Origin of the sequence: Pseudomonas sp. NPDC089392, from assembly GCF_044749595.1 — a bacterium.
Taxonomy (GTDB): Bacteria; Pseudomonadota; Gammaproteobacteria; order Pseudomonadales; family Pseudomonadaceae; genus Aquipseudomonas.
This window is the reverse complement of record NZ_JBIVIF010000016.1, coordinates 31,948-77,295: the sequence shown is the minus strand read 5'-3', so window position 1 is coordinate 77,295 and position 45,348 is coordinate 31,948. Positions and strand designations below refer to the sequence as shown.

Annotated in this window: 38 protein-coding genes and 1 pseudogene; 17 read left to right on the top strand and 22 right to left on the bottom strand. The window is 62.7% G+C overall.

Going from position 1 to position 45,348, the window contains the following annotated elements:
* Positions 1-270: 270 nt before the first annotated feature.
* Complete coding sequence (locus tag ACIP1G_RS15730) at positions 271-1,182, bottom strand: LysR substrate-binding domain-containing protein (RefSeq protein WP_400738611.1); 912 nt, start codon at positions 1,180-1,182, stop codon at positions 271-273.
* Positions 1,183-1,279: 97 nt separating this feature from the next.
* Between ACIP1G_RS15730 and ACIP1G_RS15725 the strand changes: the two genes are divergently transcribed.
* The 5 genes from ACIP1G_RS15725 (at position 1,280) to ACIP1G_RS15705 (ending at position 7,767) form a co-directional block, all read left to right on the top strand.
* The gene (locus ACIP1G_RS15725; protein WP_069943397.1) at positions 1,280-2,371 is read left to right on the top strand and encodes a tartrate dehydrogenase; all 1,092 of its coding nucleotides are present in this window, start codon (positions 1,280-1,282) and stop codon (positions 2,369-2,371) included.
* A 195-nt stretch (positions 2,372-2,566) separates the two neighbouring features.
* The gene (locus ACIP1G_RS15720) at positions 2,567-4,165 is read left to right on the top strand and encodes a BCCT family transporter (protein ID WP_400738610.1); all 1,599 of its coding nucleotides are present in this window, start codon (positions 2,567-2,569) and stop codon (positions 4,163-4,165) included.
* Positions 4,166-4,304: 139 nt separating this feature from the next.
* Positions 4,305-5,426 carry an aromatic ring-hydroxylating dioxygenase subunit alpha gene (locus ACIP1G_RS15715; protein WP_400738609.1) on the top strand — a complete coding sequence of 374 codons (1,122 nt, stop codon included), beginning with the start codon at positions 4,305-4,307 and terminating at the stop codon, positions 5,424-5,426.
* 78 nt (positions 5,427-5,504) lie between these two features.
* The gene (locus tag ACIP1G_RS15710) at positions 5,505-6,476 is read left to right on the top strand and encodes a PDR/VanB family oxidoreductase (RefSeq protein ID WP_400738608.1); all 972 of its coding nucleotides are present in this window, start codon (positions 5,505-5,507) and stop codon (positions 6,474-6,476) included.
* 211 nt (positions 6,477-6,687) lie between these two features.
* On the top strand, positions 6,688-7,767 hold the full coding sequence (locus tag ACIP1G_RS15705; RefSeq protein WP_400738607.1) for a PAS domain-containing protein: 1,080 nt from the start codon (positions 6,688-6,690) through the stop codon (positions 7,765-7,767).
* Between the two features lie 133 nt (positions 7,768-7,900).
* On the opposite strand, the gene ACIP1G_RS15700 is transcribed toward ACIP1G_RS15705, so the two are convergent.
* The 16 genes from ACIP1G_RS15700 to ACIP1G_RS15625 form a co-directional block, all read right to left on the bottom strand.
* Positions 7,901-8,734, bottom strand: coding sequence for a helix-turn-helix transcriptional regulator (locus ACIP1G_RS15700; protein WP_400738605.1), 834 nt, complete (start codon positions 8,732-8,734; stop codon positions 7,901-7,903).
* Between the two features lie 53 nt (positions 8,735-8,787).
* Positions 8,788-10,200: an aminotransferase gene (locus tag ACIP1G_RS15695; protein WP_400738603.1), complete on the bottom strand. Its 1,413-nt coding sequence runs from the start codon at positions 10,198-10,200 to the stop codon at positions 8,788-8,790.
* A gap of 34 nt (positions 10,201-10,234) precedes the next feature.
* The gene (locus ACIP1G_RS15690; protein WP_400738600.1) at positions 10,235-11,338 is read right to left on the bottom strand and encodes a polyamine ABC transporter substrate-binding protein; all 1,104 of its coding nucleotides are present in this window, start codon (positions 11,336-11,338) and stop codon (positions 10,235-10,237) included.
* A gap of 278 nt (positions 11,339-11,616) precedes the next feature.
* Positions 11,617-12,318: an NAD(P)H-dependent oxidoreductase gene (locus tag ACIP1G_RS15685; protein WP_400738597.1), complete on the bottom strand. Its 702-nt coding sequence runs from the start codon at positions 12,316-12,318 to the stop codon at positions 11,617-11,619.
* A 43-nt stretch (positions 12,319-12,361) separates the two neighbouring features.
* Positions 12,362-13,774 carry an aldehyde dehydrogenase family protein gene (locus ACIP1G_RS15680; protein WP_400738594.1) on the bottom strand — a complete coding sequence of 471 codons (1,413 nt, stop codon included), beginning with the start codon at positions 13,772-13,774 and terminating at the stop codon, positions 12,362-12,364.
* Entirely contained in the window at positions 13,767-14,957 is a 1,191-nt protein-coding gene (locus ACIP1G_RS15675; protein ID WP_400738591.1) for a pyridoxal phosphate-dependent aminotransferase, read from the bottom strand. The genes ACIP1G_RS15680 and ACIP1G_RS15675 overlap by 8 nt, the downstream gene beginning before the upstream one ends.
* A 24-nt stretch (positions 14,958-14,981) precedes the next feature.
* Positions 14,982-16,211, bottom strand: coding sequence for an alanine racemase (gene alr / locus ACIP1G_RS15670; protein ID WP_400738588.1), 1,230 nt, complete (start codon positions 16,209-16,211; stop codon positions 14,982-14,984).
* Positions 16,212-16,245: 34 nt separating this feature from the next.
* Positions 16,246-17,853: a 5-guanidino-2-oxopentanoate decarboxylase gene (locus tag ACIP1G_RS15665; RefSeq protein ID WP_400738585.1), complete on the bottom strand. Its 1,608-nt coding sequence runs from the start codon at positions 17,851-17,853 to the stop codon at positions 16,246-16,248.
* Positions 17,846-19,963, bottom strand: a complete 2,118-nt coding sequence (locus ACIP1G_RS15660) for an acetate--CoA ligase family protein (RefSeq protein WP_400738582.1) — start codon at positions 19,961-19,963, stop codon at positions 17,846-17,848. The genes ACIP1G_RS15665 and ACIP1G_RS15660 overlap by 8 nt, the downstream gene beginning before the upstream one ends.
* Positions 19,964-19,980: 17 nt before the next feature.
* Positions 19,981-21,141: an acyl-CoA dehydrogenase family protein gene (locus tag ACIP1G_RS15655; protein WP_400738579.1), complete on the bottom strand. Its 1,161-nt coding sequence runs from the start codon at positions 21,139-21,141 to the stop codon at positions 19,981-19,983.
* A gap of 32 nt (positions 21,142-21,173) precedes the next feature.
* Positions 21,174-21,968, bottom strand: coding sequence for an enoyl-CoA hydratase/isomerase family protein (locus tag ACIP1G_RS15650; RefSeq protein ID WP_400738576.1), 795 nt, complete (start codon positions 21,966-21,968; stop codon positions 21,174-21,176).
* A gap of 420 nt (positions 21,969-22,388) precedes the next feature.
* On the bottom strand, positions 22,389-23,795 hold the full coding sequence (locus tag ACIP1G_RS15645; RefSeq protein ID WP_400738573.1) for an amino acid permease: 1,407 nt from the start codon (positions 23,793-23,795) through the stop codon (positions 22,389-22,391).
* Between the two features lie 217 nt (positions 23,796-24,012).
* On the bottom strand, positions 24,013-26,265 hold the full coding sequence (locus ACIP1G_RS15640; protein WP_400738571.1) for an ATP-binding protein: 2,253 nt from the start codon (positions 26,263-26,265) through the stop codon (positions 24,013-24,015).
* The gene (locus ACIP1G_RS15635) at positions 26,262-27,038 is read right to left on the bottom strand and encodes a substrate-binding periplasmic protein (RefSeq protein WP_400738568.1); all 777 of its coding nucleotides are present in this window, start codon (positions 27,036-27,038) and stop codon (positions 26,262-26,264) included. Before ACIP1G_RS15635 ends, ACIP1G_RS15640 begins: the two co-directional genes overlap by 4 nt.
* Entirely contained in the window at positions 27,035-27,751 is a 717-nt protein-coding gene (locus tag ACIP1G_RS15630; protein ID WP_400738566.1) for a response regulator, read from the bottom strand. The genes ACIP1G_RS15635 and ACIP1G_RS15630 overlap by 4 nt, the downstream gene beginning before the upstream one ends.
* A gap of 75 nt (positions 27,752-27,826) precedes the next feature.
* Positions 27,827-28,471: a TetR family transcriptional regulator C-terminal domain-containing protein gene (locus ACIP1G_RS15625; protein WP_400738564.1), complete on the bottom strand. Its 645-nt coding sequence runs from the start codon at positions 28,469-28,471 to the stop codon at positions 27,827-27,829.
* A gap of 116 nt (positions 28,472-28,587) precedes the next feature.
* Between ACIP1G_RS15625 and ACIP1G_RS15620 the strand changes: the two genes are divergently transcribed.
* On the top strand, positions 28,588-29,334 hold the full coding sequence (locus tag ACIP1G_RS15620) for an enoyl-CoA hydratase (protein ID WP_400738561.1): 747 nt from the start codon (positions 28,588-28,590) through the stop codon (positions 29,332-29,334).
* 276 nt (positions 29,335-29,610) lie between these two features.
* On the opposite strand, the gene ACIP1G_RS15615 is transcribed toward ACIP1G_RS15620, so the two are convergent.
* Genes ACIP1G_RS15615 through ACIP1G_RS15605 form a run of 3 tightly spaced genes read right to left on the bottom strand, consistent with a single transcriptional unit; the run spans position 29,611 to position 33,783 of the window.
* Positions 29,611-30,666: a lipocalin-like domain-containing protein gene (locus tag ACIP1G_RS15615; protein WP_400738558.1), complete on the bottom strand. Its 1,056-nt coding sequence runs from the start codon at positions 30,664-30,666 to the stop codon at positions 29,611-29,613.
* Complete coding sequence (locus ACIP1G_RS15610) at positions 30,656-33,118, bottom strand: FtsX-like permease family protein (RefSeq protein ID WP_400738555.1); 2,463 nt, start codon at positions 33,116-33,118, stop codon at positions 30,656-30,658. Before ACIP1G_RS15610 ends, ACIP1G_RS15615 begins: the two co-directional genes overlap by 11 nt.
* Positions 33,115-33,783, bottom strand: coding sequence for an ABC transporter ATP-binding protein (locus ACIP1G_RS15605; RefSeq protein ID WP_400738552.1), 669 nt, complete (start codon positions 33,781-33,783; stop codon positions 33,115-33,117). Before ACIP1G_RS15605 ends, ACIP1G_RS15610 begins: the two co-directional genes overlap by 4 nt.
* 329 nt (positions 33,784-34,112) lie before the next feature.
* On the opposite strand from ACIP1G_RS15605, the pseudogene ACIP1G_RS15600 reads away from it, so the two are divergent.
* From ACIP1G_RS15600 to ACIP1G_RS15590, 3 genes and pseudogenes are all read left to right on the top strand, one after another.
* Positions 34,113-34,328: pseudogene (locus ACIP1G_RS15600) on the top strand (type VI secretion system baseplate subunit TssG); the annotation flags it as partial.
* A 10-nt stretch (positions 34,329-34,338) separates the two neighbouring features.
* Positions 34,339-34,716, top strand: coding sequence for a type VI secretion system baseplate subunit TssG (locus ACIP1G_RS15595; RefSeq protein ID WP_400738734.1), 378 nt, complete (start codon positions 34,339-34,341; stop codon positions 34,714-34,716).
* Positions 34,713-35,291 carry an FHA domain-containing protein gene (locus tag ACIP1G_RS15590; RefSeq protein WP_400738549.1) on the top strand — a complete coding sequence of 193 codons (579 nt, stop codon included), beginning with the start codon at positions 34,713-34,715 and terminating at the stop codon, positions 35,289-35,291. The genes ACIP1G_RS15595 and ACIP1G_RS15590 overlap by 4 nt, the downstream gene beginning before the upstream one ends.
* Positions 35,292-35,408: 117 nt before the next feature.
* On the opposite strand, the gene ACIP1G_RS15585 is transcribed toward ACIP1G_RS15590, so the two are convergent.
* Positions 35,409-37,880 carry a DUF6531 domain-containing protein gene (locus ACIP1G_RS15585; protein ID WP_400738547.1) on the bottom strand — a complete coding sequence of 824 codons (2,472 nt, stop codon included), beginning with the start codon at positions 37,878-37,880 and terminating at the stop codon, positions 35,409-35,411.
* 92 nt (positions 37,881-37,972) lie between these two features.
* Between ACIP1G_RS15585 and ACIP1G_RS15580 the strand changes: the two genes are divergently transcribed.
* The 8 genes from ACIP1G_RS15580 to ACIP1G_RS15545 all read left to right on the top strand — a co-directional run bounded on the left by ACIP1G_RS15580 (position 37,973) and on the right by ACIP1G_RS15545 (position 44,113).
* Entirely contained in the window at positions 37,973-38,578 is a 606-nt protein-coding gene (locus tag ACIP1G_RS15580; protein WP_400738544.1) for a hypothetical protein, read from the top strand.
* Positions 38,579-38,707: 129 nt separating this feature from the next.
* Positions 38,708-39,688 carry an RHS repeat-associated core domain-containing protein gene (locus ACIP1G_RS15575; protein WP_400738541.1) on the top strand — a complete coding sequence of 327 codons (981 nt, stop codon included), beginning with the start codon at positions 38,708-38,710 and terminating at the stop codon, positions 39,686-39,688.
* Positions 39,678-40,130 (top strand): SMI1/KNR4 family protein, encoded by a 453-nt coding sequence (locus tag ACIP1G_RS15570; protein ID WP_400738538.1) that lies wholly within the window; start codon positions 39,678-39,680, stop codon positions 40,128-40,130. Before ACIP1G_RS15575 ends, ACIP1G_RS15570 begins: the two co-directional genes overlap by 11 nt.
* 47 nt (positions 40,131-40,177) lie before the next feature.
* Positions 40,178-40,702, top strand: a complete 525-nt coding sequence (locus tag ACIP1G_RS15565; RefSeq protein WP_400738536.1) for a hypothetical protein — start codon at positions 40,178-40,180, stop codon at positions 40,700-40,702.
* Between the two features lie 63 nt (positions 40,703-40,765).
* A complete protein-coding gene (locus tag ACIP1G_RS15560; RefSeq protein WP_400738534.1) occupies positions 40,766-41,029 on the top strand; it encodes a PAAR domain-containing protein in 264 nt (87 codons plus the stop codon).
* Between the two features lie 500 nt (positions 41,030-41,529).
* Complete coding sequence (locus ACIP1G_RS15555; RefSeq protein ID WP_400738532.1) at positions 41,530-42,057, top strand: hypothetical protein; 528 nt, start codon at positions 41,530-41,532, stop codon at positions 42,055-42,057.
* A 25-nt stretch (positions 42,058-42,082) separates the two neighbouring features.
* The gene (locus ACIP1G_RS15550; RefSeq protein ID WP_400738530.1) at positions 42,083-43,150 is read left to right on the top strand and encodes a Rieske 2Fe-2S domain-containing protein; all 1,068 of its coding nucleotides are present in this window, start codon (positions 42,083-42,085) and stop codon (positions 43,148-43,150) included.
* A 12-nt stretch (positions 43,151-43,162) separates the two neighbouring features.
* A complete protein-coding gene (locus ACIP1G_RS15545) occupies positions 43,163-44,113 on the top strand; it encodes a PDR/VanB family oxidoreductase (RefSeq protein WP_400738529.1) in 951 nt (316 codons plus the stop codon).
* Positions 44,114-44,119: 6 nt separating this feature from the next.
* On the opposite strand, the gene ACIP1G_RS15540 is transcribed toward ACIP1G_RS15545, so the two are convergent.
* Entirely contained in the window at positions 44,120-44,833 is a 714-nt protein-coding gene (locus tag ACIP1G_RS15540; protein ID WP_400738526.1) for a GntR family transcriptional regulator, read from the bottom strand.
* Between the last annotated feature and the right edge of the window lie 515 nt (positions 44,834-45,348).

Below are 45,348 nucleotides of genomic sequence, written 5' to 3'. Positions count from 1 at the left end.
CCCGTCGTAGGAGCGGCTTTAGCCGCGAAAGGGCCGGGCCTGCCGGCCAATTTCTACCGGCCATTCACCGCCGCAGCCGCCACCGCATTCGCGGGTGAACCCGCTCCTACATTGACCGGTGGTGCACACACATCGGTGGCTCAACACAGCCCGTCGTAGGAGCGGCTTTAGCCGCGAAAGGGCCGGGCCTGCTGGCCAACTTCTACCGACAATTCACCGCCGCAGCCGCCACCGCATTCGCGGCGGTTCGATGCCTCGATAAACCCGCTCCTACACCGGCAAGCTATAGCGCTCGGCAAAATACTGCCGGAAAAAGTCCACCGCCACCCGCACCTTGGCCGAACTGGCCAGCGGCGAGGTGTACACCGCCCAGATATCCGCCGGCTGGTGATAGTCCTCCAGCACCTGCACCAGCCGCCCGTCCTGCAGGCTGTCGTGCACATCCCACCACGAACGCAGCAATATCCCGCGCCCGTCAAGGCACCACTGGTGCGCCACTTCGCCATGATTCGTAGACAAGCCGCCAGTCACCCGCACCCCCTCTTCACCGTCCGGCCCCATCAGCTGCCACACACCAAACGGGTGGTCGCGCTCCTTGATCACCAGGCAGTCGTGGCTGGCCAGGTCGCCCAGCACCTTGGGCGTGCCGCGCCGGGCCAGGTAGGCCGGCGCCGCGCATAGCACACGGCGGTTACGCGCCAGTGGCTTGGCGATCAGGTTGGGGGCAATGGCATTACCCACGCGGATGTCCAGGTCGACGCCCTCGGCAATCAGGTCCACCAGCCGGTCGTGCACGTCCAGGCGAATGTCCAGCCGTGGGTAGCGTTCGGCCAGCTCCGACAAGGCCGGTGCCACGAAGCGCCGGCCCAGGCCCAGGCTGCTGGCAATACGCAGCTGCCCGGCCGGCTCGCGGTGCTGGGCGCTGATGTCATCGCCCATGCGCTGCACCGCATCGAAAATCTGCAACGCCCATTGATACACCCGCTCACCCTCCTCGCTCACCGTCACCCGCCGGGTGGTGCGGTGCAGCAGGCGCACCTCCAGGGTTTGCTCAAGCATGCGGATGCGTTTGCTGATGTACGCCGCCGACATGCCCAACTCGTCGGCCACGGCCGCGAAGCTGGCGCGCTTGGCCACCTGCAGGAAGATGTTGAGGTCGTCGAGGTTGGGCAGATTATTCACGTAGCGTGTTCCAAGAATCCATGATTGGCCAGATTATCTCCGGAGCAAGCCCTTATAGCATGGCCAGCACCTGTTCCCTAGACAACGAGTGCACCCCATGAGCAAGACTTTCAGAATCGCGGCAATCCCCGGCGATGGCATCGGCAACGAAGTACTGCCAGAAGGCATTCGCGTGGTCGAGGCGGCTGCACGCAAGCACGGCCTGGACATCAGCTTCGAGTTCTTCGAGTGGGCCAGCTGCGACTACTACCTGGCCCACGGCAAGATGATGCCGGATGACTGGTTCGAACAGCTCAAGGGCTTCGACGCCCTGTACTTCGGTGCCGTCGGCTGGCCAGACAAGGTGCCGGACCACATCTCGCTGTGGGGTTCGCTGCTCAAGTTCCGCCGCGACTTCGACCAGTACGTGAACATCCGCCCGGTGCGCCTGTTCCCTGGCGTACCTTGCCCGCTGGCTGGCCGTGAGCCAGGCGACATCGACTTCGTGGTCATCCGCGAAAACACCGAGGGCGAATACTCGTCGCTGGGTGGGCGCATGTTCGAAGGCACTGAAAACGAGTTCGTGCTGCAGGAGTCGGTGTTCACCCGCCGCGGCGTCGACCGCATCCTCAAGTACGCCTTCGACGTGGCCCAGACCCGCGAACGCAAGCACGTTACCTCGGCCACCAAGTCCAACGGCATGGCCGTGAGCATGCCGTACTGGGACGAGCGCACCGCGGCAATGGCTGCCAATTATCCGGAAATCAGCTGGGACAAGCAGCACATCGATATCCTCTGTGCGCGCTTCGTGCTGCAGCCGGACCGCTTCGACGTGGTGGTGGCCTCGAACCTGTTCGGCGACATCCTCTCCGACCTCGGCCCGGCCTGCGCCGGCACCATTGGCATCGCGCCGTCGGCCAACCTCAACCCCGAGCGCAAGTTCCCGTCGCTGTTCGAACCCGTGCATGGCTCGGCGCCGGACATCTACGGCAAGAACATCGCCAACCCGATCGCGATGATCTGGTCGGGTGCGCTGATGCTCGACTTCCTCGGCAACGACGGCGCCGACCCACGCTACCGCGCCGCCCACGACGACATTCTCAAGGCCATCGAGCAGGTCATCGCCGCCGGTGACGTGACCCGCGACATGGGTGGGCAGCAATCCACCCAGCAAGTGGGCCAGGCCATCACTGCGCTGGTCGAAGCCTGATGCACAAGGGGCCGATTGTCAGGACTGTCTGACAATCGGCCCCTTGCCTCTTGCGAGCGGCGCGGATTGTATGCAAAATCTGTTAACCGTTAGATATTTGTTAATCAACAGTTAACAACCAAGGAAGGAGTGGTACTGCAACACCCCGGATGCCTGCCGGGTATAACAAGTACGCCAACGTCCCAGGAGACGATGATGTCGCACAAGAATAAAAAGATTGATGTGTTCCTGATTACTGTGAGCCTGATTGCCGTACTGCTCACCGTGATCGGCCTTGCAGCCTTCCCCGCCCAGGCTGAAAGCGCTGCAAACCAGCTGTTCGAACTGTCCACCCGCACCTTCGGCACCAGCGTGCAGATTCTGGTGTTCGGTAGCACCCTGGCCGTGCTGTACCTGGCCTTCAGCAAATACGGCAATATCCGCCTGGGCAGTGGCAAGCCTGAATACGCCACCGCCACCTGGGTGTTCATGTTCATCTGCGCCGGCATGGGTTCGTCGACCCTGTACTGGGGCGTGATGGAATGGGCCTACTACTACCAGACCCCAGGCCTCAATATCGCCGCCGCCACCCCCAAGGCGCTGGAATACAGCGTTGGCTACTCGTTCTTCCACTGGGGTATCAGCGCCTGGTCGATCTACGCCTTGGCCTCGCTGGCCATGGCCTACCACTTCCATGTGCGCAAGAAGAGCGGCCTTAACCTGGCCTCGATCGTCGAAGCGGTAACCGGCTTCAAGGCCACCGGCCCGGTAGGCCGTAGTGTCGACCTGATCTTCCTGCTGACCATGATGGGCGCGCTGACCGTGTCGCTGGCCCTGACCGCTTCCACCCTGACCCGTGGCCTGCATGACCTGACCGGCACCCCGGACACTTTCACCGTGCAACTGATGGTGATCGGCGGCGTGGCCGTAATGTTCTCGCTCAGCTCGTACATCGGCATCGATGGCGGCCTGCAGCGCCTGAGCAAGATGGTGTGCATCGGCGCCCTGGTATTTGCCGCAGTCGTCCTGCTGGTAGGCCCGACCCAGTTCACCATCAACAACACTGCCAACTCGATTGGCCTGATGATGCAGAACTACGTACACATGAGCCTGTTCACCGACCCGGCCGGCGACGGTGCCTTCACCCGCAACTGGACGGTGTTCTACTGGCTGTGGTGGGTATCTTACGCACCAGGCGTGGCCATGTTCGTGACCCGCGTTTCGCGCGGCCGGCAGATCAAGGAAGTGGTGCTGGCCCTGCTGCTGGGCGGCAGTTTCGGTTGCTGGTTCTTCTTTGGCGCGCTGGAAAGCTACAGCATGCACCAGTTCATCACCGGCGCCGTGGACGTACCGAAAATGCTCGCCGAACAAGGCGGTGAATCAGCCGTTACCCACCTGCTGCTGGCGTTGCCATGGGGCCAGATGTTCCTCGGCGTGTACCTGTTCATCATGGCCATCTTCTGTGCCTCGCATATGGATGCCGCAGCCTACGCGGTGGCTGCCACCAGCACCCGCAACCTGCGTGAAGGCGACGACCCGACGCCGACCCACCGCCTGTTCTGGTGCGTGGTGCTGACCCTGGTGCCGCTGGCCATGCTGTTTGCCAAGGCCTCGCTGTCGACCATGAAGACTGCCGTGGTGCTGACCGCGATCCCGTTCATGGTGATTCTGCTGGTGAAGATCTACGGTTTCTTCAAGTGGATGATCGCTGACTACGGCCAGGTATCGGCCCACCTCATCGATGAAGAAGCAGCCCGCATGGCTGGCGAAGAGCCCGTCGAGCACGCCCCGCGCAGCGCCGCTGCGGTGCATTGAACAATCTGTAGGAGCGGGCTTGCCCGCAATGGGGCTGCAAAGCAGCCCCTTTGATGGCGACAAATTTTTTTGCCTGATCTGTTAACTGACAGATACGCGTTAACCAGCAACTATAAACCGAGCTTGTGAGAAACCCGTCATGAACGACTTCAAACGCCTGCCCGCCGATTTCTGTGCGAACGCCGAAGAGGCCTTCACCATCCCCGCCAACTTCTACACCCAGGCTTCGGTGTTCGAGCATGAGAAGGAAGCCATCTTCGCCCGCAGCTGGATCTGCGTGGGCCACCGCAGTGAAGTGGCAGGCAACAACGCCTACATCACCCGCGAAGTGATTGGCGAAAGCATCATCATCGTGCGCGGCCGTGACAGCGTGTTGCGCGCGTTCTACAACGTCTGCCCGCACCGTGGCCACCAGCTGCTCAGCGGTAGCGGCAAGGCCAAGAACGTCATCACTTGCCCGTACCACGCCTGGACCTTCAAGCTCGACGGCGAACTGGCCCACGCCCGCAACTGCGACAACGTGGTCAACTTCGACAAGGAAAAATCCACCCTGGTGCAGCTGCGCGTAGAGGAATACGCCGGCTTCATCTTCATCAACATGGACATGGACGCCGGCTCCGTCGAAGACCAGCTGCCAGGCCTGCAAGCACGCATGCGTGAAGCCTGCGCGGTCATCGATGACCTGCACCTGGCGGCACGCTTCGTCAGCGACACCCCGGCCAACTGGAAGTCGATCGTCGACAACTACCTGGAGTGCTACCACTGCGCCCCTGCCCACCCAGGCTTCTCCGACTCGGTGGACGTTGGCCAGTACAGCCACAGCATGCACGGCAACTGGACCCTGCAATACGGCCTGGCCAAGCCTTCGGAGCAGTCGTTCAAGTTCGATGAAAGCGTGAAAGACCCGTCGTTCGCCGGCTTCTGGGCCTGGCCGTGCACCATGTTCAACGTGCCGCCAGGGGCCAACTTCATGACCGTGATCTACGAGTTCCCGGTCGATGCCGAAACCACCCTGCAGCACTACGACATCTACTTCCTCAACAAGGACATTACCGAAGAACAGCAGAAGCTGATCGACTGGTACCGCGAAGTGTTCCGCCCAGAAGACCTGCGCCTGGTCGAAAGCGTGCAGAAGGGCCTGAAGTCTCGTGGCTACCGTGGCCAGGGCCGGATCATGGCCGACCGCGAGCGCAGCGGCATGAGCGAGCACGGCATTGCCCACTTCCACAACCTGATCGCCGTGGCCCACCTCGACGATTGATGGCAACCGCTCCACGTTTATAGGCACGTAAAGGTGCGCGGCAGGGCCTGCCGCGCACCCAGGCAGTCGAGGTGAACCATGGCCAACACTTATGAAATGTTCAGCGTACACGTGACCGACGTGGAACAAGCCACGCCGCTGATCAAGCGCTTTACCCTGGCCCGCGAAGATGGCGCGGCGATGCCCGCCTTCACTGGTGGCAGCCACGTCATCGTGCAGATGCAGGGCGCCGACGGCAGCCAGTTCAGCAACGCCTACTCGTTGATGAGCGACCCGCGCGACACCCGCAGCTACCAGATTGGCGTGCGCCTGGAAGAGCAGTCCAAGGGCGGCTCGGCGTTCATGCACCAGCAGGTGGAAGTCGGCACTCGCCTGACCATCTCCTCGCCCAACAACCTGTTCGCCCTGGACCCTGCGGCCGGCCGCCACGTGCTGATTGCCGGCGGTATCGGCATTACCCCGTTCCTGGCGCAACTGCATGAGCTGGAAGGCGGCAGCGCCGACTATGAACTGCACTACGCCTTCCGCGCGCCGGAACATGGGGCGTTCCAGGAGCAACTGGCCAGCGGCCCACACGCTGAAAATACCCGTTTCTACATCGACAGCCTCGACCGCAAGCTCGACCTCGCGGCCCTGTGCGCGGGGCTGGACGAACAGGCCCACCTGTATGTGTGCGGCCCGAAACCACTGATCGACGCGGTCATCGCCTGCGCCGCCCAGGCTGGCATTGCCGAGCAGCGCGTGCACTGGGAACAGTTTGCCGCCACCCCGGTAACCGGCAGTGCCTTTACCGTGGTGCTGGCGCAATCGGGGGTGGAACTGCAGGTCGAAGAAGGCATGACCATTCTGCAGGCCATCGAGAAATCCAAGGCTGCCAAGGTCGAGTGCCTGTGCCGCGAAGGCGTGTGCGGTACCTGCGAGACGGCCATCCTTGAAGGTGAAGCCGAGCATTATGACCAGTACCTGAGCGATGAAGAAAAGGCGGCGCAGCAAAGCATCATGCTGTGCGTCTCGCGTGCCCGTACTGCCCGCCTGGTGCTCGATCTCTGACTGACGTGGTCCCTGTAGGAGCGGCCTTGTGTCGCGATGGGCCGCGCAGCGGCCCCCATAATGTTGTGGCAAGGCAAGGATCCTGGGGCCGCTTCGCGCCCCATCGCGACACAAGGCCGCTCCTACACGAAGTGACGCTGAAGGTCGTCAACCAAAAGTTGACAGCTTGGGTATACTGGCAGGCTCTTGGCCCAGATCAGGACACCTGCCGATGTTGGAAAACAACTTCGCCTTCCGCCTCAAGGAACTGCTCGAGCACCACAAGCTGACCCTGCAAGCCGTGGGCACGGCCCTGGGCATTTCGCGCACTGCGGTGCACAAATGGACCCGCGGCGGCGAGATCGACTACGACAACCTGCGCAAGCTGGCCGACTTTCTCAAGGTCAACTGGATCTGGCTGCGCTACGGCGACGAGGCCCTGCAGAACATCCAGCAACCGCAGGTGGTCGAGCTGCCGATGACCGACCTGCGCCGGCGCCTGACCGCCGAAATCATGGAAAGCGAAACGCGCATGAAGCTGGCCCAGGAAGGTGCGCGCATCGTCACCTGGGAGTGGAACCTGATCAGCGACGAAGTCACCTACTCGCCCAACGTCGAGCAGGTGTATGGCTGGCCGGTGCACCGCAACGAAGACTTCTGGAAGCATCTGCCGGCAGAAGATGTGGCGCGGATGCAGGCGATGTATGCCGAGACGGTGGAAAGCGGCACCAGTTGCGAGTGTGACTTCCGCCTTACCCGCCCTGACGGTACGCTGTGCTGGATTTCCTCCCGCGCCACCGTGGTACGCGACAGTGCCGGGCGTTCGGTGAAGATGGTCGGCATCAGCATGGACAACACCGAACGGCAAGTGGCGCAGCAGGCGCTGAGGCAAAGCGAAGAACGCTTTCGGGCGATTTTCGAGCTGGCCTGGGGCGCCCTCGCCTACATCGACCCGAACGGCACCTGGCAACGGGTCAACAGCAGCCTGTGCGAAATGCTTGGCTACCGTGCTGAAGAGCTCTACGCCACGACCTTCCAGCACATCACCCACCCCGACGACCTGCCGCTGAACCTCCAGCTGCTGCAACGCATGCTGGCAGGTGAAACCGAGCGTTACGAGGTGGAAAAGCGCGTGCGGCACAAGAATGGCGAGTACATCTGGGTGCGCGCGCGCACCTCGCTGCAACGCCACGACAACGGTGAGCCGGAACACCTGATCAGCGTGTTCGAAGACATCAGCGCCGAGCGCCTGGAGCATGAACGGCTGCAGGCGCACATTGCCGCCCTCGAAGCCCGCCTGGCGGCTTCGTGACCTGCCCGAAATTTCACAGCTGATGCGATCCCTGTGGGAGCGGGTTCACCCGCGAAGCAGACACCGCGGTGGATGGCACGGGCTTCGCCCGTGTTCGCGGGTAAACCCGCTCCCACAGGGACCGCGATAGCTTCTAAAGCTTGAGGTGATCGCCGCGCAACCAGTCGATAAACCGCGCAAACAACTCCGACTGCGAATTGATCTCCAGCTTCAGATACAAATTCTTCCGATGCATGCGCACCGTCTCCGGCGAGATACCCAGTTCCAGCGCAGTGGACTTCACCGAGTGCCCACGCAGAATCATGTGCGCCACCTCCCGCTCACGGTCGGTCAGCACCTGGCAGCCGAAGCTGTCAAACGCCGCCTGCAAGCTGCCCCGCTCGGCTGAAACAGTTCCCGGCTCCAGGTTATACCGGGCATAGCGCCCGAGCAGTTCGCGCACCATCGGTTCCAGCGCACGCAGCAGGTCCACCTGCCCGGCGCTCAGGGGCGTGCCGCTACACCCCTGAAACAAGCTCAGGGACAGCTTGCGGCCAGCGCTGAGGTCGACGATGTAGTAGCTGTCTTCACTGCAACCGGTGCCTAGGTAATAGGCCTTGTAATAGTCACTGTCGAAGAAGTTGTCGGGGGCGATTTCCTGCAGGTGGTAGAAGCCCTCGGCCAGGCCGCTTTGCACCGCCAGGCAGAACGGGTCGAGCAGGTAGCCGGCGCTGAAGTAGCGCTCCAGCACGGCAGCGCGGTGCAGCTCGGGGATGCCTTGCTGGTACAGCAACTGCGGCGCCCGCCCCTGGCATTCGAGGCTGATCATCATCGATTCAACCTGCACCAGCTGGCCAATGGCGGCAGCCACATGCACCAGCGCCTCGGGTGTTTCACTATGCGCCAGCGCGCGCTGCAGCGCCGCGTGCCATTGCTGCAGCGCGCCCACGGTCAGGGTAAGCGGGGTGTCGGGAGAGGCCTGGGTCATGCCCGGCAGTCTAGCCTGCCAGGCACGCCCGCGCACAGCCCTTTGCGCCAGGCTCATCGGCCCTGGTACAGGCCAAGCGCGGTCAGTTCCCGCGCGGTTTCGATGATGCACTGGCGCAGGGTATCGACAATCTCGTCCACCTGCGCATGGGTGATGATCAACGGTGGCGACATCACGTTCAGGTGCATGATCGGCCGTACCAGCAGCCCTTTGGCCTGGGCCTTGCTGTGGATGCGCTCGCCGATGTTCACCTCATCGGCAAACAGCGCCTTGCTGGCCTTGTCGGCAACGAATTCGACGCAGGCCATCAGCTTCATGCAGCGCACATCGCCCACCAGCGGCAACTCGCGCAGGCTCTGCAAGCGTTGTTCCAGATAGCCGCCAACGTCCTTGACGTGGTCGAGCAAGTGCTCGCGCTCGATGATCTCGATGTTCTTCAGCGCCGCCGTGCAGCACACCGGGTGGCCGCTGTAGGTGAAGCCGTGGGTGAAGCAGCGGCCCTTGCCCGGTTCGGCGATCACCTGCCAGATACGTTCGGAGAAAATGCACGCCCCCAATGGCAGGTAGGCCGAGGTCAGGCCCTTGGCGGTGGTGATGATGTCCGGGGTGACGCCAAACAGTTCCTCGCTGGCGAAGAAGGTGCCCAGGCGGCCGAACGAGGTCACCACTTCGTCGGCGACGAACAGGATGTCGTAGGTCTGGCACAGCTGCCACATACGCAGGAAGTAGCCCTTGGGCGGAATGATCACCCCGCCCGAGCCCATGATCGGCTCGGCGAAGAACGCCGCCACGTTGTCGGCGCCCAGCGAAAGGATCTTGTCTTCGAACTCGGCCACCAGGAAGTCGAGGAACTCGGCCTCGTCCATGTCGTCCGGCGCACGGTACGGGTTGGGGTTGGAGACGTGGTGGATCAGGTCATGGTGGTAATCGAACTCCGGCACCCGGTCGGCGGCCTTGTTGCCAATCGACATGGTCAGGGTGGTAGAGCCATGGTAGGCGTTGTAGCGGGCGATGATGTGCTTCTTGTGCGGCTTGCCTCGGCAGTTCTGGTAGTACTGGATCAGCCGGTATGCGGTATCGACCGCGGTCGAGCCACCGGTGGTGAGGAACACATGGTCGAGGTCGCCGGGCGCCAGCTGCGCCAGCTTCTGGCACAGCTCGATGGCCACATCGTTGGCCATGTCCGAGAACGGGTTGGAATAGGCCAGCTGGCGCACCTGATCGGCGATGGCCAGGGCCATTTCCTCACGGCCCAGGCCAATGTTGGTGCACCACATGCCGCCAACGGCATCGAGGAAGCGGTTGCCGTGGGTATCGCGGATGTAGGCGCCTTCACCGGCGACGATGTTCAGCGCACCTTGTTCGCGGTGCTCGTCGAATACATGGTAGCCGTGCATGTAGTGGGCCTTGTCGGCTTCCACCAGCGGGTCGTGGGCAATGGCGAATGCTTTGCTTGGGGTGGCCATGGGCAGCTCCTTGGCGGGAAACGTTGGGCAGTGTTCAGAAACCGGTCTTGACCGTGCTCCAGACCCGGGTGATGGCGCGCATGTCCTTCGGGCTTTGGGTTTTCTGCGCGAACAGGCGCTCACGGGTTGGCGCGTCGGGGTAGATGGCCGGGTCCTGGCGGATTTCGTCGCGCACCAGCGCAGTGGCGGCGGCATTGCTGTTGGCGTAGTGGATGTAGTCGGTGACCTTGGCCATGGTCTGTGGCTGCAGCAGGAACTCGATGAAGCGGTGGGCGTTGGCCGCGTGCGGTGCGTCCTTGGGGATGTACAGGTTGTCGAACCAGATCAGCGAACCTTCCTGGGGGATGAAGAACGACAGCTTGATGTCCTTCTTCGCTTCCACCGCACGGGCCTGGGCAGTGGCGTAGTCACCGGACCAGGTCAGTGCCAGGCAGACATCGCCGTTGGGCAGGCTGGTCAGGTAGTTGACCGAGTCGAACTTGCGAATGTACGGGCGGATGCCCAGCAGCAGTTGTTCGGCGGCCTTGAGGTCTGCCGGCGAGGCGCTGCGCGGGTCCTTGCCCAGGTACTGCAGGGCCAGCGGAATGACTTCGGTGGGCGCGTCCATCAGGGTGACGCCGCAGTCGGCGAAGCGCGAGACGATCTTGGGGTCGAACAGCATGGCCAGCGAACCGATTGGCGCATCGGGCATGCGTGCAGTGATCTTGTCGACATTGTAGGTTACCCCCGAGCTGCCCCAGGTGTAGGGCGCCGAGTATTTCAGGCCGGGGTCGTAGCCCTGCAGGTTGTTCACCACCTGCTGGTCGAGGTTGTGCCAGCTGGGCAGCTGCTGCTTGTCCAGCGGCTGGAACACCCCGGCGCTGAGCAGCGGCGGCACCAGCGATGCGTTGAGCATGACCAGGTCGTAGCCGGAGCGGCCGGTGAGCAGTTTGGTCTGCACCGTTTCGTAGCCGTCGAAGGTGTCGTAGATGACCTTGATGCCGGTGGCCTTCTCGAAGTCGGCCAGGGTGGTTTCGCCGATGTAGTCGGTCCAGTTGTACAACCGCAACGTGTTACTGCTGTCCACCTCTGCCGCCTGGGCCAGGCTGGCGCCAGACGCCAGCAGCAGACCACCAATCACCTTCAGTACCTTGCGCATGGCAACTCCATCGTGTGAATGCTCCGGAACGAGCCGATGGGGTCACTATCGGGGGATTTGCCGAGGGGGGACATACCCCGAATGTGTGGGTGGTCGTTTTCAGACCCGATGTGCACGCTTTCAAGGCCGACGCGGTCCCTGTGTAGGAGCGGCTTTAGCCGCGAACACCGGCACAGCCGGTGCCATCCACCGCGCTGGATTCTTCGCGGGTAAACCCGCCCCTACAGGGACCGCGTGCAGCCCGAGGCTGGCGGTGAGCCTGCAGGACCGCGCTCGGCTCAGGGGAGTGGGTAAAGCGCCTCATCGAACTGCGCCAGGCGCGGGAACACCAGGGGCTGGTCATCGGAGAGCTGCTCCAGGCGCTGCCGGTACTGATTCAGGAAGTCCTGCCGCGCCTCATCGCTGATATACGGCACATGCCAGGCCACAAACGGCGCCAGGACGTCAAAGCCGACATAGGCCAGCGTGCCACGCAAGATCGGCCGCAACATGTCCTCCAGCGGCCCGTGAATGGCCCCATCGCCAAACATGTGCTCGCGCCCGCCCAACGTCACGGTCACCAGCGCCTTCTTGCCAGCCAAGCCACCCTGGTCGTAGAAACGCTTGCCGCCGTAGCACACCCCCGATACCAGCACCCGGTCGATCCAGCCCTTGAGCATCGCCGGTGCCGAAAACCAGAAGATCGGGAAGTTCAGCACCAGCAGGTCGGCCCACAGCAGCTTGTCGAGCTCCTGCTGGATATCCGCGGCAATAGCGCCGCGCTTGACCCCTTGGCGCTGCTCCAGCGCATAGACCAGGTACTCCGGGTTCTCGCGCTGGGTAAAGTCATCAGCACTGGCTACGGGGTTCCAGCCCATGGCGTACAGGTCGCTGACCTGCACCTGGTGGCCCTGGGCATGGAAGGTTTCCACAGCCTGGTCACGCAGGGCAGCGGTGAACGATTGCGGCTCGGGGTGAGCATGGACGATCAGTACATTCACAAAGTTTCTCCTCACACAAAACTGGTTGTCTTGCCGCTGTGGCTCAGCACTGCACCGCTTTGACTTCGACAAACTCCGCCAGGCCTTCTTCGCCCCACTCGCGGCCATTGCCCGACTGCTTGTAGCCACCAAACGGCGCCTGGTAGTTGAACCCACCACCGTTGATGAAGCACTGCCCGGCGCGGATCTGCCGCGCCAGGGCCAGGCCCTGCTCACGGCTACCGGCCCACACCGCACTGGACAGGCCGAACGGCGAGTCATTGGCCATCGCCAGCGCCTGAGACTCGTCGGCATAGGGAATCAGGCACAACACCGGGCCAAAGATTTCCTCCTGGGCAATGCGCATGCGGTTGTCGACGTCGGCGAACAACGTTGGTGCCACGTAGAACCCGCGCTCGCAGCCACCGCTACCACCACCGCACAACAAGCGCGCGCCCTCCTCCTGGCCCAGGCGAATGTAGTCGAGCACCGTGCGCCGTTGGCCGGCTGAACACATCGGCCCGAGGAAACTGGCCGGGTCGCGCGGGTCGCCCATGACCAGCGCGCGGGTTTCGGCCTCGGCAATTTCCAGTGCCTCGGCGTACCGGCTGGCCGGCAGCAACATGCGGGTCAAGGCCGTGCAGGTCTGCCCCGAGTTGATCATCACATCCTGCACACCATGGCGCACCGCCGCGTGCAAATCAGCATCGGCGGTGATCAGCAACGGTGATTTGCCACCCAGCTCCAGGCATACGCGCTTCACCGTTGGCGCCGCCGCCTGCGCCACCCTTACCCCAGCGCCGGTGGAGCCAGTGAACGACACCATGTCCACCTGCGGGTGCCGGGCCAGCGCCTCACCCACCTTGGCCCCCGGGCCGCTGACCAGGTTGAACACCCCGGCCGGCAGACCGATGGCGTCGATCATCTCGGCCAGCAGAAACGCGTGCAGCGGTGTTTCCTGGCTGGGCTTGACCACCACTGTGCAACCGGCGGCCAAGGCCGGCGCCAGCTTGCCGATCATCTGGTGCAGCGGGTAGTTCCAAGGGTTGATGAACGCGCACACGCCAACGGCCTCGCGGTACACCAGCGAGTTGCCGACTTCGCGCACTTCATCCATCCGCCCGGCCAGTTCGGCGTACTGCTCCAGCCCGGCAATCGGGCCCTCGACCTGCACCGCCGGGCACCACTGCACCGGCATGCCCAGCTCGTCGGTGATGACCGAGGCCATTTCCGCCGCACGGCTTTTCAGCTGTGCGGCCAGCGCCGTTATGTACCCGGCACGCACGCTGGACGGCGTGCGCGACCAGCCATCAAAGGCCCGCCGCGCCGCCATCACCGCCCGTTCGACATCAGCCTCGGCCCCCAACGGCACGCGGCCGATGGCCTGTTCGCTGGCCGGGTCGATCACCTCGGCCATGCCCTGCCCGCTCGGCACCTGCCAGGCACCGTCGATATACAGCCGCGCATGCTCACGCATCGGCCTGCTCCCGCATCAGTTCGGCGGCGCAGCGGGCGATGCGCTGGCAGGCGTCGGCCAAGGCCTCGGTGCCCAGCACCAGGCCCAGGCGGATATGCCCGGCGGCGCTGGGGCCGAAGGCCTCGCCGGCCAGCACCGACACGCCCTGGCTGTCCAGCAGGCGGTCGGAGAAGGCCTGGGCGCTGAGGCCGGTTTCACGAATATCGACCATCACGAACATGCCGCCATCGGGTTTCAGCACCTTGATGCCCGGGCAGCCAGACAACTGCTCGCACACCCGATCGCGGCGCTGGCGATACGCTTCGCGCATGGCCTCCAGCTCGGGCAATTGCTGCTCCAGCGCCACCACGGCGGCGTCCTGGATAAAGTCCGGCGAACCGTACAGCATGCACAAGGCGAGGTTTTCCAGGTGCGTGGCCAGCTCGGCCGAACCGATCACCCAGCCCACCCGCCAACCGGTCATGGCATGCGACTTCGACAAGCTGTTGAGGGTGGCGGTGCGCTCGGCCATGCCCGGCAGGCTGGCGGGGCTGACATGCTCGCCTTCATACAGCAGCTCGCTGTATACCTCGTCGGAGATCAGCCACAGGTCATGGGCGATGCACAGCTCGGCCAGCGCCTCCCAGGTAGCACGCGGCAGGCTCGCCCCCGAGGGGTTGTGCGGGCTGTTCAGGGCCAGGGCACGGGTGCGTGGGGTGATGCGTTCGGCCACATCACGCGGGCACACGCGAAAGCCGTTCTCCGGATTGACCGGCACCGGCACCACCTTGGCGCCACAGGCGCCGAACACCGCCTCGTAGGTCACGTACATCGGCTCGGCGACGATCACCTCGTCGCCTGGGTCGAGCACGCACTGGGCAACGCAGAACAGCGCGCACTGCGCCCCTGCCAGCACTGTCACCTGGTCGGCGTTCACCGCCTGGCCGCTGCGCTGCCGGTGGCGGTTGGCAATGGCCTGGCGCAGCGCCAGCTTGCCGCGCACATCGGCGTAATGGGTGTGGCCGGCACGCAGGCTGCCGATGGCCGCCTCGACGATCGGCGCGGGGGTGTCGAAGTCCGGGTCACCTACCGACAGCAGCAGGATGTCCTTGCCCTCGGCCTGCAGTGCCAGGGCCCGGTAGTGAATGTCCCAGGCCGCAGCCCCGTCGCCGGCGATGCGTTGAGTGAGCGTGGCGTAGCGCATGGCAATCTCCCTTCAATGACGGTTTCAGTCGACGAGAATCTTCGGGTTGGCACTGCCCCACACGGTGTACAAATCGGCGAGCAGCGCGTCGTTGATTTCTTCCATCTCGGCCTGGGTGATTTCAGCCCCGGCCTGCTTGCCGAACAGCACCACTTCGTTGCCACCCTTCACGTCCGGGAAATCGGTGACATCGACCATCAGCGTGTTCATCGAGACCTTGCCTACCACCGGCACGCGATGGCCGTTGATCAGCACATGGCCCTTGTTGGTGAAGACCCGGCGGTAGCCGTCGGAGTAGCCGACGGTGATGTTGGCCAGGCGCGAATCACGGGCCAGGGTGAAGGTGCGGTCGTAGCCGACGGTGTTGCCCGCCGGGTAGCTGTGCACCGCCGCCACGTGCGACTTGAACTGCATGGCACGTTTGTATTCGGTGCGCTCCGGCACGGTGTCACCGAACAGCGCACCACCGGTACGCACCATGTCCAGGCGCGCTTCCGGCACCTCCAGCGTAGCGAACGAGTTGGCCGCGTGCAGGGTAAGCTTGCTGCGGTCCAGCCTGGCGTGCTTGATCAGCCAGTCAGTCTGTTCGTTGAACGCCGCCAGGCCCTTGCGCACATCGTCCTTGTCTTCCACGGCGAAGTGGGTCATCAGCGCGACCAGCTTGAGGTGCTTCTGGTCGGTGATCTGCAGCGCTTCGCCACGGCCGGACCAGCTGGTCATCTCCACCCCGTTGCGGCTCATGCCGCTGGAATTGAGTGCCATGTGAATGCGCAGGGTCTTGCCGTGGCGCGCGGCGATGGCGTCGACCTGGCGGGCGAACTCGGCGCTGCCGACCAGCTCTTCCATGTCGTATTGCAGGGCGTCTTCCAGTTCGCTGAGGCTGGCCAGGCGTACCCGCACCAGTTGCCCGGTAAAGCCACTGGCGCGAACCACGCGGGCCTCTTCGTTGCTGGCCACCGCCACGCAGGGCACGCCCTGGGCAATGATCGATGGCATCACCAGGCCAATGCCGTGGCCGTAGGCGTCGGCCTTGAGCACGGCGCACAGTTTGGACTTGCCACCCAGCTCTGCCTGCAGGGTGCGGATGTTGTGTTGCAGGGCGCTGGCGCTGACTTCGACCCAGGCGTTGCTGTTCTGCACGGTCAGGGCGTTGGTGCCGTTGTCCATCGACAGCGGTGGTGCAGCGTACAGCGGGGCCTGGCCAGTGATCAGCAGGGCCAGCGATGCGGCCAGAAGGGTACGGCGAAATGGCATGGTGGTTTCTCTTGTTATTGTCGTTATGCGCGGCTTAGCAGACGCAGGTGTGTTTGAGTTCGATGAAGGTCACGCCGGGTGTGGCGAAACCGCTGGCCAGGTCGGCCTGCAGCGCGTCCAGGTCACGCGGCTGGCGCACCGCGCAACCGAAAGCGCGGGCCAGGCCGATGAAATCCGGGTTGCGTGGCAGCACGCCGACCGGCTCGATGTCCAGGCCGAGCATGTCGTCGCGGATCTGGCCAAGGGCGTCGTTGTTCCACAGCAGCACCACCAAGGGGCGGTCCAGTTCCTCGACGGCAGTGGCCAGTTCCTGGGCGGTGTAGAGGAAGCCGCCATCACCGACCAGCACCAGGCCTGGGCGATGGTTGGTGGCGAGCATGCCGCCGATGCCGGCCGGCAGGCCGTAGCCGAGGGTGCCGTAGCCAGTGGGATGCAGCCAGCTGCGCGGCGCCCGGCTGGCGAAGGCGTAGTTGCCGGTGTAGGCCAGCTGGGTCATGTCGCTGCTGATGAAGGCGTCGTCGGGCAGCACGGCAGCAATTCGGTCCAGAATCGCCTGATGCGTGGCTTGCAACGGTGCATGGCCATTGCGAATGGCCTGGCGCAGGTTGGCCACCGCTTCGCTGGCCTGGGCCGGGTCACGGGTCAGTTCTGGCAGGTGTTCGAGCAAGCCGGCCAGGGTTTGCCGGGCATCGCCGTGCAGGGCAATGGCACAGGGGTAGAAGTCGTTGAACTTGCGCGGGTCGATGTCCACGCGCAGCAGCTCGCCATTGAGCGGCAGGCGCTCGCGCCAGTAATCGGTGTCGGCCATTTCGGTGCCTACCGCCAGCACTACGTCGGCTTGGCTGATCAGTTGCCAGCCCGGCTCAACGCACAGACTGGAACCGGCATTGAGTGGCGCGTCCGCTGGCAGCAGGCCCTTGCCGGCCACGCTGGTGAACAGCGGCGCCGCCAGCCGGGTGCTCAGTTGCTGCAATTGTTCGGCCGCGTGCAGTGCACCACCACCGGCAATAATCATGGGCCGCTTGGCGGCAGCCAGTTTCAGAGCAGCCTGATCGAGGATTTCCCGGCATGGCTGGCCACGCCCAGGGCGGCGCACCACTTCATGGCTCCAGTCGCGGCTGACCGGCGCGGCCAGCACGTCCAGCGGTACCGAGATATGCACCGGGCGTGGCCGCTCGCTGTCGAACACCGCCCAGGCCCTGGCGATCAACTCAGGCAAGTCCTCGCCACGCAGGGCCACGGCGGAGAATGCGGTGATCGGCGCGGTCATGGCGCGCTGGTCCTGGGTTTCGTGCAGGCAGCCCCAACCCTTGCCCAGGCTGGCGGTGTGGTTGACGCTGGAGATCACCAGCATCGGCACCGAGTCGGCATAGGCCTGGCCGATAGCGGTGGCGGCGTTGGTCACGCCCGGGCCAGTGATGACGAAGCACACACCCGGTTTGCCACTGACCCGGGCGTAGCCGTCGGCCATGAAGCCGGCGCCTTGCTCGTGACGGGTGAGCACATGGCGGATGCCGCTACCCGGCAGGCCGCGGTACAGCTCCAAGGTGTGTACCCCGGGGATGCCGAATACCGTTTCCACGCCGTAGTTGGCCAACAGGCGCACCAGCGCCTGGCCGGCGGTCAGGGTAAGGTCATTCATGTCGTACTCCTTGCGCCTGGCCGAGACGGATCAGCGCGTCGACCGCAGTGGTGCCGTGGGCACCAACCATCAATGGGTTCACATCCAGCTCCAGCAATTGCCCGGCGTTTTCGCAGGCGTAGTCGGCTACCGAGCGGATGGCCGTAACCAACGCGTCAAGGTCGGCGACCGGGCGACCACGGAAGCCCTGCAGCAGGCTGGCGCTGCGCAGGCTGAGCAGCGCGGCACGAATGGCACTCTCTGTGGTGGGTAGCAACAGGCTGACGCTGTCCTTGAGCAGCTCGACCAGCACACCACCGGTACCGATCACCAGGGCCAGGGCGAAATCGTGCTCGCGCTTGATGCCGACGATAAGTTCGGCCAGCGGCGGCTCGGCCATCGGCTCCAGCAGCACCTGGTCGAACGGCACCTGCGGGGCATAGGCGGCGATGCGCTGGCGAATCTGTACCAGCGCGGCTTCGAGGGCGGCGGCATCGCGCAGGTTCAGCGCCACCGCACCGGCTTCAGTCTTGTGCGGCAGCTGCGCGCTAACCGCCTTGAGTACCAGCGGGTAGCCGACGCGTGCGGCGTCTGCCACGGCGCGCTCGGGTGTGCTCAGCAGCCCGGCCGGAACCGGCAGGCCAAAGGCGCGCAAGGCTTGCTTGGACTGCCATTCGTCCAGCAGCCGGTCTTCGCCCGTGAGGGCCTGTGGGCACAGCGGTACCCGTGCGGCCTCGCCCTGCTCCAGAAGCCGCTGGCGGTTGCGCTGGTAGGCAACGATGCGGCCCCAGGCCGCGAGGCCATCCTCGACGCCCTGCAGGGCAGCGATGCCACGCGCATGCAGGCGTTCGCGCGCGCAGGCGGGCAACAGCTCCGGGAATGCCGAGGTGACAAAGCCGATCTTGCCGTGGCGCTCCAGTGCATCGCAGAACAGCGCCAGCAGCAGGTCGCATTCCTTGCGTTCACCGGTGAACGCCGCCGGGTAGTCCAGCACCAGCATGGCCGCGTCGGCGGCGCCGTTCAGGGTACTGTCGAGCATGCGTTGCAGGGCTGCTTCATCACCCCAGATAGCGGTGGTGAAATCCAGCGGGTTGACCAGGTTGGCGTAGGCCGGCAGCACTTCGGCCAGTGCCGCCACCTGCCCTTGCGCAAGCTTCGGCAGGTGCAGCTGGTTACGCTCGGCATAGTCGGCGATCAGGCCGGCATCGCCGCCTGAGCAGGCCAACGCGATCAGCTCGCCGTCTGCCGGCAATCGCCCGCAAGCGGCTGCTTTAAGGGTTTCGACAAAGCTCACCGGGCCGCTGACGCGGATTACACCCAGGCGCTGGAACAGGCTGTCGTACAGGGCATCGGAACCCGACAACGAGCTGGTGTGGCTGAGCGCCAGCTCGGCACCGATCTGTGATACGCCAGTCTTCAGCGCAATGATCGGCGTGCCCTGCTGCAGTGCCTTGTAGGCGGCGCGGGCAAAGCCCGGCACATTCTTCAGGCCTTCCAGGTGCAGGCCGATGGCGGTCACCCGTGGGTCGTCGAGCAGCACGTCCATCAATTCGGCCACGCCCAATTGCGCCTGGTTGCCGACCGAGGCCATGTAGGCCACGGGCAGCGAGCGGTCGCTCATGGACAGGTTGTAGGCGAAGTTGCCGCTCTGGGTGAGGATAGCCACGCCCTTCTCCACCGGCTTGCCGCCATGGGCCACCGGCCACAGGGCAGCGCCGTGCAGGTAGTCGAGCAGGCCGTAGCAGTTGGGGCCGAGCAAGGCCATGTTGCCGGCGGCCGCAAGCAGGCGCTGCTGCAGCTGGCGGCCTTCCTCGCCGCTTTCGGCAAAGCCCGAGGCATAGCAAATGGCGCCACCGGCGCCGCGCGCGGCCAGCTCGGCAACGCACTGCAAGGTCAGCTCGCGGTTGGTGGCGATGAACACCGCGTCCGGGGCGTAAGGCAAGTCGGCCACCCGCGCAACGCAGGGGATGCCTTCGAGGCTTTCATGCTGCGGGTTGACCAGCCATAACTCGCCGCCAAAGCCACCTTCGGCGCAGCGCTTGAGCGCGCGCGCCATGCTGCGCCCGCCGACGAAGGCCAGGTGCCGGGGCGCCAGCAGGCGCTTGAGGTTGTCACGAATCGATTGCGACATGGGTGTTCTCCTGGCAATCAGCGCAGCAACGGGCGCAGCAGTTCGCGGGCGATGATGTGCCGCTGGATTTCCGAGGTGCCTTCCCAGATGCGCTCGATGCGCGCGTTGCGCCAGATGCGCTCGACCGGCCCTTCGTCCATCAGGCCCATGCCACCAAAGATCTGCACGGCTTCGTCGGCAACCTTGCCCAGCGTTTCGCTGGCGAACAGCTTGGCCATACCGGCTTCACCATCGGTCATGCTGCCCTGGTCCATCTTCCAGGCGGTGTGCAGGGTGAGCATTTCGGCGGCGCGAATTTGCGTGGCCATGTCGGCCAGCTTGAACGACACGCCCTGGTAGCTACCGATGGCCTGGCCGAACTGCTTGCGGTCGGCAGCCCATTGCAGCGACAGGTCGAGGGCCCGCTGGGCCTGGCCCACGCAGTTGGCGGCGACCATCACCCGGCCGGCGGTGAGCCAGGCGTTGGCCACCTCCCAGCCCTTGCCGACCTCGCCCAGCACCTTGCTGGCCGGTACCCGGCAGTCATCGAAGAACAGTTCGTAGGTGTGGTAGCCACGGTTGCTCACGCACTTGGGGCCACGGCGGATGGTCATGCCCGGCGTGCCACGGTCCACCAGGAAGGCGGTGACCGCATTGCGCTTGCGCCCGTTGTGCTCGTAGGTGTCGGTGACGGCGAAGACGATGGCGAAATCGGCGTGGCCGGCATGGCTGATGAAGTGCTTGCTGCCGTTGATGACAAAATCATCGCCCTGGCGCACGGCGCGGGTCTTGATGGCGTTGGCATCAGAGCCGGCCCCCGGTTCAGTGAGGGCGAAGCAGTCGACTTTCTCGCCTTGCACGCACGGCAGCAGGTAGTCGTTGACCTGCTCATCCTTGCAGGCCATGAGGATTTTCGACGGCCGCGCAACGAACACGTGCAAGGCCCAGGACACCTTGGACAGTTCGCGTTCGATCAGCGCCTGGGACAGGTAGTCCAGGCCGCCACCGCCGACTTCCTCGGGCATGTTGAAAGCATAGAACCCGGCGGCGATGGCTTTGCCGCGAATGTGCGCGGCGAGCTCCGGCGAAACGGCGTCGGCACGGTCCACCGCTTCCTCATGGGGCAGCAGCTCCTTGGCAACAAAGCTGCGTACCGCTTCCACCAACATTTCTTGTTCTTGGGTCAGTTGGAAATTCATCTGCGAAGGTCCTGGTGAGGGTCGGGTATCGGTTACTGGCCGGTGAAACGCGGTGCGCGGCGCTCTACCGAGGCTTGCAGCGCCTCGACGCCATCCTGGCTACGGCCGCACAGCAGGCCGGCCTGGCGTTCGGCTTCGAGTTGTTCGGCCAGGGTGCGCTGGGCGCCGTCGCGGATCAGCCGCTTGGTCTGCGCGTAGGCGAACGTCGGGCCGTTGGCCAGGCGCCCGGCCAGTTCGGCGGCCACCGCAGGCAGTTGCTCGTCGGCGCAGACTTCGCTGACAAGCCCGGCGGCCAATGCGCGTTCGGCGCCCCACAACTCATCAAGGAACAGCAGGCGCTTGGCCTGCTCGCTGCCGATCAGCCGTGGCAAGTGCCAGCTGGCACCGGCATCGGGGCTGTAGCCCATGCTGGTGTAACCGGCCTTGAAGCGCGCCGAGGCGGCGGCGATGCGCAAGTCGCAGCACAGGCTGAGGTCCATGCCACCGCCCACGGCGGTGCCGTTGATGGCGGCGATGGTGGGTTTGTCGAGGCTGTGCAGGCGCAACATCAGGGCATGGGCGGTTTCGGTCCAGCCGTAGCTTTCCAGGGTGCCCTGGGCTTCGGCCGCGGCCCATTCGGCCAGGTCGGCACCGGCGCAGAAACTGCGGCCGCTGCCGGTCAGCACCACCGCGCGCACAGCCGGGTTGGTGTTGCAGGTTTCGAGCAAGGCGTGCAGCTGCTTGAGGGTGGGGATATCCAGCGCGTTGCGCTGCTCGGGGCGATTGAGTGTGATCCAGGCAACGCCGGCTTCGACCTTGCTCAACAGTGACGACGACGGGGTGGTCATGGGGGGCCTCGGGGTTGTTGTGATGGTTATGGGGAGGGCTTGATGAGGGAGATACTAAACGAGTGTTCAACAAGGCGGGATGGGCTGTTACAACTTCGCACAACTCGGTCTTTGCTGTTACAGCGATGGTTTTCGTCGTGGCATTTTCGTTGCTTGTGAGATCGAGCGCCGCCCGCGCGGCGCTTCGCAGCACAAGGCTGCTCCTACATCTGTTTCTGGCCAGTTATTCCTGAGGCAAAGGCGCGCGGCCCCTTGGCGTCCACCTCGATATCGTGTTGGACCAACAAGGCGGTCGCGCGCGCTGGCACAGGCGTGACTGGCCCGAAACAAATGTAGGAGCAGCCTTGTGCTGCGAAGCGCCGCGCGGGCGGCGCTCGATTTCACAGGCGATAAACATGCAGCGACGAACACCTACCGGCATCAAAACCCAGGCGCACTCGGCGCAAAGGCCCCCTGCCTCCGACGGTTGACGAAGAAGTACGCCGCATAGCACAGCGCTATAAAGCCAAAGCCCCAGTACAGCGACGGCCGCTGCGTCTCATCCAGCGCCAGAAACACAAACAGCGAACTGCACAAGGTGATGCACAGCAGCGGCACCAGCGGGTACAGCGGCGCCCGGTACTTCAGGTCCTGCAGCTGCCCGCCATCACGCAGATAGGCCTTGCGGAAGCGGTACTGCGCCAGGGCGATGACGATCCAGGTCACGGTGCCAGACATGCCGCTCACCGCCATCAACACCATGAACAGGGTGTCGGCGGCCACGAAACTGGTCATCAGCGAGATCAGCGCAAAGCACAGGGTGATGCTCAGCGCCCGCAACGGCACGCCACGCTTGCTCAGCGGCGACAGGCTCTTGGGTGCCATGCCGCTCTTGGACATCGCCCAGAGAATGCGTGTGGACGCATACAGCCCGGAGTTGCCGACCGAGAGGATGGCGGTGAGGATGACGAAGTTCATCAGGTCGGCGGCGTAAGGGATGCCAACCATGTCGAACACCTGCACGAACGGGCTTTCCATCAGTCCGGCCTGCTCGTACGGCACGATGGCCGACAGCACGGCAATTGCCAGCACGTAGAAGATCAGCACGCGGAACACCACGTTGCGCACCGCCCGCGGAATGCTCTTTTCCGGGTGCTCGGTCTCGCCAGCGGCCACGCCCATGATTTCGCAGCCCTGGAAGGCATAGACCACGGTCATCATTACCGCGAACACCGCCGACAGGCCGTGGGGGAACAGCGACTCGCCCATCAGGTTGTTGAGCATCGGTGCCGGTGCGCCACTGCTCAGCGGGATGGCGCCGAAGATCACCAACAGGCCAATGACGATGAAACCAAGGATGGTCGCCACCTTGATGCCCGAGAACCAGTATTCGGCCTCGCCAAAGGCGCGGGTGGCCAGGGCATTGAGGCCGAACAGCACCACCACGAACAGCGCCGACCAGTACCAGATCGGCACCTCCGGGAACCAGCGGGTCATCAACATGCCGGCGGCGGTGAACTCCAGGCCCACGGTAGTAGCCCAGCTCATCCAGTACACCCAGCCGATCATGAAGCCGGTGGCCGGGCCGATGAACTTGGTGGCGTGAGCCTGGAACGAGCCGGACACCGGCATCTGCACCGACAGCTCGCCCAGGCAGACCATCACCAGGTACATCAGCAAGCCGGCCACCAGGTAGGCGAGGATCGCACCCACCGGGCCACCCTGGTTGATAGTCACGCCCGAGCCCATGAACAACCCGGTGCCGATTACCCCACCCAACGACAGCATGAAGATGTGCCGGCTTTTCAGGGCGCGGGTAAGCTGGATTTTCTCGTGGCTGTCAGTCATGGCGCACCTCGCCATTGCGGCCGGTGCAGGGCCACGCGGCGGCGCCACGCGGTGTGATGTAGAAGAGGGGCTGAGTGCTACGGCATGTCATTATTGTTGTCTCCAATAAGCCTCATGGACCGCGTGCAAGGCGGTTGCCATGGATTATTGGAAACGAATGTAAGGTGCCGTTGTACGAACGGATCGAAGATGTAAAAAGTCGTAAGTTTTTTGTACGTCAGCTCTGGATCAGCTGTTCCAGGGTAGTGCGGGCCTGGCCAAGCTGAGCGGTCAGCGGCTCGCCGAGGGCTTGCAACGCCTGTGCGTCATGCTGGCGGGCCGCTTCTTCCAGGCGACGTAACAATGCAGCCAGCCCGGCGAAACCCAGCGAATCGCAACTGCCGGCCAGGCGATGGGCCAGGTGCAGTACTTCGGTAAAGTCCTGGGCCGGCAGCGCCTCGGCCAGCGCCGCGGCGTGCTGCTCCAGCGATTGGCGCAACACTTTCAGCAAGCCTTGCAGCTTCTGCTCGCCCAGCAGCGAGCGGTGGGTATCCAGCAGTGACCAGTCCATGTTTGCGTCAGCCCCCGCCACTTCGCAAGGGGCCGACTCGGCCAACGCCTTGCGCAGGTTATCCAGGCGCAAGGGCTTGGCCAGCACCCCTTGCATGCCAGCCTCCAGATAACCCGGCACTTGCCCCGGTTGCACGCCGGCTGTCAGCGCCAGCATCCGGCTATGGCGGTTGGGCCCGGGCGTGGCACGCAGCTGCCGACACAATTCCACCCCACTCATGCCCGGCAGGTGCACGTCGAGCAGGATCAGGTTGAAACGCCGCTGTGCGCAGGCCTGCAAGGCCTGCCCCGCGTCTTCGGCAAAACTCACCCGGTGGCCTTCGCGCAGCAGTAACCCACCCGCCACTTCGCGGTTCAGCGCCACGTCCTCGACCACCAGGATGTCCAGGCTGGGCAGGGGCGACAGGGCCGGCGCACTAACCGGCACGGGCTGCCCACAAGCCACATCGAGCTCGAACCAGAAGCAACTGCCCTGCCCTTGCACACTGTCCAGGCCGATGCTACCGCCCAGCTTTTCCACCAAGTGCTTGCAGATCGCCAGGCCCAGGCCAGTGCCGCCATAGCGTCGTGCCACCGCCTCGCTGGCCTGGACGAAACGGTCGAAGATCCTCGCCTGCACGGCGGGCTCGATGCCAATGCCATTGTCACTGACCGAAAGCCGCAGGCGCTGCGAGTTCTCGCTACTGGTCAGCACCTGCACCTTGAGTTGTACCTGGCCGTGCTCGGTGAACTTGATGGCATTGGCCAGCAGGTTGCTCAGCACCTGACGCAGGTACTGCTCGGCACCGTGCTGGTAGCCGGCCAACTGCTCATCGAGCACCAATTGCAAGGTGTCGCCGTTGTCCATGGCCATGGGTTCAAGCAACGCCAGCACTTCCTGGCACAACTGCCGCAGAGAAAAGCCGACCAGCTCGGCGCGGCTCTCGCCCTCTTCAAGCCGGGCGAAATACAGCACTTCGTTGAGAATCGCCAGCAGCCCTTCGCCAGCCTTGTACAAGGCCTCGACCCGCTGGCGGTCAGCCGCCTCCAGCCGAGCGCCACGCAGCAGTTCGGCCATGCCGAGGATGCCGTTGAGCGGTGTGCGCAGTTCATGGCTCATGGTTGCCAGGAAGCGTGACTTGGCCAGGTTGGCGGCTTCGGCCTCGTCCTTGGCCCGGGCCAGGCTGGCCGTGCGCCGCTCGACCATGGCCTGCAGTTCGTCGCGCTTGTCCTGCAGGACCAGGCGGTCGCGTTCGCGGCGTTCAATGTCGCTGAGGATGGCACGGCGCATGTCGTCCAGGGCATTCGCCACCGTGTCGATTTCATCAGGGCGCGCCGCACGGCGGCGACCCAGGTGCAGTGGTTCCTGCCAATGGCCGGCGCCAATACGGCGGGCGAACTCGGCCATCACTTGCAGGTGGCGGGTGACCAAGCGATAGAACAGTCCCGACAGCGCTACCGCCAGGCCACACAGGAACACGCCCATCCACAGCAGGCTGGCCAGGCCGGTGGCGTACAGCCGCCGGTGCACCGCCCCCAGGTCGATGCTCACTTCCAGTTCGCCCAAGTGCCTGGCCGGCCCCGAGGGTGGTTGGTAGTCGAGGGGGAAACGCTCGATGCGCAGCGGCCCTTTGGGTTCGGCCTCACCGCGCATCAGCTGGAAATCGTCGCTCACCAAACGCACCCGGGCCACGTCGGAAAAGTCCACCAGACCGCGCAGCTGCACATCCAGCTGCGCCTCGTCCAGGTCCCACAGGCTGCGCTCCAGGCTGGCCAGGTAACCGGCACGGATCAATGCCATGCGCGCCTCGATGTCACGCATCTCGCGGCGGTATTCAAAGTACAGCTGCACCGAGCTGGCCAGCACGGTGAAGCACAGGCTGAACAGCAGGATGAACCGCAGCAGGCGGCGTAGCAGGCCATCGGTGTGCAGGCGGATCATCGGGCATCCGCCGGCAGGTTGACCATGTCGCGGTAGGTGACTTCGCTCTGTTCCAGCCAGCGCTCGATCTCGCCCGCCTGGTTCATGCGCCGCAGTTGCTCGTCGATCTCGTCCATGCGCTGGCTCAGGGGTGATTGCCGCGAAACCGCAACGCGCAGGTAGTCCACGCTCAGTGCCGTGGGGAATACGCGGATGTCCTGCGCCCCGGGCAGGTGCTCGATGAACAGCTGGCCGGTGCGCCGCTCCTGGATCACGTAGTCGATGCGCCCGCGGATCAGCTTGCCAAAGTTCTGCTGGCTGGAAGACACCCGCTCGATGTTCTGGTGGCGGGCAAGAAAGCGGTCGAACTCGGCACCGTAGCTTTCACCGTACAGCAGGCCGCCGCGATAACTGGCCAGGTCTTCCAGCTGCTGGAATTGCACGGGCCGCAAGCGGTTGTAGAACACTGCCACTTCCTCGCGCAGCACCGGCACCGTGGAAAAGCGCATGCGCTGGTCGCGCTGGTCACTGTTGTAGGCCAGCACCACGTCTACTCGCCCGGCGGCGGCGTCCATCAGGCAGCGCTTCCAGTTACCCAGCACTATGGTTTGCACCGGGTAGCCCATGCGGGCGAACAGCTCGCGCACTACGGTCGGGGCCACACCACGCACCTGGTGGCCGTCGCTCCAGGAAATCGGCGGGTACACCGGGTAGTCGCAGTAGCGCACCGGCTCTGTGGCACTGGCCTGCGCAGCGAGCAACGACAGGGCCAGTACCCAGGAGCCAGGGCTCATGCTGCCACGCTGGCAGTAAACAGGTAACCGGTGCCGTGAATGGTGATGATCAGTTGTGGCTCGGCAGGGTCGTCATGCAGTTTGCGCCGCAGGCGGCCGACCAACACGTCGATGGAGCGATCGTTGGGCACCCATTCGCGATTGCGGATCTGGTCCATCAACTGGTCGCGGCTGAGGGTGTGGCCACTGTTGCGCAAGAACACGCTGAGCAACTGGAACTCGCCATGGGTCAGCAGCGTTTGCCCGCCTCGGGCGTCGATCAGGCGCCGGCGGTCGGTGTCCAGCGCCCAGTCGGCAAACTGCTTCAGCGATTGCGCGCAGGCCGGGGCCGGGTGCACTTCGCGGGCATGGCGCACGCGGCGGATCAGGTTTTTGGCGCGCGATACCAGCTCACGGGGGTTAAGCGGTTTGATCACGTAGTCGTCGGCACCGCATTCCAGGCCAACGATGCGGTCGATGTCGTCGTTGCGCCCGGTGATGAGGATGATGCCGACCTCTGAACGCACCCGCAGCTCGCGGGTCAGGGTGAGGCCATCCTTGCCCGGCAGGCGGATGTCCAGCAACACCAGGTCGACATCCTGGCTGCCGAGCAGGGCTTCGGCCCTTTCTGCGGTGTCGGCACAGTGCACGTCATAGCCTTCCTGGGACAGATAGGCCTGCAGCAAGTCACGAATAAGCGGATCGTCATCGACGATCAATACCCGAGGCGTCATTGCGTGTCGTCTCTTTTTTTATTGGTGTTGTTCTACACACTCGCGACAGCAGCGTACTCGTTACTGAACGGGCGATCAACAGCCCCCCGGCAGGCTGAAGCGCCACCGACCACCGGCCTGCAGGCCGTCGACCCAGGCCTCGCAGATAATCACGCCCTGCTCGGGGGTGAAGGTGCCGGGGTTGAGCCCCGACTCCAGCCACAGGCCGTCGAGCAAGGCGCTCAGGCTGATAGCCGCCAGGTCGGCATCGAAACCCTGCCAGCCCTCTTCTTCAGCCAGCTTTGCCAGTAGCCGGCTGAGTTCGTTGCGGTATTCGCCGTAGGAGTGGTCATGCACCTGGTTGATCGCGTCGGCGGTTTTCACCGCGCCCCAGAACGCCAGCCAGGCATCGAGCAATTGCGGGTCGAGCAACTCGCTGCAGAATGAGGCGCGAAAGAACGCCGACAGCCGTTCGCGGGCATTGGGCGCGGCCTGGGCCATGGCCTCGCGCAGCAAGCCCATCACCCGGCCGGTGACGGCCATGTAGGCTTCGGCCACCAGTTCGTCCTTACCTGCGTAGTGATGGCTGATCAGCCCGACCGAAACCCCGGCCTCGGCCGAGATCTTGCGAATTGAAGCCCCCTGGAAACCATGGCGCTTGAGGCACACCAGGGTCGCCTCGACCAGGTTGGCTTTGCGCAATTCCGGCAGCATGCGGTGGTAGCGGGCTTCCTGATTCATCGGCGGGTCTCTGGTAATAGGCTGGGCTGAACGACTGTACAACAAGCCGGACCGCGTGATAAACCCTATGCGCCAATGCCCGCCTGGGCCCGACCACAACAACAAAAGCGGCTGCCATGAACGACCTGATCACACGCGACCTGGACCAGGGCTTGCTGACCCTGGCCTTCAACCGCCCCGACAAGCTCAATGCCCTGAATACCGCCATGTACCAACAGCTGGGTGACCTGCTGCTGGCGGCGGGTGAAGACCCTGATGTCGACGCCATCATCATCACCGGTGGGCCGCACTGCTTTACCGCGGGCAATGACCTGCGCGATTTCCTCGACAACCCGCCCAGCGACCTCGACAGCCCGGTGTTCCGCCTGATGCGGGTGGTCATGGGCCTGGACAAGCCACTGATCGCTGCGGTCAGTGGTGCTGCGATCGGCATTGGTGCCACCTTGCTCTTGCATTGTGACCAGGTGCTGGTAAGCCGCTCAAGCAAACTGCGCATGCCCTTTGCGCCATTGGGCGTATGCCCGGAGTTTGGCTCCAGCCTGTTGCTGCCGCGCTTGCTCGGCCAAGCCCGTGCCGCCAGCTTGCTGCTGGGCAACGCGTTGCTTGATGGTGAACAGGCGGTGGCCTGGGGGCTGGCCAATGAAGTGCATGAGGATGGCGAACAGTGCCTGGCTGCGGCCCGGCGGCTAGCGCGGCAACTGCAAGGGTATCCGCAGGCGGCGCTGCGGATCAGCAAGCGCTTGCTCAGGGACAGCCAGCGGGCCGAGCTGGAGGCCACGGTGGCGCGGGAAAGCCGGTTGTTCATCGAGTGCTTGCGTACCGAGGAAGCGCGCGCGGTATTGCGCTCATTGATCAAGGATTGACCGGGCTGACGCGGGCTGCTGCTGGATCAATTGACTTGCTCAAAATCTGAAAGCTTGCGCAATCTTAGTGGGAGCGGGCGTGCCCGCTCCCCCAGGGCTGCACATGACTTGATGTCAAAGCGGCCCCCTTGTAGGAGCGGCCTTGTGTCGCGATAGGGGTGCAAAGCGCCCCCAAGATCTTCGCATTGCCGCAACATTGCCGGGGCCGCTTTGCGGCCCTATCGCGACGCAAGGCCGCTCCTACAAGGGACCGCGTCATGGCCGAAATCCAAGGTGCTAGTAGCCGGTCATCTCCAGATACCCACGCCCACCCGCACTCCCGCTCAAGCGCACCGGCCCCTCCCAATAGGGAAACCGCGTCTGCATCCACGCCTGCGACTCCACGGCCTCAACCTGCACATCCACCCCATGCCCAGGCACCTGAACCCGCCACCGCGTCGGCACCTGCTTGCCGTTGTTCTGCCGCGCCCAGGCCAGCGCCTGCAGCTGGATCTGCCCCCCTTGCAACGCCACCACCTCACCCTGCGGCCCAACCCAGGTCCCAGCGCGGTAGGCCTCCCCCTGCGCCTCGCGTACCTGGAACAGCATCAGCTTGGCGCCATTGTCCAAGTGCAGGGAAAACCAGTCCCAGCCCGTCTGCCCGGCCGCCAGCGGCTGGCTGCTCCATTCACGGTCCAGCCAGGCCTGCCCAGTGACCGCGATGCACTGGCCACCACGCTGCACGTCACCCTGCACACGGTAGAACGGCTGGCTGTAATAGTACGAAGCCTGGCCCTTGCCGGACTTCTCGCTGTAGCCCCGATCCCCATGCAGCACCAGCGGCCGATCGCTATACAAGTGCAAGTCGTAGCGGAAACCTTCAGCACCCGCCGCCATTTGCAGGTTGTCGATACCGTCCCTGCCCTGCAGCGACCAGTCATTGATCCACGCCCGAAACGGCTGGGCCTGCACCCCGGCCTGGCCGATACCACCACGCGCCAGGGTTTCAGCAGACTGATGCCCCCCCGGGCCAGTCAACGCCGCGTGCCCCATCCACAGGTTCGGGCTGCTCCAGTCGTCAGTTTCCGGGCCAGGGCGCAAGGCCGAGCGGAACAGCGTCCACTGCGCGCCCCAGTCGCGACCTTGGGCATCCTTGAGGTTGGCGGTGACATACCACCACTCAATACGAAAGCCATCGTGGGGGCCGTGGTCACGCGGGAAAGCAAGGCGAAGGTCGCGGGTCACCTGGCTGAACTCGCCCGCCTGCCGCCCGAGCCCGGCATAGCTCTGCGGTGCCGGCTGATCACAGCCGCACAGCAACCCGCAGAGCAACAGCCAGGCGTTACGCTTCATCGGCAAACGGCCTCAACAGTTCGCGCGGCTGGCGACGTGCCAGTTGCCATAGGGGCCAGGCGCTGGCCAACAGGCTGGTGAGCATACCCAGCACAGCCAGTTGCAGTAACTGCATGGGGAACAGGTGCAGCGGCAAACGCCAGCCGAACGCCTGCACGTTCACCACCGCGACCAGGCACCAGGCCAGCAACAGCCCCAGCGGGATCGCCAGCAATACGGTGAGGCTGCTCAGCATGAGTGTCTGGCCAAGGCTCAACCAGACCAGATGTGCGCGCCGCACGCCCAGCGCCCACAGTGGCGCCAACTGACCCAACCGGGCCTGGCCCAGCGTCAGCAGGTTGATGAACAGCGCCACACCGGCCACGCCAAGAGTGAGGCTATTGAGCGCGGCGGTGGCGGCGAAGGTGCGGTTGAACACGTCAGTCGACCAGCGTTTCAGCCGTGCCTGCTCGACCACGCGGCTGTCGTCCAGGTTGTAGCGCTGTTGCAACTCAGCCTTGAGGGTCGGCCCTTGTTCAACAAGCAAGTCGACGCTCAGGCCCGTCAACGCTGCCTCTGGCCAACGGTCACGCAGCCAGTTGGCATTGACCAGTACATGCCCCTTGGGGTTGCCGTAATCGGCGTAGATGCCTACAACGGCCATGGTTGACGACGCGTTGGCAGGCAACTTCAGGCGATCGCCCAGTTGCAGCTTCAGCCGCCTGGCCAGCTGTTCACTGAGCATCACCGCCTGGCCGCTGGCCAATTGCTCCCAGGCCTGCTGTTGCTGCGCCAATAATGGCCAGCGCGTGCGATAGACAGGGTGGTCGACGATGCCTTGAACCTGCACCGGCCAGCCCTGCAGCTGTGTTTCCACACGCCAGCCAGGCAGCACCACGCGGACTGCCGGTTGCTGCCCGAGCCACTCGGCTATCTGTAAGCCTTGGGCAGCATCGCGTGGGGTGACGTACAGGTCGGCGGACAGGCGCTGGTCAAGCCAGCCGACAAAGGTCTTGCGAAAACCCTCGGTCATGCTGCCCACGCCAACACTGGCGACCAGCGCCAGCAACAGGGCCATCAGCGCCAGGCTCAAGGCCGGCAGCTGCTGGCGGCTGTCAGCAACGAACCATTGTGATAACGGCCGCCGGCAACGACGCGCCAGCCAGGCCAACACCCGGTCGAGCAAAGCCGGCAACAACAGCGCCGCCGCCAGCAGCAGCGCTGCCAGCATGGCGAAAGCGCTGGGCAGGCTATCCCCGAGCACGCCACAGCCCAAAGCCAGCAACAGCAACAGGCCCGCCACTGAAGCCTGACGCTTCAACCACGGCCCCTGCGCCAATCGCCAGGCCTGGGGCTGCGCCAACGCCAGCAATGGCAACCGTGCTGCCCGCAGTACACTGCTCAGCCCTGCCACCAATGCACCGAGTACGCTCACCAGCACACCCCACAACCACCACCACGCAGGCAAGCTCAGCGTACCCGCGACCTGTGCGCCATAAAGGCCACGCAGGCTGGCGGCGACATCGGGCAACAACCACGCCGCCAACCCATAACCACTGGCCACCCCGGCGAGCCCACCCAGCACCGCGAACAGGCCCAGTTCTAGGACCAGGGCACACAGCAGGGTGTTCAGGCTGACGCCACAGGCGCGCAGGTTACGGATCAGCCCACGCCGCTGCTCCAGCGCCAGGCCGATCGCGGCATGGGCGATGAACAGGCCGACGACGAACGCCAGTAGGCCAAGGGCAGTGAGGTTGAGGTGGAAACTGTCGGTCAGGCGCTGTAATCCACCATCGTCTTGCTGAGGTTGCAGTTCAAGGTAGGGCGCGACATCTGTGGGCAGAGTCCCCAATGCACTGGCCACCAGCAGTCGTGACAACTGCCCAGGCGCGCGCAACAGCGCCTGGGCGTGGCCGATATCGACCACGATCACCCCAGGTGCCAGCGCTGGCTGCACGAGCAAAGGCGGTAGCAGCTGGCCTTCGCTGTCGCGTGCCGGCTGCCCAGGTTCTACATTCAACAGACGCAAGGTGTCTGGCCCAACGCAGGCTTGCCCGGGTGTGCCGATGAAAGCTTGCAGGTCGAACGTTTGTGGCTGCACACCGGCAATACTGCTGGCCGGCGGCAGGCTCAACGGATCTATGCCGATCAGCCGCACGCTGCGCGCAGGCTCGCCTGGCAGGCGCAAGCGCCCTTCCAGCACCGGCGACACCGCCCAGCCCTGCCTGCGCAGTTGCACGTACAGCGCCTGGTCGAAGCGCTCGCCATGGCGCGGCAGCAGTTGCGCCTGTAGCGGCCCGGCCAGTACCGCACTGGCCCGGGCATAGTCGCTACGGGCCTGGCTGTTCAGCGCTTGCACGCCAGTCCATAGCGCCGTGGCCAGCCACAGGCCGGTGAAGATGCTGAAACATTGCATACGATGGCGGCGCCAATGGCTGAGCAGCGCCAACAGGGCCAGCGACAGAAGTTTCACGAACCCAGCTCGCGCTGCACGCGGCCGGCCTGCAGGTAACAACGCTGCTGCAAGCGCGCTGCCAGTCGGGGGCTGTGGGTCACCATCAGTACACCGCTGCCGGCCTCGGCGACCAGTTGCAGCAGCAAGCTCAGCACCTCGTCGCTGCTGGCTTCATCAAGGCTGCCGGTGGGTTCGTCGGCCAGCAGCCAGGCCGGGCGCCCGGCCAGTGCGCGGCCGATGGCGACGCGTTGCTGCTGACCGCCTGATAGCTGTTCCGGGTAACGCGAAAGCAGGTTTGCCAACCCCAGGCGCTCTGCCAGGTAAACCGCCCAGTGCGGGTCATGCCGCCCAGCGAGGCGGGCCTGGAACGTAAGGTTCTGGCCAACGTCCAGGCTGCTGATCAGGTTGTACTGCTGGAACACCAAGCCAATCTCCTCCCGCCGCCACAGGGCCAGCGATGCTTCCGAGCGGCTGTCGAGCGGAACGTCGTCGATCAGGATACGGCCGCTGTCGGCACGGTCCAGGCCGGCCACCAGGTGCAGCAAGGTGCTCTTGCCACTGCCTGACTCGCCCATCAGGGCCAGGCTGCTGCCGCGTGACAGGCGCAAGTCGACGCCTTGCAACACCGGGAGTGGGCCTTGGGGGGTGGGGAATGATTTGTGGAGGTTTTCGATGACCAGCATCGAGGGGCCTTGGTGGGTTGGGTGTTCCTTTAGGAATAGCAGGTTCGGGCAAGCACACCTGAATATTCATTTTATTTTCGTAATGAACAAGCGGTCGTCTTTGGTGGCCTGGCGTACTGTTTCATTGTCAAAAAAACACTTTCAACTCATAGATAGTATGTATGGGATCGCACAAGACGTGTAATAGCCAACCACCATTAAAGGAAACTTCCTACAGATAAATCCTTAACTTACGCCCGTTAACTTTTTGAAATGAAATCAAGGAGTAAATTCAAAACCATCCATCTAGGATCAGCATCTATTTCGTTGCTCCGGCAAGAGGTTCAGCCATGGAAAACCCAGACGATCAGCTCGCGGATGGCAAGGTGGACATTGCTTTAAAAGACGCCCATCGGTACAACTACTTTCAATTGATTGAATTACTGTACCTATTGCACGGCGATGACCTGGAGCAACGCCCGCCAGCTCGCGAGACGCGCCGCCGTGTACGCCTGGAAGTGTCCCCAAAACTGTCTTTCCCGGTTGCCGACGTGCTACGGGCCGACAGGCTGGGTGATGAAGCGCACCGTGCTGATTCCGCAGTCTCAACGCAACGGCTTGGGCTCGCGCAACTGCGCGCTCAACGACAACTTTCTGGTGGGCGGCAGCACCGAGTCACGCAGCAGCAAGTTCACCATCGTGATTGCGGGCCTGGACCAGCAGCAGTTCCGTGAATTCCTTCCCAGTGGTGACAACTACCAGCGCCTGGCCCGGCTAGTGGAGTTTCTGCTTCGCGATGTCGGGGCCTATGACCTGGAGTTGCGCATGCGTGCCGAAGAAGCGCCGCCCTTCAGCCTCCGGGCCGAGCATGGCACTCACCTGGGCTGGACCAGCTTCATGGCTGACCGCAAAGACCCCACACCTCCCCCTGTTCGCATCATGGTACGCGCATGAGTACAAATGTTCCCTCCCTCGGCCTCACCCTATCCGTCCTGAACCCGGAAACACTGCTGCATGGCAGCGAGCCGCAGCACCGCTTCGATAAAGCAGGCGGCACACTTGGCACTCAAGCAACCTGGCGGCTACACGATCGCGAAGCCCGGATCCTGCCAGTGCATTGCGAAGTCCGCTGGCATGAAGGCCATTTCTGCATCATTGACCACAGCGGCGAGAGCTTCATGAACGGCAGTGACACAGCACTTCCATCAGGCACGCCTATCCGCCTCAGGCACAACGACAGGCTGCGAATCGGCGACTATCAGATTGCCATTCGCCTGTGCGACGAGGGCGAAGCCGAAGAAAAGCCGGAGCTTCACTCATACAATAATCCGCTTTCAGCCCTGCAGGCCACACAGCGCCTATGTCCGCTCCAAGTACTCGGTCCCCCGACTACCGATGCATTGAATCTGTTCCAAACCCCAGAACCCGAGCGTACGGATGAACTTGATCCCCAAGCCTACCTGGACAAGGTTTCGCAATCCCGCATTGACCCTTCCATCGCTGAGATCTTCGGCAGGGAGATGCGATGAACAAGCCCATCGGTGTAGTTCTGGCCTGCCTGGCACTGAGCGGCTGCACTACGATCAGCAAGGCGTACCAGGTGGTCATGGACCCGACGCTCCCTATCGGCGGGCCCAACAATGACATCAGCCATGTAGGGCTGAGTCTGTATGCGGCGGATCCACCTGCTGTCGCCAGCTCAGCGCACACGCCCCTGGGAGAAGCCTCTGCACTACCCGGTGATTCGGCTCGGCTGTGCGGCCGATCTCTCGATGCAGATCATCACGCTCGTAGCTGATCAATTCCTGGTCATCGAGTTTGAGCGCCAGCAGGTGGCCGCTGCCATAAGTCAGCCAGCTGACCCGATGCCCATCGGGGCGTGTGGTGGCGATGCGTTGGTTGAGGGCATCGTACTCATGCTTGAACACGGCAACCTGTGGCTTGGCGAGATAATCCAGCCACTGGTATTCGCGCGTATTGTTGCCCGCGGCATCGTAGAACCATTGCAGCCTGCAGGCGCCATTGTTGGCAGCAAGCAGGTTGCCATTGCCGTCATAGGCAAAGGTCTCTATCTCCCACTTGTCACCGCCACGGCGTGCAGCCTTGCGCTGGATGAGGCGGCCCATCGGGTCGTATTCAAAGTGTGTGGTCCTGTCGCCATCCACACGGCGGGTGGGCAAGTTGCTGCCGTTGTCGTACAGGTAGTGCGTGGTTTCCTTATCGAAGCCCGTTTCCTTGAGCAGTCGGCCAACGGGGTCATACCTGAAGCTGGCTTCGCTGTTGTTTTCGTTGCGCAGGCGCTCGAGCTGGCCGAGCTTGTCCCAATGGTAAGTGAGGGTGGTGTCGTTGGCGTTGAGGCGCTGATAAATCAACCCAGCTTCGTTGTAGGTCCACCGGGTGCGTCGGTGCAGGGCATCGGTGTGGCTGAGCAGGCGGCCTTCGGCGTCGCGCTCGAAGCGTTCGGTGGTCTTGTCCGGATGGACCAGCAGCACCAGTTGGCCAGCCTCGTATTGGTACTCGGTGACTTCGCCAGCGGCGTTGATTAGTTTGACCAACTGACCTGACGAATCGTATTTCCACTGTGTGGTCTTGCCCGAGCAATCGGTATAGCTGGTCAGTCGTCCCTCCCGGTTGTACGCCAGCTTCTTTTCTCCGCCGTTGGCGTCGGTAATGCCGATGGGCAAGTTATCGCTGTTGTAGGTGAAGAGGGTTTTGTTCTCCAGTGGATCCTGGGTTTCGATGATATTGCCGCGCTGATCGTAGTCGTATCTCCAAAGCCCACCTTCGGCATCGCGGGTCTTGAAGCACTGGCCCAGATCATCGTACGCATGGTGAACGGACGTACCATCAGCGCGGGTATGCTGCAGCAAGTTGCCGCGTTCGTCGTAGGCGAACTGCTCCGCGCTGCCGTCGGTATGGATATGTTGAACTACGTTCTTGGCATCATCGCGGTAGAACCACTCTTCATTTCCGTCCGGGTATACGATGCGGTAGGTGAAGCCGAGGATGTCGTAGTAGTACCAGGTTTCCTGCTCCTGAGCGTTGGTTACATAGGTCAGCCGGATGTTCTTGTCCCATTCCAGTCGAGTCTCGAAGCTTCCGTCGTCGCCCCATTCCCGTATGGCTTTCGCCGTGGGGCCGTCACCGTCCCACTCCAGATTGAAACCGCGCCCGGTTTGGTCCGTGTAGTGCGTAATGAGGTGACGGTGGTAGGTATAGCGCCATTGCGCAGCGTGTTCGTCGCGTGCGCTGATCAAATCACCCTCGGCATCCTGCTCGTAGGCGGCCAGTTGGCGTTGCGCAAGACCATCCGCCATCATCCAGACCGAACAGATCAGGCCGTTTCCGCCGTACTCAAGGTGGAGATGGTGCTGCTGGCGATCTTCCTGGTAAGTGAGCAGGTCCGATAGCAGTGGTTTGTTGTTGTGAATGTGCTCGTAGTGCAGGTTCAGCCTTGCGCCGTTGCGATGCTGGATGGAGGTCAGACGGTACGTACCTCCTTGCTTTTGAAAATGCTCTTGGGTGTCATGGCCGCGGGCAACGATCAGCTCGTTGTCCGAGGCTCGAATGAGTAAGACATCTTCGACGGCATCGTAGTGATGTTTGCCAACGTTCAGGTTTGGATACTGATGGCTCCTGCCTTCAGAGTCCTGGTAGGCAAGACCTCCGTCATCAGTGCACTCCAGGAAGATCGTGTAGGGCGTGATCCACCTTGCGCCGAATGGCCCAGTGTCCAATGCGGCCAGGCTGGAACGATAGGTCCGTGCCCACTCGATCGGGAAGCATCCAGGCAATGAGAAGTCTGTATGTGTGAAGGACTCACTTCCCGTCGCAAAGCTGATGTTTGCGCCAGTACCGGCCGCTGCAAGGTTTCGGCAGTTGGGGTCTTTAACGGGGGGGCGCTCGGTGCCACGGGTTGTCAGGCCGTTCTGCTGTTGCGTGTGTTGAGCTTGGCTAGGCTTATTGCTGTGCGATGTCGCGGCTATTGCACTTCGGCGTTTTCGATTTTTGAGCGCATTAGTTAACGACATTACCAGGTAGCCAATGCTCCCGACTTTTCCCGCGTCTGCCATGCCCAATATCTTGGCTGAAGCATTGAGACCGATCTGGTCGGCCAAATTCGCGGCTTGCCGAAAACAAAGACTGCAAGCTGCAGTGGTTCTATGACCTGGCGGGCAACAATACCCGCGAGCACCAGCACTTCAAGTACATGCAGCAGCCGAAGGTCGCCGTGTTCACCCACGAATATGACGCCCTCAACCTGCGGGTTGCCACCACGCGGCCCGATGGCCATCGGGTCAGCTGGCTCACCTATGGCAGCGGGCACCTGCTTGGTTTGAAATTCGACGACCACGAGCTGCTCAACTATCAACGTGATGACCTGCACCGGGAGATTGGCCGCGAGCAAGGCAATGGCCTGATCCAGCGTCAAACCTGGACCGCGAATGGCCAGCTACTCGAACAGACTTTGGCACACCGTGGCGCCACCAAGCGTATCGCGGCTCGCAATTATCGATACGACGAAAGCGGCCAGCTGACCCACATCAATGACCTGAACCGCGGTGACACGTACTACCGTTACGACCCGGTGGGCCGGCTGCTCGAAGCCACCCAAAACTACAACAAGGAGACATTTGCCTTCGACCCGGCGAGTAACCTGTTGGACCCCGAAGCACCGCCAGGGCCTAACCCGCACTCACCGCGCAGGATCAGCGACAATGTGCTGCTCAGCTATTGCGGCACACAGTACCGATACGACGAGCGCGGCAACCTGCTGGAGCGGATCGAGAACGGCAAGACCGACCACTTCGTTTGAGATCTGTACAACCGCCTGCGGCGTTACGAAGACGACCGGTTAGTTGTCAGTTTTGCCTATGACGCATTAGGCCGCCGCCTCTACAAGAATTCACGCTCCAAGTATCTGGACCGCCCGCAAGCAGGACCGATGTGGAACGAGAATGCTCGGCGTCAGCGCGATGAGGAGCTGGGGTGTGGCTTTACGTGGTTCACGTGGGATGGCGATACGCTTGCCACGGAGTGTCGTGATCAGGAAGAACGGGGTGGCAGCACCACTCATTACGTGTTTGAGCCGGGGACGTTCGTGCCTGTAGCCCAGGCCGTGACCAACACTGTCTTGGACCTTCTGGCGCAGCCTCAGTATGGCGACCATTACAGCATTGACCGGGATCCGGTCTGGCTGCACATGCCAAAGCCAGAACCGATTAGTGAATTTGCGTGGTACCAATGTGATCAATTGGGTACCCCCATGGAGCTTACGGACGCAGCGGGAAAAATCTCATGGAGCGGAGCCTTTAAAGCTTGGGGGCAACTTGACAAAAAATCCAAGAGCGAAGCACAACAGAGAGGAATTAATAACCCACTACGATTCCAAGGACAGTATCACGACATCGAAACCGGGCTACACTACAACAGACACCGTTACTACGATCCACGCATAACTAGGTTTATTGGGAAAGACCCTATTGGGTTCACCGGCTCAATTAACCTATATCATTACACACCAAATCCGGTCACATGGATCGACCCCCTCGGACTAAAAAAATGTCCGTGTGATCCGTGCGATGTAGCATCTCATGGTAACCAACCATCTCCAAGACCCGGCGGAAAACAGTCGCACCACATCATTCAGAACGCCTGGGCAACGGAGAACATCCCAGGCTATGCCAAAGGAGGAAAGCAAACTGCACCATCTATACTGTTAACTGCATCCCCTCAACACGCCATCGTAACCACTAGACAGAACGCAAGGAGGGATGAACGACTATTAGCAGGCGAGGCACGGTGGGGAACTTCACTAACTGATGAGTTTAATAATGCCTATAGAGATCTAGGCGCAGCCGGAATCAGTGAACGCTGTAAGCGCAAGGCAATCAAACAGGCCTACAGGTATTTTCATGAAGAATAAATTGAACATAAACAACACAATCAAGGCAATCACATCACAATGGCAGGCGCAGCCGGGCGCTCTCCTTCGTGAAATTGACGACCTTGAAAAATCCATTCATAAAAAACTTCCGAACGATTACAGATCGTTCTTACAATGGTCAAACGGAGGCAACTGCAAGTTCAGCAACATTTACATTGACCTATGGCCAGCAGGCCTCGTCGAAAAACTTAACCAAGAATACCAAATCTCCAAATATCTAGGAGTTAGCTATGTCGGCATAGGTACAGACGGCGGTTCTATATGCATTGCATTAGACTACACAAGTACCCAACCCCAAATATGCACTTTCGACTTAGGAGACATCGACCTCTCCAGAGTAAACCAAATAGGGAAAACTTTTTCGGAAACAATAGATATGGCCATCGCGGGGTCACTAACAGAATTGAACGTTTACCAATAAGATGAAGTCCAATTTCGCGCATACTGCCCCTGGAAGGATAAAAAATAATGGACATCAACATCTTCATAAAGCTTAACGAACTCATCAACCTCAATAAAGAGCTAATAAAGATCACCAACCTGACGCTTTACGGAGCATGCAGCCCTGAAGCCAGCTACCAAAAACTCTCTACAGACAATGATCACTCCTGGATAACAGCTTCAAAGTTAGATCTGCTACTTGGAGACAAATCAAGCGACTCACAAATCCTAGGCATCCAACAATCAGAAGTATTAAGAGAACAGCGCATAAATTTCGTAACAATACAATACGGAGGTGAAGATGAGTTCTCAATCGGAGCAAGTCGTTACAGCGCGGCCCCTTCCCCAACATCTAGGGTAGTCAACAAAGAGTTAAGAAAATTACTCAAGCAATTAGCGCACGCCAGAGTTAAGACTTGCAACGGAGACATCATTGAAAATCACTTCTGGACGGATGATGCTCTTGCCTGCGGGAAGCAATGGCACCGCTTCTTAATGACCGGAATTCACCAGAAAAGGAACAGTGAAGAAGGCTACAGGCCCGCATATTAAAATGACGCCAAACCGCCAACGCTCAAGCGGCTACCACACCAACTTTCGAATGGGTAAATTATTGTGAAAGTTATCATAAGACTTGGAGACACAACCGATCATGGGGGCACAGTTCTTACCTCTATACCTCATACCAATCTCAACGGCAAACCAATGGCCGGCAAGGGCAACATGGTCTTCTGCCCCCTATGCAAAGGTGAGTTCCCCATCATTGAGGGCAGTGACACCTACCGCGTCAACGGCGTGCCCGTCGCGCTCGACGGTATGAAGACTGCATGCGGGGCAAGCTTGATCGCCAGCGCATCACACGGCAGTGTTCATCGCTGAGTCAATGACGATACGTGGAGCAGGCGATCAACAGATACTCTTGCAATATCTGTTGCCGCCGCTCCCGATGTAATTCCTGATCGCCCAATTCGCCAACATCGCGCCCCGCCACTTTCGCATGCGGCGTCAGCTGCCCTGGTGGACCCCCTGGGCAGTCATGGGCGTGTTCTGTACCGGCGTCTACGTGTACTTCGCCATAAAGCTCAACGGTATTACCCAGCAGGTATTGGCCTCATTGCAGACAATGCTGCAGCAATAACTTCGGCCACGCCGAACTGACTTGAATCAACAGTCACTGTGCCCGTGGGCACAGCAACTACGACTTTGCCTTTTACAAGCGTAAACCTGCACTTTCAGAAGTTTCCTACAGCACCTGTCGAACTTACTTCGACGACCCGGAATGGATTCCTCGCTACGGTCTTTAGTGCACTTACGCCGCGCGCCTTGCAATGCATTCGGCGCCATGAACCTGCCCGATGGGATGACCCGCAGGAGTTTGCATGAGCAACTTGAATGATGTGCGCTTTACCTTCAGTACACCTGCCGATGAGGCAATTTCATTTGATGTCGTGTCGTTCGAACTGACCTGCGCGGCCTTTTTATGGGCGCAACTGTTTTGCTCAAAATCTAAAGGCTTACGCAATCTTTGTGGGAGCGGGCGTGCCCGCGAACACCGGCAAAGCCGGTGCCAGCCGCCGCGTCGCCTGATTCGCGGGCGCGCCCGCTCCCACAAAGATTGCGCATGGCAGAGGTCGATGCGATCGAGCTGGGGCCTTGTTGCCAGCAGCCCCGGCAATTTATGCGTCTGCGCGGGCCCTGGGGCTGCTGCGCAGCCCTATCGCGACCCAAGGACGCTCCTACAGGGGCCGGGCTTGCTTTGGAGTCGATTTCGGTCAGGTGGGGCGCTATCAGCAGCGCCAGCATCAATGGATCCACAAAAATCCGATAATCGCACAAAACCCGCAGATATCAGATCATTCGTGTTGACCAAGCTCACCCGTCACGGCTCTAATGGATCCATTAAATAAAAACAAAACCCCGGAGCCTCCCCCCATGTACCCCAAAAACACCTGGTACGTCGCCTGCACCCCCGACGAGATCGCCACCAAGCCCCTGGGCCGGCAGATCTGCGGGGAAAAGATCGTGTTCTACCGTGGCCACGAGAACCGTGTAGCGGCCGTCGAGGACTTTTGCCCGCACCGTGGCGCGCCGTTGTCACTGGGCTATGTCGAGGACGGCAACCTGGTGTGTGGCTACCACGGCCTGGTCATGGGTTACGACGGCAAGACTGTGTCGATGCCAGGCCAGCGGGTACGCGGCTTTCCGTGCAACAAGACCTTTGCTGCGGTGGAGCGCTATGGCTTCATCTGGGTCTGGCCCGGCGACCAGGCGCAGGCCGACCCGGCGCTGATCCCGCACCTGGAATGGGCGGTGAATGACGAGTGGGCCTACGGCGGCGGGCTGTTCCACATTGGCTGCGACTACCGCCTGATGATCGACAACCTGATGGACCTGACCCACGAAACCTACGTGCACGCCTCCAGCATCGGCCAGAAGGAAATCGACGAAGCGCCGCCAGTCACCACCGTCACGGGCGACGAAGTGGTCACCGCCCGGCACATGGAAAACATCATGGCCCCGCCCTTCTGGCGCATGGCCCTGCGTGGCAATGGCCTGGCCGACGATGTGCCGGTGGACCGCTGGCAGATCTGCCGCTTCACCCCACCCAGCCATGTGCTGATCGAAGTGGGCGTGGCGCATGCCGGCAAGGGGGGCTACCACGCCGAGGCGCAGCACAAGGCGTCGAGCATTGTGGTCGACTTCATCACCCCGGAGAGCGACACCTCGATCTGGTACTTCTGGGGCATGGCGCGCAATTTCGCGGCGCAGGATCAGACGCTGACCGACAACATTCGTGAGGGCCAAGGCAAGATTTTCAGCGAAGACCTGGAAATGCTTGAACGCCAGCAGCAAAACCTGCTGGCCTACCCCGAGCGCAACCTGCTGAAGCTGAACATCGATGCTGGCGGCGTGCAGTCGCGCAAGGTGCTGGAACGGATCACCGCCAAAGAGCGTGCGCCGCAGCCGCAACTGATCGCCACCAGCGCCACCCCTGCCTGAGGAACCGCCAACATGATCGATGCCGTAGTGGTATCCCGTAACGATGAAGCGCAGGGCATCTGCAGTTTCGAACTGGCAGCGGCGGATGGCAGCCTGCTGCCGGCGTTCAGCGCCGGCGCACATATCGACGTGCACCTGCCCGTTGGGCTGGTGCGCCAGTATTCGCTGTGCAACCACCCCGAAGAGCGCCACCGCTATTTGATTGGAGTGCTCAATGACCCGGCGTCGCGGGGTGGCTCACGCAGCCTGCACGAGCAGGTGCAGGCCGGCGCACGGCTACGTATCAGCGCGCCGCGCAACCTGTTCCCGCTGGCTGAGGGGGCGCGGCGCAGTGTGTTGTTCGCCGGGGGCATCGGCATTACCCCGATCCTGTGCATGGCCGAGCAGCTGTCCCAGAATGGCGGGGATTTCGAGCTGCACTACTGTGCCCGCTCCAGTGAGCGTGCGGCCTTTGTCGAGCGTATTCGCAACGCGCCCTTCGCTGATCGCCTGTCCGTACATTTTGACGAGCAGCCGGAAACCGCTTTGGACATTGCGCGGGTGCTGGGCAACCCGCAAGACGATGTGCACCTGTACGTATGCGGGCCCGGTGGGTTCATGCAGCATGTGCTGGACAGCGCCAAGGAGCTGGGCTGGCAGGAGGCCTGCCTGCACCGCGAGTACTTTGCGGCGGTGGCGGTGGATGCCAGCAACGACGGCAGTTTCTCGGTGCAGGTCGGCAGCACGGGCCAGGTGTTCGAGGTGCCGGCCGACCGCACAGTGGTGCAGGTGCTGGAACAGAACGGCATCGACATCGCCATGTCCTGTGAGCAAGGTATCTGCGGCACTTGCCTGACGCGCGTGCTGCAGGGTACGCCGGACCATCGCGACATGTTCCTTACCGAAGAGGAGCAAGCCCTGAACGATCAGTTCACACCCTGCTGCTCGCGCTCGAAGACGCCCTTGCTGGTGCTGGATATCTGAACCGGCTTACGACGAGGGCAGGATGACCTTCATGCTCGCGTCTGCCGTTGCCCCGCCGAAAGTCTCGGCATAGCGCAAGGTAGCATTGGCGTGCTCGCGCATGATCGCTTCGGCGCGGGCACCCTGGCGGTTGACCAGGGCATCGAACACCGCGTGGTGCTGCATGTGGGCGAAGTTGAAGCGCCGGTATTCGCGGGCCAGGTTATGGCGGTCCACGGCCAGTGCGGTGACCGAGGCGAAAGGCAGGTGATCGTTGCGTGCCAGGGCATCGGCGATGGCCGGGTTGTGGCTGGCTTCGATGATCACCTGGTGGAAGCGCATGTTGAGGTCGTGGTAGGCCTCTAAATCTTCTTCGGTCACGAAGCCCTTGTCGAACAGCTGGTCGCCATCGACCAGGCACTGTTGCAGGGCCGCGCGTGCTTGCGCGGACAAGCCGCGCTCGGCGGCCTGGCGAGCGGCCAACCCCTCCAGCACACCGCGCACCTCGACCGCGCCAGCGATGTCATCGGCACTGACCGAACGCACCTGGAAACCCCGGCCACCAAAGCGCACCAGCAGGCCTTCCTGCTCAAGGGTGCGAAACGCCATGCGTACTGGCATGCGTGAGACGCCGAACAGTTCGGCGGTGGGGACTTCCATCAAGCGCTCGCCGGCCGCCAGCTCGCCCGAGGCGATCATCTTGCGCAACGCGACCAACACCATTTGACCGGGCTTGCTCATCCAGGCAACTTCCAGAGACAGGAGCGCGCATCTTAGCGCAAGGCGGGGGGTTGCTGCTGGCCTGTTGGGGTTGGCTGGTTTGTAGGAGCGGGTTTACCCGCGAAAGGGCCATACCTGCCGCCAATTCCTACCGGCCGTGCAGCGTTGCCGCCGCCACCGCATTCGCGGGTAAACCCGCTCCTACATTGATCGGGGGTGCACACACATCGGTGGCTCGGCACAGCCCGTCGTAGGAGCGGGTTTACCCGCGAAGAGGCCGGGCCTGCCGGCCAATTTCCACCGGCCGATCACCATTGCCGCCGCCACCGCATTCGCGGCGGTTCGACGCCTCGATGAACCCGCTCCTACATTGATCGGTAGTGCACACACATCGGTGGCTCGGCACAGCCCGTCGTAGGAGCGGGTTTACCCGCGAAGAGGCCGGGCCTGCCGGCCAATTTCCACCGGCCGATCACCATTGCCGCCGCCACCGCATTCGCGGCGGTTCGACGCCTCGATGAACCCGCTCCTACATT

What these genes read in the sequence shown, in the direction of transcription:
- ACIP1G_RS15725 (WP_069943397.1), top strand. Translation starts at nt 1,280, where the DNA reads ATGAGCAAGACTTTCAGAATCGCGGCAATCCCCGGCGATGGCATCGGC.
- ACIP1G_RS15720 (WP_400738610.1), top strand. Translation starts at nt 2,567, where the DNA reads ATGTCGCACAAGAATAAAAAGATTGATGTGTTCCTGATTACTGTGAGC.
- ACIP1G_RS15715 (WP_400738609.1), top strand. Translation starts at nt 4,305, where the DNA reads ATGAACGACTTCAAACGCCTGCCCGCCGATTTCTGTGCGAACGCCGAA.
- ACIP1G_RS15710 (WP_400738608.1), top strand. Translation starts at nt 5,505, where the DNA reads ATGGCCAACACTTATGAAATGTTCAGCGTACACGTGACCGACGTGGAA.
- ACIP1G_RS15705 (WP_400738607.1), top strand. Translation starts at nt 6,688, where the DNA reads ATGTTGGAAAACAACTTCGCCTTCCGCCTCAAGGAACTGCTCGAGCAC.
- ACIP1G_RS15700 (WP_400738605.1), bottom strand. Translation starts at nt 8,734, where the DNA reads ATGACCCAGGCCTCTCCCGACACCCCGCTTACCCTGACCGTGGGCGCG.
- ACIP1G_RS15695 (WP_400738603.1), bottom strand. Translation starts at nt 10,200, where the DNA reads ATGGCCACCCCAAGCAAAGCATTCGCCATTGCCCACGACCCGCTGGTG.
- ACIP1G_RS15690 (WP_400738600.1), bottom strand. Translation starts at nt 11,338, where the DNA reads ATGCGCAAGGTACTGAAGGTGATTGGTGGTCTGCTGCTGGCGTCTGGC.
- ACIP1G_RS15680 (WP_400738594.1), bottom strand. Translation starts at nt 13,774, where the DNA reads ATGCGTGAGCATGCGCGGCTGTATATCGACGGTGCCTGGCAGGTGCCG.
- ACIP1G_RS15675 (WP_400738591.1), bottom strand. Translation starts at nt 14,957, where the DNA reads ATGCGCTACGCCACGCTCACTCAACGCATCGCCGGCGACGGGGCTGCG.
- alr (WP_400738588.1), bottom strand. Translation starts at nt 16,211, where the DNA reads ATGCCATTTCGCCGTACCCTTCTGGCCGCATCGCTGGCCCTGCTGATC.
- ACIP1G_RS15665 (WP_400738585.1), bottom strand. Translation starts at nt 17,853, where the DNA reads ATGAATGACCTTACCCTGACCGCCGGCCAGGCGCTGGTGCGCCTGTTG.
- ACIP1G_RS15660 (WP_400738582.1), bottom strand. Translation starts at nt 19,963, where the DNA reads ATGTCGCAATCGATTCGTGACAACCTCAAGCGCCTGCTGGCGCCCCGG.
- ACIP1G_RS15655 (WP_400738579.1), bottom strand. Translation starts at nt 21,141, where the DNA reads ATGAATTTCCAACTGACCCAAGAACAAGAAATGTTGGTGGAAGCGGTA.
- ACIP1G_RS15650 (WP_400738576.1), bottom strand. Translation starts at nt 21,968, where the DNA reads ATGACCACCCCGTCGTCGTCACTGTTGAGCAAGGTCGAAGCCGGCGTT.
- ACIP1G_RS15645 (WP_400738573.1), bottom strand. Translation starts at nt 23,795, where the DNA reads ATGACTGACAGCCACGAGAAAATCCAGCTTACCCGCGCCCTGAAAAGC.
- ACIP1G_RS15640 (WP_400738571.1), bottom strand. Translation starts at nt 26,265, where the DNA reads ATGATCCGCCTGCACACCGATGGCCTGCTACGCCGCCTGCTGCGGTTC.
- ACIP1G_RS15635 (WP_400738568.1), bottom strand. Translation starts at nt 27,038, where the DNA reads ATGAGCCCTGGCTCCTGGGTACTGGCCCTGTCGTTGCTCGCTGCGCAG.
- ACIP1G_RS15630 (WP_400738566.1), bottom strand. Translation starts at nt 27,751, where the DNA reads ATGACGCCTCGGGTATTGATCGTCGATGACGATCCGCTTATTCGTGAC.
- ACIP1G_RS15625 (WP_400738564.1), bottom strand. Translation starts at nt 28,471, where the DNA reads ATGAATCAGGAAGCCCGCTACCACCGCATGCTGCCGGAATTGCGCAAA.
- ACIP1G_RS15620 (WP_400738561.1), top strand. Translation starts at nt 28,588, where the DNA reads ATGAACGACCTGATCACACGCGACCTGGACCAGGGCTTGCTGACCCTG.
- ACIP1G_RS15615 (WP_400738558.1), bottom strand. Translation starts at nt 30,666, where the DNA reads ATGAAGCGTAACGCCTGGCTGTTGCTCTGCGGGTTGCTGTGCGGCTGT.
- ACIP1G_RS15605 (WP_400738552.1), bottom strand. Translation starts at nt 33,783, where the DNA reads ATGCTGGTCATCGAAAACCTCCACAAATCATTCCCCACCCCCCAAGGC.
- ACIP1G_RS15595 (WP_400738734.1), top strand. Translation starts at nt 34,339, where the DNA reads ATGAAGCGCACCGTGCTGATTCCGCAGTCTCAACGCAACGGCTTGGGC.
- ACIP1G_RS15590 (WP_400738549.1), top strand. Translation starts at nt 34,713, where the DNA reads ATGAGTACAAATGTTCCCTCCCTCGGCCTCACCCTATCCGTCCTGAAC.
- ACIP1G_RS15580 (WP_400738544.1), top strand. Translation starts at nt 37,973, where the DNA reads ATGCAGCAGCCGAAGGTCGCCGTGTTCACCCACGAATATGACGCCCTC.
- ACIP1G_RS15575 (WP_400738541.1), top strand. Translation starts at nt 38,708, where the DNA reads ATGTGGAACGAGAATGCTCGGCGTCAGCGCGATGAGGAGCTGGGGTGT.
- ACIP1G_RS15570 (WP_400738538.1), top strand. Translation starts at nt 39,678, where the DNA reads ATGAAGAATAAATTGAACATAAACAACACAATCAAGGCAATCACATCA.
- ACIP1G_RS15565 (WP_400738536.1), top strand. Translation starts at nt 40,178, where the DNA reads ATGGACATCAACATCTTCATAAAGCTTAACGAACTCATCAACCTCAAT.
- ACIP1G_RS15555 (WP_400738532.1), top strand. Translation starts at nt 41,530, where the DNA reads ATGAGCAACTTGAATGATGTGCGCTTTACCTTCAGTACACCTGCCGAT.
- ACIP1G_RS15550 (WP_400738530.1), top strand. Translation starts at nt 42,083, where the DNA reads ATGTACCCCAAAAACACCTGGTACGTCGCCTGCACCCCCGACGAGATC.
- ACIP1G_RS15545 (WP_400738529.1), top strand. Translation starts at nt 43,163, where the DNA reads ATGATCGATGCCGTAGTGGTATCCCGTAACGATGAAGCGCAGGGCATC.
- ACIP1G_RS15540 (WP_400738526.1), bottom strand. Translation starts at nt 44,833, where the DNA reads ATGAGCAAGCCCGGTCAAATGGTGTTGGTCGCGTTGCGCAAGATGATC.